Source organism: Marinobacter sp. ST-43 (assembly GCF_030541085.1).
Taxonomy (GTDB): Bacteria; Pseudomonadota; Gammaproteobacteria; order Pseudomonadales; family Oleiphilaceae; genus Marinobacter; species Marinobacter nauticus.
The window spans coordinates 115,344-169,555 of the sequence record NZ_JASSVO010000003.1 but is presented as its reverse complement, the minus strand read 5'-3'; the positions used below and the strand labels follow the sequence as shown (position 1 = coordinate 169,555).

The window sequence follows — 54,212 nt, the reverse complement described above, 5'->3', positions numbered from 1 at the left end:
TCTGGCGTAAAGGTGCTTTGGGCCACCACATCGCCATTGAGGTTGGAGAAGGTCAGAGCTATCGCTGGGAACGGCTGCTCAAAGCCGGCGCGGTTGAGAATCACGGCATCGACAATGAGTTGATCCCGGTTCTCCGGGTCGGTACGCACCACCAGTTTACGGCTCTGGATAGCCTCGACATTCACCAGGGGTTTGAGTTCGCATCCGGCAATCTCGCAGCCCTTCTCGTAGAACGGTCGGAGCTGGGGGATGGCAGAAAGCCGGTCAAACTGGTACCAGGTAACCTGGGCAATGAGTACGCCCAACAGGGACAGCACCGCCAGTGCCCAGAATACGGTTCTGAGCCGGCTTCCGCCGTTACCGACGGATACAGGATCCCGTCGCAGGTCATGGTAGAGGGTGTCTGGCGCCGCTTGCTTGCGGGTACGGCTGACAATCGGGTCGCCCACGCGATCGTCATCCGCCAGGCTGAGGTCCGTGATATCCGGTTCCGTGGACGGCTCCGCTGAAGAGGTCTCCTTGGCGGGTAGGGTTGTTTCATCGGACTCGCTGTCCTCACGGCGAAGCGGCTCCGGCCGTGTTTCGGCAGCAGGGGACGTCTGAAGCGATGCCTGTTCCGGTTCGGGCTGCGCCGGGGCAGGGCGCTGAGGCTTCGCTGATTCTGGCTGAGCCGATGGCTTCGCGGGCTCGTCGTCGTTGAGCATGGCTTCGGCCCAGCTCTCGTCGATATTCTGGTTTTCCGGCGTCAGGTCGTCGTCGCTGAAGCTGGATTCCTCGGGCTCGTCGAAATTGCGGAAGCTGTCGCTGAGCTCATCATCTGAGAACGTCAGTTTGCTGCCGGCATAGCGGCCTTCGGTGGCATCTTCCTCGGGGTTGTCCGCAAAGATCAGTTCCTCTTCATCGTCGAACCGGCCGGGCCTGGGTGCTCCGGTTTCAGAGCCAGATGATGAGGGCGACGGGCGGGCCCCGGCATTATCTTTGCCAGAGATCACCTGGTGTTCGACCGCATTGAAAATCTTCATGCAGTTCCCGCAGCGTACCTTGCCCCTGGCGACGCTCAGCTGTTCGTCTGTTACCCGGAAACGGGTCTCACAGTTGGGGCATTGGGTCTGCAGGCTGCTCTGGGTCATGCTTCGTTCCTGAAAGCTCGATCTCTGGTCGATCACTACGATGGAGGCAGTTTAGACATAAACGCCTGTGTCGTCATCCGTCCTTGCGCCGTCCTGTGAGGCGTATCCAGTCTTCTTTCTGTTCCGGTTCGTCCATGATGAACCAGGGCTCATAGGCTTCCATCACGTCACGGGCCTGATTGAACAGGATGCCGGACAGTACCAGATCCCCGCCGGGCCTGGTCAGTTCGGCCAGTCTCGGTGCCAGGCCGATCAGCGGCTGGGCAAGGATATTGGCCAACATGATATCGGCTCGGGTGTCCGGATCGTTGCCGGGCAGGTACAAATCCAGGCGGTTATCTTCAACGCCATTCCGGCGGGCGTTGTCACGGCTGGCTTCCAGGGCTTGGGGATCGGTATCCACGCCAACGACATGTTCTGCCCCCAGTAACAGGGCGGCCAGGCCCAGAATGCCGGAGCCACAACCGTAGTCGGTCACTTGCTTGCCCGCGACATCCTGGCCGTCAAGCCATTCCAGGCACAGCGCGGTGGTCGGGTGGGTGCCGGTGCCGAAAGCCAGGCCGGGGTCGAGCAACAGGTTGGCGGCGTCCGGATCTGGCGCCTCGTGCCAGCTGGGCACAATCCACAGGCGTTCACCGAACTGCAGCGGGTGGAAGTCGTCCATCCAGGCCCGCTCCCAGTCCTTGTCTTCCACCAGGGTAACGTCAATGTCGGCCAAAGACTGTTGGGTCTGCTGGTGCCAGGCGTCGCGAATCTCCGCCAGTAACTGTTCGATATTGCGATCAGACTGGAACAGGCCAGTGACGGTGGTCTGGCTCCAGAGGGGGGTGGTGCCCGGGTCGGGCTCGTACAGCGGCTGGTCGGCGGCGTCTTCCATGGAAACGGCATCGGCGCCCATTTCCATTAACAGATCTTCCAGCTGATCCGCAGTGTCCGGATCAGCTGGAATCTGGAGTTGTATCCAGGGCATGGTTAATCCCGCATCAGTTTCTCAAGGTAGTGGATGGTGAAGTCTACCTGTTTAAAGCCACCATCGCGCACCAGTTTTCGATGCAGGGGTTGGTTGGTCTTGATGCCCTCGACCAGCATTTCGTCCAGCGCATTCTTCATGCGCCGGCGGGCGATCTCCCGGTCGTCGCCCCAGGTAATCAGTTTGGCCACCAGGGAATCGTAGTACGGCGGTACGGTGTAGCCGCTGTACAGGTGGGAATCCACGCGGATGCCGTTGCCGCCCGGAGCGTGGAAATGACTGATCTTGCCAGGGCTGGGCACGAAGGTTTTCGGGTCTTCGGCGTTGATCCGGCATTCAATGGCATGGCCGGAAATGTGGATCTGGTCCTGGCTGTATTGCAGTGGAAGACCGCTGGCAATACGCAGCTGCTCGCGCACAATGTCCACACCAGTGACCATCTCAGAGACCGGATGCTCAACCTGTACCCGCGTGTTCATTTCAATGAAGTAGAACTCGCCGTCCTGATACAGGAATTCGAAGGTGCCGGCGCCGACGTAGCCGATTTCCTTGCAGGCATCCACGCACGCCTTAAGCGTTCGCTCGCGGGATTCCTGGTTGATGTTCGGTGCCGGTGCTTCTTCAATGACCTTCTGGTTGCGGCGCTGCATGGAGCAGTCCCGGTCACCCAGATGGATGACGTTGCCGTGCATGTCGGCCAGAACCTGGACTTCCACGTGGCGTGGGGTTTCCAGGAACTTCTCCAGATACACGGTGGGATCGCCGAAGGCATTCTTGGCTTCGCTCTGGGTGATCTGTACTGCTTTCAGCAGGGCGGCTTCAGAGTGCACCACCTGCATGCCTCGGCCACCACCACCAGAGGCCGCCTTGATCATCACCGGGTAGCCAATCTGTTTCGCCAGCTTGAGGGTGCGTTCGTCGTCGTCCGTCAGCGGGCCGTCGGAGCCGGGAACTGTGGGTACGCCGGCCTTTTTCATGGCTTCGATGGCGGACACCTTGTTACCCATCAGGCGGATGGTCTCTGCCCGGGGGCCGATAAAGCGGAAACCGCTTTTTTCGACCTGCTCCGCGAAGTCGGCATTCTCGGCCAGGAATCCGTAACCCGGATGGATGCCCACCGAGTCGGTCACTTCAGCGGCACTGATGATGGTCGGGATATTCAGGTAGCTGTCTGTGGCACTGTTTGGGCCAATGCAGACAGATTCGTCGGCAAGGCGAACGTGCATCAGGTCGCGGTCTACCTGGGAATGTACCGCAACGGTTTTGATGCCCAGCTCCTTGCACGCGCGGAGAATACGCAGGGCGATTTCACCGCGGTTTGCGATCAGAACTTTTTCTAACATGGCCATGGTTAGCAATCACCGAATTCAGGAAATGACGACCAGGGGCTGGTCAAACTCAACCGGCTGGCCATTTTCGACCAGGATTTCGGTCACGGTACCGGCCTTGTCGGCTTCGATCTGGTTCATCATCTTCATGGCTTCAACGATACAGATCACGTCACCCACGTTCACTTTCTGGCCCACTTCAACAAAGGAGCTGGCGGTGGGGGACGGCGCACGGTAGAAGGTGCCAACCATCGGGGATTTCACGGCGTGCCCCGAGGGGGCTGCCGGAGCCGAGGATTCCGCAGCCGGGGAGGCATCAGCCGCGGGTGCCGGAGCCGGGGCAGCGGCCTGGGGGGCTGGTGCCGCGTAATGGCTGACGTAATGTCCACCGGCGGCGGGCTCGCGACGGCGGGAAATGCGAACCGAATCGTCGCCTTCCTGGATCTCCAGTTCTTCGACGTCTGATTCCTCAAGGAGCTCAATGAGTTTCTTGATTTTGCGAATATCCATAACTGTTCCAGTCCCGTTTCTGTGTTCTATCGGTGAATTCGTTGCAGGGCCGCCTTCAGGGCGAGATCGTAGCCCTGGCTGCCCAGCCCGCAGATAACGCCTTCGGCGATATCTGAAAAATAAGAGTGATGGCGGAAAGGTTCCCGCGCATGCACGTTTGAAAGATGCACTTCAATAAAGGGAATGCCCGACGCCAGCATGGCATCCCGAAGGGCCACGCTGGTGTGGGTGAAGGCGGCGGGATTGATGATGATGAAATCCACCCCTTCAGCCCTGGCTTCATGCACTCTTTCTATCAATTCATATTCCGCGTTTGACTGCAGGTGTAACAGATGATGGCCTTTCTCAGCCGCCTTGCTGCGCAAGCGGTCGTCTATATCGGCCAGGGTCTCGTGGCCATAGACCTCGGGCTCTCGGGTTCCGAGCATATTCAGGTTCGGGCCGTGGAGCACAAGAATGGTCGACATGGTTCTGTCTGCCTTGATGGTTTTTGAACAGGATCGCCGAAGATGACGGCACGTTACCCCAATGGTGCGTGCTTGTTATCCCCAGATCAACACTTTTTGACAATCCTGCCGGTTGTCCATTGCTCTGAAAAGGTTACACAGCAACCTGCTGTCACGCGATGACATTTCGTTGATGACAATCATTGTTGATCATGGCGGTGAATGTCGGTATTCGACATTGGTTTCATGGGCCGGGCGATTGCCCGGCCCGGAAGGTCAGGTCTCGGCCAGGGTCACGCAGTTGCGGCCGTGCTCCTTGGACGTATACAGGGCGCGGTCTGCGCGCTCGCACAGGGCCTGGGCGGTTTCACCCTGCCAGTCGGCAATACCGCAACTGAAGGTGACATTGAATTCCCGGTCGCCGGCCTGCTGGGTCAGCTCGGAGAAGCGCTCACGAATTTCGTTGAGGACATTGCGGGCATCGCCCGGGCGGGTGTTCGGCAGGATGATGGCGAACTCTTCTCCACCGTAGCGGCCAATATGATCGGTCTTGCGCAGACGTTGCTTCAGGAACATGGACAGGCTGCGCAGAATCCGGTCGCCAATCGGGTGGCCAAAGGTGTCGTTTACCTTCTTGAAGAAGTCGATATCGATCATGGCAAAGCACATGGGCTGATCTTTCTGGCGCGCACGCACGATTTCCTGCTCCAGCAGATGCAGGGTGTGGGTGTGATTGAACAGGCCGGTCAGGCTGTCGCGGATCATCAGTGCCAGCAGTGAGCGGGCTCGCCGACCCCGGTTGTGCAGGGTCGCAATCAGGTGCTTGGGATCGATGGGCTTGGTCAGGAAGTCGTCACCACCCAGGCTCATGGCGTGCAGCTGTTTGCTGACGTCCTCTTCCGCCGACAGGTAAATGATGGGAACACTGTGGAAACGATCCTGCTGGCGGATGACACGGGCAATCTCCATGCCGGTGCAGCCGGGCATGTACATGTCCAGGATGATGATTTCCGGCGAGAACTCCTCCAGGGCATGAATGATTTGCATCGGGTCGGTGATGATGTGAGCGGTCATTCCCGCCTTTTTCAATACCGTTTCCATGTATTTGGCCTGGGCCCGGGAATCGTCCAGGACCAGCACCTTGTAGGGCTCGACAGTGTTGCCGTGGGTATAGGTTTCGATCTTTTCTATCAGTTGGCCGGGGTCCACCGCCGGGTAGAAGAACTCCTCCCCGCCGCAGCGGGAGGCGCGCAGCCGGGTTTCGATGCTGCCGTCCTCGTCGCTGACGAAAATGATGGGGATCGGAGTGTCGTGTTGCTCCTGTAACTGTTCCACGGTCGCAATGCCGTCATTATCTCTGCCGCCGAAGCTGACATCCATCAGGATGGTTTCCGGTTTGCTGAGCGCACAGGCCTCAATCAGGTCTGCTGATGCACTAAAGGCGGAAGCGCGAAAACCGAAAAATTCCAGTTGCCGGATCAGTCGTGAGGCCATCTCTTCGTTCGACAGGGCAATATAAACTGGCGTGCGACGATACTGCTGGGGGGCGCTGGAGGTGTCCTGGTCGGTGCGCCGCTGGGTGGACAGGCGCAGATTCTCGGTGGCATCTTCCAGTGCCTTGGCTTTGGCATCGTCCAGGGGGGTGTCCTGATGCCAGTCCGTCAACAGGGACAGGATCAACTCGCCGGCAGCCGCGTGGCTGTCCATCTCGAAACGCCGGGCATAACGAACGAGTTTGTCGGCTGCGGCAGTCAGATCGTCCCGGTGGGCTGGCGCCTGACTGCGGTCGTCGCGGATTTTCTGCCAGGTATCAAGCACCACCCGGGCCTGGGTGGTGACACGGCGGGCGAAATGCTGCCTGAGTTTCTCTTTCTGGCTTTCGTCGTTCATGGTGCTCCGGCCTGTCTGTCCAATTGTTGATCGCGATATCCGTCTGCGCGAATTTTTGCCATTTATGAGTTATACAGAGGCTTTATGGTCCTTGTGTAGAGTCTATAGTGTTTAATGTTGTGGGCGTAGGTTGCGCTATGTAAATGTTTGTCAACTCTGCGGCCCGGGTCACAGCTAACCTGATACTCGTTTCTCTGATGGAGCCCCGATGTGATGGCAGGGATGCTCGACAACTTTTATAACCGCAGGCAGCGAGGGGAAATTACCTTGCAGACCTTGCTGTTGCTATTCGCCGGCACTCTGCTGACGCTCACGCTGGTGGTTGCGTTCGTGACCAGCTATGGCTATTTCCGGGGCTATGTTGCCGATCAACTGTCCGCTCATGCCCGCGATGGTGCCACCGCAACCGGGCTTTCACTGTCCAATGCCATTGACGGTTCTGATCCGGTGGCCTCGGCGTCACTGATTGATGCGGTATTCGACAGTGGTCGTTACCTGGCTGTCGAATATCTGGGGCACGATGGTGAGATGATTGCCGGTCGGCGCATGCCGCTGCAGGCTAACCGCGCGCCAGAGTGGTTTGTTTCCCTGGCGGCATTGCCCTTGCCGGTGGCGGAAGCGGAGGTGGTCAGGGGCTGGAGCCGGTTGGGCAAGGTGCGGGTGGTGAGTCATCCCGGGCGGGCCTACGACGACCTCTGGCATATTTCCCTGGGGCTGCTGCTATCCGCCCTGGTGATCGCCACTGGTGGCTTGCTGGGGCTGTTTCTGTTACTCCGGAGGACTTTGAGGCCCTTGAAAGAGGTCGAGGCCCAGGCCCGGGCGCTTGGCCAGCGGGATTTCCGGAAGCGAGTGAGTATTCGCTCCACCCGGGAGCTGAACCGGGTGACAGAGGCTATGAACCAGATGGCGGATGACCTGGGTCAGTTATTCGAGGGGCAGGGCAAGCTTATCCAGCACTTGCGGCGCGTGAACAATGAAGATCCGGTGACGGGGCTGGCGAGCCGCAGCGCGTTTGACCAACGCATGAAGGTGGAAGTGGAATCGGAAGAGAAGTCGGCGCCTGGCGTTCTGATCATGCTGCAGCTGGCCTATTTTGCAGATTATAACCTGGCCTATGGCCGGGACGAGGGGGACCGGTTGTTGCGCCAGGTGGCCGGTGGCATCCGGGCGTTTGTCGCCCGACATGCCGAATCCTTTGCCGGGCGCAGAACCGGTGCAGAATTTGCGGTGTTTGTGCCCGGTGCCTCCGCAGCGGACGTGCGAATCTGGGCCGAGCAGCTGGTGCGGGAGCTGGATGGAATCTACTCTGACCTCTCCGCCCCGATGGACGCTCATGTTCATGCTGGCCTGGCGGTGGCCAGACCCGGTGATGGCATCAGGGTCTTGTTGGCCGCCGCCGATGAAGCTCTCAGGGCAGCCCAGCAAAGGGGGGACTCCTGCAGTCTGCTGCTACCCGATTCCGGTGTTGAGAGCCATCACAATATGGAGACCTGGCGCACGATCATTACCCAGGCGATTCGGGAAGATAAGCTGTCTCTCTGGCTCCAGCCCATGGTGCATGGTGAGGGGCAGACACTGGTCCATTATCAGGTGTTCTCCCGTATTGAGTCTGCAGAAGGGCCGCTGAAAGCCGGTTTGTTTGTACCCATGGCCGAGCGATTGGGGCTGGTGAGCGATATCGACCGTATGCTGCTTACCCGGGCGCTGGAGTGTCTTGAACGCCACCCGGAGCGACGGCTGGCGGTATCACTGGGTAGTAATTCGATCGCGTCTGATAGCTTCCGTGACGATCTGCTGACCATGGTTACCCGGGCCGGGCGCACAGCCGGGCGCTTGTGGGTTGGTATTGCCGAAGTGACCATTCAGCATCACCGCAAAGCCGTCAGCTCTCTGGTAAGAGAGTTGTCGCGGCTTGGTGTACCGGTGCTGGTTGACCGGTTCGGCGTGGGCGGTGTGCCGTTCAGTTATCTCAAACGGTTGCCGTTCAGGGCCGTTCGGATTGATCACAGCTTCATCCACAACCTGGACCGTCATGATGAAAACCGGTTCTGGCTGGAGTCGGTTGTGGGTATTGCCCACAGTCGGGGGGTGAAGGTGTACGCTACGGGAGTAGAAACCGCGGCGGAATACTCGGTACTCTGTAGGCTGGGTATTGACGGCGCCATGGGCTACCATCTTGGCAGACCATTTGCCGCAGACACGTAATCAACAGGAGATCAGGAGTCTTATGCCTGGCAAGATCAGACAGTACTTCAGGGACAAGAAAGACGATGTGCAGGATTACACCGGCGGTAGCGGTGTTATTGGCAAGTTGGTGGTTGCCTTGCTGGTGGTCTACCTGCTGATTACGATGGTTCTGGGTATCTACTGGAGCAGTGAGCCAGATACCTTTTCTGTACGTGATCACACCCGTACGCTGGCAAGCACCATGGATAGGGAGCCGGTGACCGGTTTTGCCACCACCGCCACCATGATCCGCATTGCCGAGACCCTGCTGGATAAGCCCGGCGGTTATATTTCCAACGACATCGCGCCTCCCGGTCTGTGGATGGACAATATGCCGAACTGGGAATATGGCGTGCTGGTCCAGTTGCGGGATCTTTCCCGGGCGATGCGTAAGGATATCAGTCGTTCCCAGAGCCAGTCAGCGGAAGACCCGGATCTGACCATTGCCGAGCCCCAGTTCCACTTTGACAGTGAAAGCTGGGCCATTCCATCGACCGAGAACGAGTACCGGCGTGGTATCAATGCGCTCAAGCGCTATCTGAATCGCCTGTCCGATCCGGCCCAGGCGGACGCCCAGTTTTTTGCCCGGGCGGATAACCTGAACAACTGGCTGGCGGATCTGGAAACCCGGTTGGGTAGCCTGTCCCGCACGCTCAGCGAAAGCGTGGGCAAGGCGTCGGTGTCGGATGCCGTGGCCAATCTGAATCCGGATGATCCTCTGGCGGAAGAGACCGGTGGCGAGGATGTCAAAACCTCGTGGACCAAAATTGATGATGTCTTTTACGAGGCGCGAGGCAGTGCCTGGGCGTTGCTGCATATTTTCCGGGCGGTGGAAGTGGACTTCCGGAAGGTGTTGCAGGACAAGAACGCCATGGCGAGCGTAAAGCAGATCATTATCGAACTGGAGGGCACCCAGGCTTCCATGTGGAGTCCGGTGATTCTCAATGGCAGTGGTTTCGGTGTGCTGGCCAACCATTCGTTGACCATGGCGGCTTATCTGTCACGGGCGAATGCTGCGATCAGTGATATGCGGGACCTGTTGTCGCGGGGCTGATAAGCGCCGTTGTCTGAGCTTTGGCTCAGGCACAAAAAAGCCGGGCAGTCGTTAGACTTGCCCGGCTTTTTTATGTTCGAAGCGTGATCAGCCCTTGTAGGCGTTGATGGCGTCTTCGATAGCTTTCTTGGCGGCTGCAGCGTTGTCCCAGCCCTGCACTTTCACCCACTTGCCGGGCTCCAGAGTCTTGTAGTTCTCGAAGAAGTGACGGATCTGATCACGCAGCAGTTCCGGCAGGTCTTCGATTTCACGAACGTTGTGGTAGGTCTGGGTCAGCTTGTCGTGGGGCACGGCCACCAGTTTGGCATCACCACCGGCTTCGTCTTCCATGTTCAGTACGCCTACCGGGCGGCAACGAATAACCGAGCCAGCCTGCACCGGGTACGGGGTGACCACCAGGACGTCCAGTGGGTCGCCGTCGTCGGCCAGGGTGTGGGGGATGAAGCCGTAGTTGGCCGGGTAGAACATCGGAGTGGCCATGAAACGGTCAACCAGCAGGGCGCCCATGTCCTTGTCCAGTTCGTACTTGACCGGAGAGCTGTTGGCCGGGATTTCGATGGCAACGTAGATGTCTTCTGGCGGGTTCTTGCCAGCGGGGATGTTGTCGAATTGCATGTGCGATCCTTCCTGGTACGTTAGGGTTCGTTTAACTGCGTTTAAAAAGTGGGCGCAATTATACGGAAGTCTCTTGCCATTCGAAACTAAACCTTGGTCACAGCCTGATCTGTTTGGCAATCAGCTCCTTCATGATTTCCGTGGTGCCGCCGCCAATGGACAGAATCTTGGCATCCCGGTACAGCCGCTCCACCACTGACTCCCGCATATAGCCCATACCACCAAACAGCTGTACCGCCTCGCGGGTGACTTTTTCGCACACGTCCACGGCGAAGTTCTTGGCCATAGCCACCTGTTTAATGGGGTTTTTTCCGGCCTGCATCAGTGCGGCACAGCGGTAGGTGTATTCCCGGGCGATGTCGATCTGGGTGGCCATGTCAACGAGTTTGTGGCGGGTGACCTGAAAGCCGGCAACGGGGCGGCCGAAGGCCTGGCGTTGTCTGGTGTAATCCAGAGCGGCCTCGTAGGCGATCTGGGCGGTCATGTAGGCCATGACGGACAGGCTCAGGCGTTCAGCCAGGAAGTTGCTCATGATGGCGATAAAGCCGGCGTTTTCGGCGCCGATCAGGCGGTCGGCGGGTACCCGGCAGTCCTCGAAGAAGAGCTCGGCGGTGTCGCTGGCCCACCAGCCCATTTTCCGGAGTTTGTTGCCGGTGGTGAAGCCTGGTGTGCCTTTGTCGATCAGCAACAGGCTGATGCCGCCGTGGCCTTCGCCCCCGGTGCGCACGGCGACGGTGTAATGGTCGGCGCGGATGCCGCTGGTGATGAAGGTTTTGCTCCCGTTGACGATGTAGTGGTCGCCGTCTTTTACGGCACGGGTTTTCAGGTTGGCGACGTCGGAGCCGCCACCGGGTTCGGTCACGGCCAGGGCGGCGATTTTGTCGCCGCGCAGGACGGGTGGCACGATCTGTTCGCGAATGTCTTGTTTGGCCCACTTGGCCACCGGCGGCAGGCCGATATCCAGGGAGCCGATACTGGCCACGAAGCCGCCAGAGGTGGATCGCATCAGTTCCTCGGAAACTGCGACTTTCATAAAGATATCGCCTTCACCGATGCCGCCCAGAGTTTCAGGGAAGCCGATGCCCAGGAGTCCGGCGTCGCCGGCGAGTTTATAGATTTCACGGGGGAATTCACCGGCTTCTTCCCAGTCGTCAATATGGGGCCGCACGTGGGTCTCGATGAATTTCCGGGCGGTTTGGCGCACCTGTTCGTGGGTTTCGTTGAAGTAGTCAGACACGGATTGGCTCCCTGTGTTCTTGTTTTGCGATGAGGTGAGTGTCGCGCAATCCTGGTTACCAAGCAAGCGCTTGGTTTGGGTTTGTTCCGGCAATAAAAAAGCTGGCCCGAATGGCCAGCTTGTCAGGCGGAGTGCCTTACAGGGGTTTATGCACCGCGGGCAATGCTTTTCACCCCGTCACGGGTGCCGAGTAGCAGCAGGTCGGCCGGGCGGCGGGCGAACAGTCCGTTGGTGACCACGCCGACAATGTTATTGAGCTTTTCTTCCACCACCAGCGGGCGGGAGATATCCATGTTGTGGATGTCGATGATGATGTTGCCGTTGTCGGTGACAAAACCATCCCGGTAAACCGGATCGCCCCCGAGTTTTACGATCTCGCGGCCGACATGGCTGCGGGCCATGGGGATAACTTCCACGGGCAGCGGGAATTCGCCCAGGATGCCGACTTGCTTGGACTCATCGGCGATGCAGATAAAGGTCTTGGCGACGGCGGCCACAATCTTTTCCCGGGTCAGGGCACCGCCACCGCCCTTGATCAGTTCCAGGCTCTCGTTGGTTTCGTCGGCACCGTCGACGTAAAACTCGATTTCGTTAACGGCGTTGAGGTCGTATACCGGGATGCCGTGCTTTTTCAGTCGTTCGGCGGTTGCCTCGGAGCTTGCGACGGCGCCGTCGAAGTCGTTGCGGTATTCCGCCAGGTAGTCGATGAAAAAGTTGGCGGTGCTGCCGGTGCCCACCCCGACAATGCTGCTCGGTTCCAGGTGAGGGGCGATGTGATCCACTGCAGCTTTGGCAACGGCTTGTTTCAGTTCGTCCTGGGTCATGGGGGGCTCCCGGAGGTTTGCGTTGAATTTGGGCACTATTATACGCCTGCAGCAACTCTGCTTATAGACGGCAAGCGTGCAAACTTTCTACACTGTGGGTTTTTCCTGATCACTCACCAGCAACCGGAACCATCATGCCGCAACGCTATATCAAGAAGATACTCGATGCGCGCGTCTACGACGTGGCCATCGAAACACCCCTGACTGAAGCCCGTAGTCTTTCCAAGCGCTTTGGCAACAATATTATGCTCAAGCGTGAAGACCTTCAGCCGGTGTTTTCCTTCAAGATTCGCGGCGCCTACAACCGGATTGCTCAGCTGTCGGAAGAACAAAAGGCCAAGGGAGTTATCTGCGCCTCCGCTGGCAATCATGCCCAGGGCGTGGCGCTTGCCGCCAAGAAGCTGGGTATCAAAGCCGTTATCGTGATGCCCCAGACGACCCCGGAGATCAAGGTACGCTCAGTTCGCGACCATGGTGCCAGGGTGGTTCTCAAGGGCGATGCTTTTGATGAGGCTGCGGCCCACGCCCAGGAGCTGATCCAGAAACACGGGTACACCTACATCCCGCCCTACGATGACCCGGACGTCATCGCCGGTCAGGGCACTGTAGCCATGGAAATCATGTGGCAGTTCAGCAAGCCGATTCATGCCATCTTCATCTGTGTCGGTGGCGGCGGGCTGATTGCCGGCATGGCAGCCTATATCAAGTATCTGCGCCCGGAAATCAAAGTGATTGGTGTGGAGCCGGAAGACTCCAACTGTCTGCAGGCGGCGATGAAGGCCGGTGAGCGTGTGGTGCTGGATGAGGTGGGCATCTTCGCCGATGGCGTGGCGGTTAAACAGATCGGTAAGTATCCCTGGGAAATCTGCAAGGATCACGTAGATGAAGTGATCACAGTGTCCACGGATGAGATCTGTGCGGCCATCAAGGATGTGTTTGAAGATACTCGCTCCATTGCCGAACCGGCAGGTGCTCTGGGTGTAGCGGGTATCAAGAAGTACATCGAGCGGGAAAAGATCGAGGATGAAAACCTGATCGCCACCCTCAGTGGTGCCAACATGAACTTCGACCGACTGCGCTATGTGTCCGAGCGCACCGAAGTGGGAGAGAGGCGCGAGGCGATTCTGGCGGTAACGATCCCGGAGAAACCGGGCGCGTTCAAAACGTTCATCAATGCGCTGCACAAGCGCAGCATCACCGAGTTCAACTACCGCTATGCGGATGCTCAGAACGCCACCATTTTCGTGGGGATCCAGATTGCCGCTGGCGGACATGGCCGGGAAGAACTGGTGCAGGATCTTCGGGAAAGCGGGTACTCGGTGGTCGACCTTACCGACAGCGACCTGGCCAAGCAGCATATTCGCCATATGGTCGGGGGCCATGCGCCGACGATTACCAACGAAAAGGTGTTCCAGTTCGAGTTTCCGGAGCGGCCGGGCGCTTTGCTGAAGTTCCTGATGTCGCTGGGAACGCGCTGGAATATTTCCATGTTCCACTACCGCAATCATGGTGCGGCCTACAGTCGGGTGCTATTGGGCGCGCAGGTTGAGGACAATGAGGTGGCGGACTTTGAGGGCATGCTCGACAAGGTCGGTTTTCGTTATGAAAACATGACTGACAACGAGGCCTATCGGCTGTTTTTGGGAGCAGGCAACGGGCGTTCCACCTGAGGGTGGAACGCTACAACTCTTACATAACGGTAATCTGTCAAAAATTGTAAAAATCAAGTTACGTGTTAGTCTTTCGTCTAATTCTGCGAATCAGTAATAGTTGTCTGATTTTCCTGCCAATTGAATGAAAGAATAACGGGAATCCAAGAAATGGGGAGCAAGCCTGACATCATTCGTGCCATTGTGCTCATCTTTGCTGTCGGCCTTGTGATTACGGGTTTTACGTCCATTCAGGCGTCTGAGGACAAGCGTGCCGACCGCGAAGCATCTGCAGTAGGCTATGTTCTGTCTGCCAATCAGGGTCTGAAACGGTAACAACGCTTATCCGTTACCACACCGTGTAAAGGCACATCCCAGGGCTCAATTGGCAACTGTTCCACGCGCTGAAAATCGTGGGCCAGGCCAACCAGCTTTGGTGCCATGCAGGGCCTGATTCGGCTGAACGCGAAGGTTCGGTCGTAGAAGCCGCCGCCCATACCCAGTCGCCCTCCGGTTTCGTCAAACCCTACCAATGGAAACAGCACTGCATCCAGTGCCCAGGCCGGCTTGCGTCTTGAGCGCGGGAACGGGGGTTCTGGAATGCCGAAGCGGTTTGCCGTCAGTTGCACTCCATCAAAATAGGGGCTGAAAACCAGCTTGCCCGTGTAGATCGGGTGCAGAATGGGCAGGTAGAACCGGATGCCTTTTTTGCGAGCCAGATCAATATACAGGGACGGGTCAATTTCGCCGTCGTTGGCCAGGTAGATGCCAATGTGGCGTGCCCGGTGCAGGTCGGGGTGCCTCAGCAGGTTAAGGGCGAGACGTTCGGAAGCTTGCCGCTGTTCTTCAAACGACAGACTTCTCCGTTTCTGGCGAAGAGTTTGGCGGAGCTGGCGGCGTGAGGCCCGATCATTGCCGGCGTCAAACGTCCTTGCTTGATGATGCGGATTCAAGATGGCGATTACCTGCTGCTGCGTCGTGAATTCGGCCTATGTTGTATCACATCAATAACGCCCCGTTAAAATTCTGCTAGTCTGCAGTCCGTTGTTTTTTCAGAGGCTGTATTCTGCCATGGATTTCCCCCGATACGCTCGCCTGTTGCTTCCTGCGGTTTTGATTGTTGCTTTGTCTGGTTGCGCGACCGGATCCCCCGAGGTTTACCGGGTGGGTGTTCGTGCGTTGGCTTCTGCTGAATATTCCGGTGCCCGCCACCATCTCCAGAGTTACCTTGACGGTGAGACCGAGAGTTATGAAAGCAGTCGGGCGCGCTATGAACTGGCTCGCTTAATGTATCTTGGCCTGGGCGGGCCAGCGGATGAGCAGGCAGCTGCCGAGTTGCTGGAGCGAGAGCTTCAGAAACCGTTTTCGGTCTACGAGCGCGAAGCGCGGCATTTGTTGGCGGAGATCTATCGGCGAGGGCAGGCAGAGAACCGTGATGTGTCCAGGTCGTTAGTGCTTCTCCGTGCGGCGGACTATCCGCGAGCCTTGATTGATCTCGCGATGATCTATTGGTCCGGGGAGCTGGTCGAGCAGGATCGCAAACAGGCGGTGGCACTGATCCCCGAAATCGGTGAGGTAGATAATGCTTCGAATCTGTTTCATCACCGGGCTCTGGCTGAATACTGCGGCTCCGACACCCGGGACAGGGTACCTGCCTGGGCCTGTCTGGATGAGGAAGGCGAGTTTATTCTCCAGAGTGCAGACGAGGTATGGCGCGCAAGTCGTCCGGACACCGATGCAGGCACCATGCGCTACCTGGCTACATTGTATCCGGCCCTGGTGGATCCCAGTGCGCAACGCCGGATAGCGTGGTACCGGTATGCCGGAGATAAAGGCAGCGCCCGCGCCCAGTACATGATGGCCCAAATATACGGAGCGCCAGATTCACCTTGGTTTAACCCTGCCGAAGCAGAGCAATGGCTGCAACGGTCTGCCGATCAGAACTACCCGAAAGCACTGCTGGCCCGAGGTGTGGCGCTGGCTCGCGGAAAGCAGCGTTCCGAGGCTGATTATCTTGAGGCGCTCGATCAGCTGGAGCGTGCGGCCGACCGGGGCGAGAAAGAGGCGAATCTCTGGTTGGCTCACCTGTATCTGAATCCCGAAGACGGGCGCTCGATGCAAGTGGGTCTGGCCGTTGCGCGTCTTGAACAGATAGAGCGAGAAGACGATCGGGCCAAGCACTTGCTGGCCGATATCTATCTCTCGAGCCTGCCGGGTATGGCCGAAGAACAGCATCGCCGAGCCTTGGATCTGTTGGAAAGCATGGCTTACCGGGATGCGGAGGCGGCCTACAAACTTGGTGCGATCTACAGTCAGGGGCTGGCCAGTATTCCGCCCAGTCTGGTGGATGCTGTAGGTTGGTTGAGGCGCGCCGCTGATAAGGGCCACCTGCCCGCACAGCTGCTTTTGGCGCGAGAGTTGCAGCAGGATGGCCGGGATGAGAGCGCTGCGAAAGCTCGCGAGCGGTTTGTATTTATGCCGGTTGCCGATGTGCCGGATAATCTGCGTCAAGCTGTCTCAAATGCGCGCTATAGACAGGCAATGTATTACGCCGGTCAGGCTGAGGTTCATGCAGAAGAAGTTCGACAGCTTCTGGAGAGGGCGGCGGAGGAGGAGAACATGGCCGCCCTGGCGTACCTCGGGCTGATGTACTACCGGGGTGAGCAGGTGGCCCCGGATGATGAGCTGGCCTATCAGTACCTGGAACGCTGGGATTCGCTGTATCAGCAACGAAAGGATCAGGCCAGGTCGGACGACTCAGTGTGGTCTGGACTGTTGTTCGATGAGCGGTTCGGTAACCAGGAGGTTCAGGACGCTTTGCTGCACTTGAGATTCAGGAAGTCGCAATCGGAGTAACGGTGAAAAGCTTCCCGGGCTGCCGTTATCGGATGTAGCCCTTGAACCCAGAAGTTCAAGGTCGGTGGCCGCTGTGACATATTAGGCTTTCCCCCTTGGGGGACATGCTCACAATGCCCTGAAGTAGCCACCTGGGTAATGCGCATCGGCTCGAGGACGTACCCGACCAGCGAACAGCCCAGGAAGTTGGTTCCATTATACGGGCAGGGCCGGGGAGGATTGCAACCCCGTTTCCGGATTCTTTCCGGATCAGTTGTCCGAAGGCTCTCCCAGCGCTTCATCAAGCCGGTTATCCATGGCACGCAGGATGCTGCTGGTGGCGTCTGACATGGTGTCGCGTTCCAGCAGTTCATGGGTGATGTTCAGGGCGGCCATCACGGCAATGCGCTCGGTACCGAATACCTTGCCGCTGGAGCGGATTTCACGCATTTTGGTGTCCAGATGCCGGGCCGCACGTAGAAGGGCTTCCTGCTCTTCCTGCGGACAGGCCACCAGGTATTCCTTGTCGAGAATCCTGACTTCCACGGTGGTTGGGGTCTGTGACATCAGTGGTGCTCCAGTGCCCGAAGACGGCCGATCATGGCTTCGATCTTGTTTTTGGCAAGATCGTTTTTGTGCATTAGCTGGGCCCGTTCCCGGTTCCAGTCGTCCTGCAGCTCCCTTAGCAGGGCGTTGTCTTTCTCCAGCTTGTCGCAGCGCTCGATCAGCTTGTCCAGCTTGTCCGCTAATGCCTGTACTTCGGACTGTTCCATGACCTGCCCAACATCGGTGATTTTGATGAGAGTTACTATAAGTGCGCGCGCCAGACCGGTCAATTTACCGCATTGTCATGGCGTGCTCGCCGTGAGGCCTGTCACCTTTTGCGTCAGTTCAGCTGGAGTCCGGTGCCCCGAACCCCTGTTGTCGGCCTGCTCGCCAGGTGTTCAGTGCGGGGAGGGCGGACACTGCCAACGCAGAGAGCGGCACTGCCACCAGTAACAGCCACTCCTCCCGGGCCAGCGGCCGAAGCCGGATTTGCAGTCCGTAGTGTTCCAGGAGCCAGGGGCTGAGGCCGGCGATGGCGGCAGCGCCGAGCAGCAGGGCGAACAGGCAACTGGCCAGGGCAAGCCCGACGCACTCCAGGCTGTACAGGCCGGCAATCAGCCCCGGTGAAGCTCCGGTCGCTCGCAAAACGGCAATCTCCCGTTGCCGCTGGGCTTGCAGGGTGAGCAAAACCGCAATCAGTCCCACCAGGCTGGTGATCACGACAAAGCCGCTGATGCCCAGCAGGGCTTTTTCAAATTGCCCCATCATCCGCCAGAGCTCGCTCAGGGCCACACCCGGCAGGATGGCCGACAGAGGTTCCTCGCGGGCCTGGTTCAGCTCCCGTTGAACCTGGAAGGTGAGGATCGGGCGGTCCAGGCCAACGAACACGGCGGTGATGGTGTCCGGTGTGTAATCCCGGTTACGGGCCTGGTCGGCCGACAGGGTCCGGCCCGGGATGGCCACGCCGGATTCCCAGCCCACATGCATGGCTTCCATGGCTTCAAGGCTGATGTAAACCGCCTGGTCGACGGGCGTGCCGGTTGGCGCGAGAATGCCGGATACCCGGAATGGCAGGTCCTTGTGGTTCGAGAAGCTGGTGCGGCCACCGCCATGGGAAAGCACCAGGTCGTCGTTCAGTTTATGGTCAAGCTGCCGTGTCACGCCGGCGCCGATCACCACGTCAAACAGGTCAGAAAACCAGTCTCCGCTCGCCAGGGTCAGCGGTTGGTCGTTGCCATAGCGGAAGCGGGCCAGGAACTGCTCGTTGGTGCTGACAACCCGAAAGCCGCGGTAGCTGTCGCCCAGGGAAATAGGTATCAGCCAGTCGATGCGGCTGTCCTCAGTCATGGATTGATAGGTGGACCAGCGAATGTTGTTGGTGGCATCACCGATGTGGAACACCGTGTAAAGCAGCAGATTCAGCTGGCCACTGCGGGCCCCTACGATAAGGTCGGTGCCGCTGATGGTACTGGTGAATGATTGTCGGATTTCTGTGCGCAGGTACTGGATGCCAAGCAGCAGGGTTACGCTCAGCGTCAGGGTCAGGCAAACGAGAGCCAGTACACGGCGCCGGTACCACAGACTGGCGGCGGAGAGGAAGATGGTGAGCTTGAGCTTGTTCATGGCGCCACCTCCAGGGCCATGCGATGATGAAAGTGCCTGGCCAGTGACTGATCATGGCTGACAAATACAACCGAGCTGTTACTGCGCTCGGCCAGAGTTAGCAGTAGTTCAAGAAAGCGGTCCCGATTGTTGCTATCCAGAGCAGACGTGGGCTCATCTGCAAGAATGATCTCCGGAACGCCGATCAGCGCGCGGGCGGCAGCCACCCTCTGCTGCTGGCCGATCGATAGCCGGGTCACTCCCTGGTGCCAGTGGCTTTGCGGAATGCCCAGTTGTGTCAGCAGGTGTTGGGAAGCTTCGGTGGCGGAGGGTATCGCTCGCGAATGGCGCAGATTTGATAGCCGGCAAGGCAAAAGTGCATTGGTCACAGCGCTCAGATAGGGCACCAGGTTGAACTGCTGGAAGATGACGCCCATATGATCGGCGCGAAGTCGATCCCGGGCGCCGGCCTTCATGGTGGTCAGTTCCTGATTCAGCAGCTGAAGGCTGCCACGGCTGGGCGTGTGCATGCCTGCGAGTAGTCCCAACAGCGTACTTTTACCCGTACCACTGGGGCCGTGCAGGAACAGGTGTTCACCCCGTGTCAGCTGAATATCGGGGAAGGCCAGTTCTCGAGCCTGATTTTGCCATCGGAAGTGCAGATTCCGGGTTCGGATGGCCAGAGTGTCCGGGCGGGAACTGTCCGGCGGTTGTCGTGTCTCGCTGTTCATATCCGTATCGTGCTCGCCGTTGTATGATGGCGCCGGTTGCTGATCTGGTTTTTTGGAGAACCCGTGTTGATGTTCACTGATGTTCTGTCCCGCAAGCTGCTTGCCTGTCTTGGCCTGGGCTTGTTGTTATTGGTTTCCCTGGCGGTCCGTGCCGAGCCCCGGGAGATCGACTGGCTTGAGTTAATGCCTGCGGAAGATCTGGCGCTGCTCGAGACTATGCCGGAAATCGAACATGAGGGCGATGGCCCGCCCCTGTTGCCGGACGAAATCATGACCGGGCGGGTGGTTCCGGAAATGGGCAACGTCGAGGGCCGGATTCCGGGCTTTGTGGTACCTCTGAAAACCACGGACGATATGCGCATTCTCGAGTTCTTCCTGGTGCCCTACTACGGCGCCTGCATCCATGTGCCGCCACCACCCCCAAACCAGATCATCCACGTAAAATACCATGAAGGGTTTACCCTGGAGGCTCTATACGACCCGGTCTGGATCGAGGGGGAGCTGGTGATTGAGCGAACCGAGAATGATCTCGGCACTTCCTCCTATTCCATGGTGGCGCAGTCGGTAGAACCTTACACCGAGTAACGGTTCAGCGGCCAACCCGGAATTGCTGGTCGCCGGCTTCCAGTCTTGTGGCGCCCTGGCCTTCAGGGCCGATCCACTGAACATCCAGGTGTTCCAGTGCCGGAAAGTGCTTCACCATCGGTGTGGTCAGTGTCTGGTGATCGGCAAGTCCGTCACAGGTCAGTGATTGGGTAATCTCGATATCGCTGTGGTCGTTTGCTTGCCCGTCCTCGTGATCGTGGTCATGGTGTTCGTGCGCATGGTCACTGTGATGGCGGGTCGCCTCGGGCCACGAGCTGTGAAAGCTGGCATCTTCCACGTTGCAGTTGCCATCCTCAGTGTTAATCAGAGGGGTCGACATCAGCCACTGCTCCAGATCCGCCAGTTGCCGATGCTGTTGCTCTGTGCGTGGCTCGTGTTCGAAGCCAAGCAGATTGTATGCGGGTGAGCGAAGGAAGACATCGGCGGTGTTGGTGTCTATGGCTACCTGGAGCTCCGCGTGGCCATGTTGATGGGCGCTGGGGTTGTTGGCCGCGCCCGCGGGCAGCGGAGCCAGTACGGCGCTTGCCAGTGCCACGGTCATGAGAGGCATAACGTTTCTGCGCATCGGGTCATCCTGTCCATATCTGATATGTTATAACATTTTTGTCTGACGTGAAGATAAAAGCAACCCCGCCTGCCCGGGTATTCGTGCCAGGATTTCCCCAGAATGCTAGGATACGGTATTCGTCGGGGCACCGCCCCGGCGCGTATCTGAACGTACACCACCGATTTAAGGAAACGGCAGCTTCATGTCCGAAACCGATACCTCCGCCGCCCGTGCGGCTGAATTTGAACGCTGGGCCAACGTGTTTACCGCGCACAAGGCGTTCAGCCACCCCTCTGAGCTGCATGGCGTGCTCTGTGGCCGGCTGGCGGCAGGCTCCCGTATTGACGAGCCCGAGTGGCTGGCTATGGTTTGCGAACACATGGGGCTGGCTGATGAAGCGGCTGAAGAGTCGGATGACCTCGCCCCCTTTATGAACAGCGCCTACGGTAAAACGCTCAAGCAATTGCAGTCCACCGACATGAGTTTTCAGCCGTTGTTGCCAGATGACGACTATGCCATCGAACAACGACTGGAAGCCCTGGTGGCCTGGGTTCGAGGATTTCTGGAAGGCATGGCGCTGGCGGCCGGCGCTTCCCTTGGCCAGGCTCCGGATGAGATCCGGGAGCTGATCGAGGATATGGTGGCCATCAGCCAGCTGTCGGAGGACGAAGAACCCGACGACGAAAGTGAACAGCAACTGCTTGAAATTACCGAGTACGTGCGCCTTGGCGCGCTGGCGGTGTTCACCGAGTTCAATGAGCCGGAGAAGCCGGCAGGCGATTCGCCCACCCTGCACTGATCAGGAGCTATCATGGCTGTGACCATTCCCGTGAAAGAGTTTGCCGAGCGCCGTCGCAAGTTGATGGACCGGATGGCCCCGGACAGCATCGCCATTCTGCCTGCGGCGCCGGAGCGGGTGCGTAACCGCGATGTGTTACACCCGTTTCGCCAGGACAGCGATTTCCAGTATCTGACCGGCTTCGGCGAGCCCGAAGCGGTGTTGGCCCTGATTCCAGGCCGCGAGCATGGTGAAGCGGTTCTGTTCTGCAAGGAGCGGAATCCGGAGAAAGAGCTCTGGGATGGTTTTCTGGTGGGCCCTGAGGGCGCCATCGAACGTTACGGCTTCGATGATGCTTTCCCCATTGCGGATATCGACGATATTCTGCCCGGCATGATTGAAGGCCGAAGCCGGGTCTACTATCCGCTGGGCAAGGATCCGGCATTCGATAACCGGGTGATGGACTGGCTCAAGGTGATTCGCAGCAAGGTTCGTTCCGGAGCGCACCCCCCTGGGGAGCTGGTGGCGCTGGAGCACCTGCTGCATGATATGCGGCTGTACAAGAGTGCTGCCGAAATCAAGGTGATGGCAAAGGCCGGCCAGATCAGTGCCGAGGCCCACTGCCGGGCCATGAAGCGGGCTCGTCAGGGCGGGTATGAGTACAATCTTGAAGCTGAACTGATTCATACCTTTATGGAGCATGGTGCGCGCTCTACCGCTTATCCCTCCATCGTAGGTGGTGGTGCCAACGGCTGCATCCTGCACTACATCGAAAATGCGGCACCGCTGAAAGACGGCGACCTGGTACTGGTAGACGCGGGTTGTGAGCTGGAATGCTACGCCTCGGACATCACCCGCACCTTCCCGGTCAGTGGCAAGTTCAGCCCGGAACAGAAGGCGCTTTACGAAGTGGTGTTGGCGGCCCAGTACGCGGCGATCGATGCGGTGAAGCCGGACAATCACTGGAACCAGCCCCATGAAGCGGCTCTGAGGGTGCTGACCCAGGGCCTGATCGATCTGGGCCTGCTCGCAGGCACGCTGGACGATGCTCTGGCCAACGAATCCTACAAACCTTTCTTTATGCACCGCACTGGCCACTGGCTGGGGCTGGATGTCCATGATGTTGGCGATTACAAGGTGGGCGATGCCTGGCGGGTACTGGAACCGGGGATGGCGTTGACCGTTGAGCCAGGGCTGTATATTGCGCCCGACAATACCGACGTAGAGCCGCGCTGGCGGGGTATTGGCATCCGTATTGAAGACGATGTGGTGGTCACCAAAGAGGGTTGCCGAAACCTGACCGAGGGCGTGCCGAAGACCATTGCCGATATTGAAGCTCTGATGGCGGACTGATTCAGTGAATACCGAGCGCGTGGATACTGACCTGATCATTGCCGGTGGCGGCCTGGCCGGTGCCACTCTGGCCCTGGCCCTGGCGCGCCTGGTGCCGGAACTGAAGGTAACGGTAGTTGAGGCGTTTCCGCTGTCACCAGAGGCGTTGCCGGAGGATTACCAGCCCAGCTATGACAGCCGGTCGACGGCACTGGCCTGGGGCTCCCGCCTGATCTTTGATCAGTTGGGGCTGTGGCGGCAGTTGTCTGAGCACGCCACCCCGATCCGCCACATTCATGTCTCTGACCGGGGTCGTTTTGGCGCTACCCGTCTGCATGCCAACGAACACGGTCAGGATGCCCTGGGTTATGTGGCAGACAACCGCTGGATGGGCCTGTGTCTGATGCGGGCTTTGCTGGACACCAGGGTAAGTTGGCAGGCGCCGGCTCAGGTGGAAGGCATGAAGCCCGTGGCTGGCGGTGTCCGGGTGGCCATCCGAAAGGATGGTGTACAGAAGGAACTGACCGCGCGTTGTCTGGTGATCGCCGATGGCGGGCGTTCCGGGCTGCGGGAGAAGCTGGGCTTTGTAACCCGCACCGAAGCCTATGGTCAGAACGCGCTGATAGCCAATGTCTCCACCAGCGACAGCCACCAGTTTACGGCTTATGAACGTTTTACTGAGGCCGGTCCCATGGCTTTGCTGCCCCATGGTTCCCCGAAGCGGCCGGGGCATCAATCGGCCCTGGTCTGGACCCTGGAAGACGAGGCTCTGGCCGAGATCCTGTCACTGTCGGATGAACAGAAATGTCAGAAACTGCAGGAACGGTTCGGTTGGCGTCTTGGGCGTTTTAGCCACATTGGCCAGTGCCATCATTATCCCCTGAACCTGACTACGGTAGATGAACCCGCCCGCCCGGGGGTTGTGCTGGTTGGTAATGCCGCTCATGCCCTGCACCCGGTGGCTGGCCAGGGCTTTAACCTGGCACTCAGGGGATTGATGACCCTGGTGGAACAGTTTCGTCGGGCGGTTGATGAAGGGATTTCTATTGGTGAACTTTCGGTACTGGGGCGTTACCAACAACTGCATCGGCAGGACTGGCAGCAGACGGTGCAGTTCTCCGATTCCCTGATCCGGATATTTGGGCAGCCGCTGGCGCCCGTTGCCGCCGCCCGGGATGCAGGGCTGGTGGGGCTGGATCTGTTGCCGGGGGCCAAACGCTGGTTCGCCCGCAAAGCCATGGGCACCGGTGGGCGCAAGCCGCTGGTAGGTTCCGGAGTGTCATCTTTCGAGGCGGAAAAACATGACAGGTGAGTCGGTGGGTGCGGCGTGTTTTGACACTCTGGTGGTTGGTGGCGGAATGGTCGGCTCGGCCCTGGCTCTGGGGTTGTCGCGGCAAGGCTGGAACACCGGACTGGTGGAAGGAGCCCGGGTTCAGGATCTGTTGGCCCCGGGAGAGACCGCCAGTCATACCGATGACTTCGAGCCCCGGGTCAGCGCCATCTCCCTGGCCAGTGAGCAGCTGCTGGATCGTCTCCGGGCCTGGCGCCATGTCCAGGCCGGCAGGCATTGCGGCTATCGCGGCATGACGGTCTGGGATGCCGACGGCACCGGGCGAATTCACTTCGATGCGGCTGAACTTCATGCTGATACCCTGGGTACCATCGTTGAGAACCGGTCGATTGTCCGCGCTTTGTTTACCGAGCTTGCAGACAGTAACGTTACGGTGATCGATGGTGTGCGTGTGCAGGGCTGGAGTGCCGGAGCCGGGATCCAGTTGGACGATGGCCGAACGCTGTCCGCCAAACTGGTGGTCGGGGCCGATGGTGCCCAGTCGCGGCTGCGCCAGTGGTCGGGACTGGCTACCCGGGAATGGGATTACGATCAGCAAGCGATTGTGTGCACCGTCCGTACCCGGCAGCCGCACCAGTACACTGCGTGGCAGCGTTTTTCGCCCACCGGGCCGCTGGCGTTTTTACCGTTGTTGACGGAGTCTGGAGACGAGCACTATTGCTCTATCGTCTGGTCACAGGATACGGCCGAAGCCCGCCGCCTGATGGCGTTGGAAACCGACGCTTTCCGGTTGGAGCTTGAGCGAGCGATTGAGCAGCAGCTCGGGGTTATCGAATCCGTTTCGCACCGCTTTGCGTTTCCGCTGCGTCAGCGTCATGCCAAGGAGTATGTTGCCGACGGCCTGGCACTGGTGGGCGATGCTGCCCACACCATTCACCCGCTCGCCGGCCAGGGTGCAAACCTTGGCTATGGCGATGTGTCGGCCCTCATGGGCGAGCTGGGGCGGGCCAAAGAGCTCGCACTTTCGCCGGCAGACCAGACCGTATTGGCTCGTTATCAGCGCCGCCGTAAAGGCGAGAACCTGGCGATGATGGCGGCCATGGAGGGCTTCAAGCAGTTGTTTGCCCGGGATGAGCTGGCTATCCGGTGGTTGCGCAATACCGGTATGCGCTGGCTGGACAACCTGGCGCCGCTGAAGAACCGCATTGCCGCCGAGGCTATGGGTATAAAACGCTAACGGTTGTCCATTCTGAGCCGCCGGAACTGTTTTCCGGCGGCCTGTTTTCGTAAACTCCTCGCCTTCGTGTTCAATTTGCAAAGGAACTGTCTATGGCCGGCTCCAGCCTGCTCGTATTACTTGATGACATTGCTGCCGTACTGGATGACGTGGCGGTGATGACCAAAGCTGCTACCAAGAAAACCGCCGGTGTGCTGGGCGATGACCTGGCGTTGAATGCGCAGCAGGTCACCGGTGTTCGACCTGCCCGGGAAATCCCGGTGGTGTGGGCGGTCGCCAAGGGTTCGTTTATCAACAAGGCCATTCTGGTGCCGGCGGCACTGGCCATCAGCTTTTTTGTACCCTGGCTCATTACCCCGCTGTTGATGCTCGGTGGTGCTTTCCTGTGCTTTGAGGGGGCCGAGAAGCTGGTTCACAGGTTCCTGCACAAAGAGCAGGAAGAAAAGCACCGGCAAGAGCTGCGGGAGGCTCTGAAAAAGCCGGAGGTGAACCTTAAAGCGGTTGAGAAAGACAAGATCAAGGGCGCTGTCAGGACCGACTTTATTCTCTCCGCCGAAATCATCGCCATCACGTTAGGAACCGTGGCCGACAAGAGCTTCGGAATGCAGTTTGCGGTGCTGACCGTCGTGGCGTTGATGGTGACCGTCGGGGTGTATGGGCTGGTGGCGGGTATTGTGAAGCTGGACGACGCCGGCCTTTACTTGAGCCAGAAAGCCAGTGCTTTCGCCCAGAAGCTAGGGCAGGGCATTCTGTGGCTGGCGCCCTGGATGATGAAAACCCTGTCGGTGTTGGGCACCATCGCGATGTTCCTGGTGGGCGGCGGTATCCTGACCCACGGCATTCCGGCGGTGTACGGGGCCATTCACCATGTGGCCGGAATGATTTCTTCAGTGCCGGAAGTGCTGGTCACCACGGTCGGGGATGGCCTGTTTGGCCTGCTGGCCGGTGCTATTCTGGTTCTTGTTATTACGCCCGTTGCGAAGCTTTGGGAGCGCCGGGCGGCGTAATCCGTGGCGGGGCCGGCCCGTTCACAGGCAGGCGTCAAACAGCCGGCTGATCAGCACTGGCACAGCGGTTTCAACCCGAAGAATTCTCGGGCCCAGATGCACGCTCCGGCAGCCGGCCTCCTCCAGCTTTCCGACTTCGTAATCGGTAAAGCCCCCTTCCGGACCAATGCACAGGGCAGCCGGCTCATTGAGGTGGGTGGGGCAGGGGGCCGCCATGCCCGGATGCGCCACCAGGGCCTGTTTGCCACCTAGCAGTGTCGGTAGTTCATCCTCCACAAAGGGTTTGAACAGCTTGCGGATATGGACCTGAGGCATCAACGTGTCTTTGGCCTGTTCAAGGCCGAGGGCCAGGTTCTCTCTCAGATGATCCTCGGTGAGCCAGGGCGTTTGCCAGAAACTCTTTTCCACCTTGTGGCTGTTAATCAGCCAGAGATCCTTCACACCCAGAGAAGCGCAGGTCTGCAGTACCCGCCGGAACATCTTGGGCCGGGGCATAGCCAGTATCAGCGTGAGCGGTAAGGGGGCAGGGGGTTGCTGATTCAGGGTTACCAGCAATTCGGCCTCGGTCTCTGTCATTGACAGCACTTCACCATGGCCCATCAGGCCGTTTACCCGGCCAGCCGGTATCCGATGGCCGGTGCCGGCTTTGAGCACCGTTTTCAGGTGCTCCAGCCGACGGCCGCGGAGACGCACCCGGTCCGGGGCGACGAAGTCTTCCTCAAACAGCAGGGCCAGATTCATCAGGCTTCGGGCTCTTCTCCGTCGGCCTCTTCCCGTTCCCGGTAGGCGAGGCGACCAAATATGATGCCGAACTCGAACAGAATCCACATGGGCACGGCCAGGAGCGTCTGGGAGATGATGTCTGGTGGGGTCAGCAGCATGCCGATGATGAAACAGGCCACGACCACATAGGGGCGCTTGGCGGCCAGGTCTTGCGGAGTAGTGGCGCCGGTCAGAATCAGTAGTACCGTCGCAATGGGGATTTCAAACGCAATGCCGAAGGCAAAGAACATCTTGAGCACGAAGTTCAGATAACTGCTGATGTCAGGCAGTTCGACAATGCCCTCCGGGCCGATGGCGGTAAAGAAACCGAACACCAGCGGAAAGACCACGAAATAGGCGAAAGCCGCGCCAGCGTAGAACAACAGCACGGAAGTAAACAACAGCGGGAAGGCCAGGCGCTTTTCATGGGCATAGAGCCCGGGCGCCACAAAACTCCAGAGCTGGTAGAGAATGATCGGAATGGCGACAAATACCGCCAGAACCAGCGCCAGCTTCAGGGGCGCAAAGAAAGGCGAGGTGATGTCGGTGGCGATCATGGTCTGGCCGACCGGCAAAAGTTCGCGCAACGGCTGGGATAACAGCAGGTAGAGCTCGTTGGCAAATGGATAGATGACGGCGAAACAGATAATCACCGCCAACACCATTTTCAGTAGCCGGTTGCGCAGCTCGAGCAAATGCTCGATCAGGGGCATTTCCTGCTGTTCAGACGACGTCTGCTGGCCGTTTTGGGTGGCACTCATGAATGCTTGTCCGAAGGGCTGGTCGGTGAGGATTCACTGGGTTGATCGCTGGCCGCCGCCTCGTCCCTGACGGGTTCATGCGGAGGTTCGGGCTGGTCGTCCGCCTCCGGAGAGGGGGGCGTGACCCGCCGGGTTGCCGGCGCCGGCCTGGGCTTGCGGGTCTGATCGTCCGGCAGGATCATGTGCTCGTACTTTTTCGCCTCATCCAGGGCGCCGCGCACGGTCTTCTCCACATCGTCCAGGCCCACATCACCCGCCTTGCGCAGCTCCTCCCGGAGTTCTTCGGCCTTCAACTGCCGGTCCAGTTCACTGGTGAACTGGCTGACCATGCGCCGGGCGCCACCGATCCAGCGGCCAGCCGCCCGCGCCGCCGTCGGCAAACGCTCCGGGCCGAGCACGAGCAATGCAATCACGCCGCAGATCAGCAGCTCTAGAAAGCCGATGTCGAACATTCAGGGGGTGCTCAGCCTTGCTTTTCTTTGGGCTTGTCTTCCGCCTGGGCTTGTTGCTCGGCGTTCTGTTTTTCCAGCGGTTGCTGTTCGGCGTTCTTCTCTTCCTCGTCGCTCATGGATTTTTTGAATCCACGGATGGCGCCGCCGAGATCGCTGCCGATGTTCCGGAGTTTCTTGGTTCCGAATAACAGGATGACGATGCCAAGTACGATAAGAAGTTGCCAGATGCTGATACCCATGAGGGTTCCTCGTTCAAATGTTGCTGTTGCATGACATTGTACGCCAACCGCTACCCCTTGCGGAAATACCCCTTGGGGGTACTCCTTTACGGATTCCGGGAGGCTTTTTCTTCCAGGCCTGACAGGTCGAAGCGACTGGCCAGTTCATCCAGAACATCCTTCGGCCCCAGGCCTAACCGTGACAGCATCACCAGGCTGTGAAACCAGAGGTCGGCCGTCTCGTACACCAGGTCCCGGGTTTCGCCGGAATGCTCTGCATCCTTGGCAGCGAGCAGCGTCTCGGTGCACTCTTCGCCCACCTTCTCCAGAATCTTGTTCAGCCCCTTGGCATGCAGGCTGGCGACGTAGGATGTGTCGGGATCCGCGTCTTTGCGGGCTTCCAGTACCTGTGCCAGTCGTTCCAGTACATCACTCACGGTGTCTGCTCCTCAGTTGCTGCCGTAGATGGTGTTCGGGTCTTTGAGAACCGGATCGGCGCTCACCCACTGACCATCTTTCAGGGTTCGGTAAAAACAGCTTCGCCGGCCAGTATGGCAGGCAATGCCGCCTTTTTGTTCCACTTTCAGCAGCACCACATCGGCATCGCAATCGAGCCTGATATCCCGGAGCACCTGCTGGTGCCCGGAGCTCTCGCCCTTGCGCCAGAGTTTGCCACGGGAACGGGACCAGTAAACCGCCTGTCCTTCCTCAACCGTGAGCCGGAGAGATTCCCGGTTCATCCAGGCCTTCATCAGGACATCGCCATTATTGGCGTCCTGGGCAATGGCCGGCACCAGACCGTCTTCTGTCCATTGGATCTCGTCGAGCCAGTCAGGCTGTACGACGTTAGCGGGAGAATCTTGCATTTTTATGAATCCTGAATCTTTGATGGTTCAGCGACTGCCCCGGAGCATGACGCCTGCCGCTCCGGCAAGCAAGACCCAGCTCCAGACCGGCAGATCGGCCAGCCACTGCCCGGCGTGGGGCTGGCTGCCCACCAGGGCCGCGCCTGCCAGAACCAGGGCGATGAAGCCCCGGCGCCAACGGCGTTCGCTGCGCATTTGCTGCTCTTTCATCAGCGCCAGGGTTGCCCGGTTCTGCGCTTCGGTGGGACCGCTGGAGCGTATCTGAAGTAATGCGTCGTGAACCAACTGGGGCATCTCTGGCGATTGTTCGAGCCATGATGGCAGGTGGTTCTGCAGAGACTTGATCAGGCCTGACGGACCGATGCGTTTCCGCATCCAGTCTTCCAGAAACGGCTGGGCGGTACTCCACAGGTCCAGGTCCGGATAGAGCTGGCGGCCAAGGCCTTCGACATTGAGCAGGGTTTTCTGTAACAGCACAAGTTGTGGCTGCACTTCCATGTTGAAGCGCCGAGCGGTCTGGAACAGGCGTAACAGGAAGTGACCAAAGGAAATATCCTTCAGGGGGCGCTCGAAGATGGGTTCGCACACTGTCCGAATGGCGGCCTCAAACTCGTTGACGCGGGTTTCCGGCGGCACCCAGCCAGACTGGATGTGCAGTTGCGCTACCTGGCGGTAATCCCGGCGGAAAAAGGCCAAAAGGTTACGGGCGAGATAGCTCTGGTCGTCGGGGGCCAGAGTGCCGACGATACCGAAGTCGATGGCAATGTACTTCGGGTCGGCGGGATTGCTGACATCGACAAAGATATTGCCCGGGTGCATGTCAGCATGGAAAAAGCTGTCACGGAATACCTGGGTAAAGAAGATCTCCACTCCTTTTTCCGCCAGCACCTTCATGTTGACGCCCGCCTTTTCAAGGGCGGCTACATCGGCAATAGGAATGCCGTGAATGCGTTCCATCACCAGCACCGACTTGCGGGTGTAGTCCCAGTCGATAGAGGGGATGTAGATCAGCGGGGAGTTCTCGAAATTCCGGCGCAACTGGCTGGCGTTGGCGGCTTCCCGTTGCAGATCCAGTTCGTCGTGGATGGTGGAGTCATAGTCTGCCACCACCTCCACGGGGTGCAGGCGCTTACCCTCAGACCAGTACTTTTCGAGCAGGCCGGCCATCAGGTACATCAGGCCCAGATCCTGGCGGATGACTTTTTCGATGCCGGGGCGCAAAACCTTGACCACCACTTTCTGGTCGTTGGGTAGGGTTGCAGCATGCACCTGGGCCACGGAGGCGGAAGCCATCGGATCCGGACTGAATTCGGCAAACAGTTCCGAGACGGGCGCCCCCAACGACTTCTCGATAATGCCTCGGGCTTGTTCGCTGGGAAAAGGTGGGACCCTGTCCTGCAGCTGTTTCAGGGATTCGGCCATGTCATCCGGTAACAGGTCCCGGCGGGTGGAGAGAATCTGGCCGAATTTGACGAAAACCGGGCCCAGCTCTTCCAGCGCCAGGCGCAGGCGGTCACCCCGGCTCAGTTTTGGCTGCGGGAACAGGTGCCATGGTGCCAGCAGAAAAAAGATTTTCAGCGGTGTAGGCAGTTCAGACAAGGGCAGAAACGTGTCCAGCCGGTAGCGGCAGAATACCCAGGCAATTCGGAACAGGCGTTGCAGGCGGGTCACAGGGTCTCCGTATTGTTATCGCTGCCGGGAGCTTGCAGTTGCTTCAGCCGAGCCTCCAGGCGTTCGGTGCGCAGGCTCAGCTCATCGATATCCTGAAAGGTGGCCTCCAGCTCCCGCCGGCCGGGCAGAGTGCGGCTCTCTTCGTGGACATATTCCTCCACATTGGCGTTCATGGTGCTGAACGCCTGGCGGCTCCATTTGACCGCCTGGCGGATGCGTTTGCCGATGAAATGGGCCGGCACATCGCCCAGGTGGTTTGCCATGGCCGCTTCCCAATCCGGTTGCAGCTGGTTCAGGGCGCGCTGTAGCTGGTGGGCCAGGGCCGTGTCGCCCTCCACCGTCAGGCGTTCGTCGGCAAATACCCTCTCATCGCCCAGTGCCAGGGCGGCAAAGGCGACCGGTCGCCCGGTGATGATTAACGCCGGTTGCGGATCCGGCTGGCTGCGAACCTGCACCCGTTCGCCAACGCGATTCAGGGTCCAGTGCATGGTGACCGGGGCCGTAACGGTGAACTGAACCGGCCCGCCCAAGGCACCCAGCAAGGCGCGCTGGCCCGCCGGGTCCAGTGTCAGCGCCCGGTTCAGGGCGCCCTCTATAATGGCGCCTGTCGCAGACAGCAGGGTCGGGCCGGGGAACATCAGGGCTTGATTCCCACGTGCAGGGCCACGATGCCGCCGGTCATGTTGTAGTACTTGCAGTTCACCAGGCCGGCAGTTTCCATCATGCCCTTCAGGGTTTCCTGATCCGGATGCATGCGGATGGACTCGGCCAGGTACTTGTAGCTCTCGCTGTCCCCGGCAATCAGCTGGCCCATCAGGGGCAGGGCGGTGAAGGAATACGTGTCGTAGGCCTTGCTCAGCAGCGGGTTGGTGGGCTTGGAGAATTCCAGCACCATCAGCTTGCCGCCCGGCTTAAGTACCCGGGCCATATCCCGCAGGGCCTGATCCTTGTCGGTCACATTGCGCAGGCCGAAAGCAATAGACACCGCCTGGAAACTGTTGTCCGGGAACGGCAGGTGTTCGGCATCGGCCTGTACGTATTCGATGTTGCCGGCGTAACCCCGGTCGGTCAGGCGGCTGCGACCCACCTGCAGCATGGAGGCGTTGATATCGGCCAGCACCACTTTGCCGGACGGGCCCACAAGATCGGAAAACTTCATGGTCAGGTCGCCGGTACCGCCGGCAATGTCCAACACCTGATGGCCCGGGCGTACGCCGCTCAATTCAATAGTAAAGCGCTTCCACAGGCGGTGAATGCCCATGGACATCAGGTCGTTCATGAGGTCGTACTTGCCGGCGACACTGTGGAAAACCTGGGCCACCTGACCGGCCTTCTGGCTTTTCGGCACATTGCGAAAGCCGAAGTGGGTAACGTCGTCCTGGCCGTTGCCTTGGGTGCCCGGTGCTTGCTGCTCGCTCATGGAAGTTGGTCCTGTCAGAATCTAAGCCCTGTATTCTAACCTTTGAGGGGTTGGCTACAAGTTTATTGCCGGCTTACACTGTAAAACCGTTTCCAAATCACTGAGAAAACTGATTCATGTCTGTTATCGATATCCATCGCGCCCATTCCCTGGACAAGGAGCACGCCCGCGAGGCGGCCGAAACCCTGGCCAAGGATTTGTCCAAACAATTCGATGTCAATTACCAGTGGGAAGGCGATCTGCTGAAGTTCAAACGCAGCGGTGTCAAAGGGCAGCTGGATATTTCCGAGAACGACCTGCATATCCGGCTGGAGCTGGGGTTGATGCTTCGGCCCTTCAAATCCCGCATTGAGCAGGAGATTCACTCCCAGCTGGACCAGATCATCCAGGCCTGAATCCCGCTACAGGTCGTCCGGCAGGGAGAAAGGGGTCCGGTGGCCCGCCAGAATGTTGTTCATCACTCGTTGTTCCCGGCTGAGCAGGCGATCAATCAGCAGGTCGACCCGATCCATTTTCCGAAAGGCGCTGTAGCCCCGGTGCAGAAAGCTGTGCAAATCACCCAGATCGGCCATCTCGGCCGGGCCGCGGGTCATGGACAGTAGCCAACCGAGGGTGCGGTTGCGAACGTAGCGATCCAGTTCCTGCCCGGTTTCTGCCACCAGAGCCAGTTGTCGTTTGCGAATCGTTAGCTGGTTGCCGGCGCGATAAGCCTCGCAGTAACGCTCATCATCAAGACCTGTTGCCGAAAAGCCCTGCTGCGCAAGTATCTCTGCCAGCTCAAGATCGAGGCTCTGGGTAATCAGGTTGAGCTCGACCAGGCCGGCAAAGGTGGCCAGCAGGTGGTCGGGAAGCCATTTCACCATCTTCGGGAACACCCGATCGATGTTGTCGTCCCGGCGGGTCATGCCGGCAGGGGCATAGAGGTCGGTCAGCAGAAATTCCAGGCCGGTGTGGTAGCCCGGGTGACGGTATAAATCCTGGTGGGTGTTTTTTAGCCGCTCTGCCTGCCAGTCCGCCACCTGGTGGGCCTCGTCCCGAAGAGGATGCCTGGCCTTGTGTTGGCGGAAATCGTGGTATTCCAGCAGCAGGCGTTTCAGGCGGTGGGCGTTCTCAGTGTGCACATCCGTGGCAACCAGCCGCTCACGATACATTAAAGGCTCCATTCAACCGGGCAGAAAAGCGCCAGTTTAACGGAGCCTTGGATCTGGCGCACCTGCCCGTTACGGTTGAATTCAGCCCTGGGCGGCGGCCTCCAGGGTTTCCAGACCCGGCACCCATTCCTTGCTGTCCAGCGTGATGAAATGGCTGGGAGCTTCGGTTTCGACAATGCGCATGGTGGTGGGGCTGGTGCGGGCGCTGGCCAGCATGGCCTGGCGATCCAGTATTCGGTCGGTGGCCGGTATCAGGAAAGTCCCGTGGCGCACATGGCGATAGACCGAGGTGTCGGTGCGGGCCATCCATTCCATGATGTTCTCGATGTTGCGAACAATGGTCAGATGGTCTTTGGTGGCATAGAACAGTTTGCTCAGCAATTGGCGCTTGCGCGGGTTCATCTTGCCGAAGAAGGTCTGACCATAGGCCGACTGGGGGGCGCTGTTGATCAGACGAATCAACCAGGGCCACATGCCATGGCTGACTGGTTCGAGCAATGTGGTTACCAGAGCATGCAGTTTGCCCTGGGGTAAAACCGGCGCTTCCAGTACCACTTCCACGTTTTCGTAGAGCTCCGGCCACTGCCGGATAGCTTCAAGAATGACCGCGCCACCCCGGGAGTGGCCATGGATCCGGATGTTCTCGGTGCTGGGCAGGTTCTGCAACGACTGATTCAGGATGCAGGCGTCGTATTCGATGGTGCCTTCCAGGTGCTTGATGGGCACTTCCCAGGCCGGATTCTCTGGCGTTACACCGTTCACCGGGATGTGATAGTTGCTGCAGGTGAGCAAAATCAGTTCGGTGGTGGGGCCATCGTAGGCCTGGGTAAAGTAACAGTGATTCTCAAGAAAGCCATGCACGCCAATAACGGTGTGCTCTGCTGTGCCACTGTGATTACGCACAGACACAGCACCCCGGCCCACGCGGTAAACCCGGCCGGAAAACATTTCGGAATAGGCGCTTTCGATCGGTTTGATCAGCTTGCGAACATGACTGGCTTTCATGATTCATCTCCCTCCGGCCGCTTTTCGTTGTGTTATTGGTTTTGCTGAGCCGGTATGACATTTGTACCGTGAATGCCGAACGGGTTTAGTGGCGCCAGTGCCTTCAAAAATGGTGTGTTGAGGCCAATTGGCCGATCCGGGACACGGTTTTATAGCCATCGCACCGGACCATGTAGCCAGTATAGGACTGAACAGTTACTCACGTGTAATTTTTTGTAACTGTGCGCATGGTGTCCGAGGATGGAGCCGGTATCCGGACTCTGGCACAATGCCGGATTGGTTTTCTTTCATACAGGCACGCTATTGATCGGGGATAATCGGGTTTGAGCCAGGAGCAATCGCATCTCATGCTGCCTTCGGATTCAGCCTGGCTGGCTCTGGAACGGCCCGAAAACCCGATGACCATCACCATCATGCTGAGGATCGACGGGCTGACGCCGGGCCGTTTCCGGGAGTTTCTGGAGGTATACTGGCTGGCCTGGGAGCGGTTCCGTTGCCGCCCGGTATGGCGTGCCCCCGCCTGGTATTGGGAAAAAGACCTGACCTTCTCCGCGCCCCAGCATCTTGACGTGGCGCTGGACCGGTTCGAGCCGGAACAGTTGCAGGACTGGGTCTCGGAGCGCCTGAACGAGCCCTTACCGCTGTATCGTCCACGCTGGAAATTCTGGTTGGCCCCCAACGCACAGGGTGGCGCTGCGTTAGTTTTGAGGCTGCATCACTGTTACGCTGATGGCTTGTCCCTGCTGGGTATTTTTGACCGCCTGTGCCCGGCATCGCCGCGCCAGTATCCGGCCGTTTATGGATCAAAGGAGGAGCCTCGCGCAGGAGCCTGGATGGCGGCTGCCCAAAGCTGGCTGGAAGCTCGGATGGCAGAGGCGATTCCGGCTGTCTCAGGTTCTGTCGATACGCCATCAATGCCAGGCACTGGCAAGAGCATGGCAGGCCGTGCCCTGGAAAACAGTCTGCGCCTGGTGCACGAATTCAGTGAGTTTCTGGTGAGCCCAGAGGACTCTCCATCTGAGCTGAAGCGTCCGCTACTGGGCCGACGCAGCTGCCGCTGGTCCTCCCCGGTACGTTTGTCCCGCTTCCGAACCATTGCCCGGGCAACCAGTACAACCATCAACGATGTCCTGCTCGCCTGCGTGGCGGCGGCAGTCAAGCCCCGACTGGGCATGACCCCGGAGCAACTGGATGAGGCGGTGATGCACGCGGCCGTGCCGGTCGACATCCGGGCTCGCCTGCCCGACGGCGTGCGGCCGGAAGAGGGCGAGCCCGGTAACTGCTTCGGCACGGTGTTCGTGCCTTTGCCGGTGGATGGAGAGAGTGCCCTGGAGCGGTTGTTCCGGATCAAGCATGAAACCCGGAAACTGAAGAAGAGCTGGCAGCCTGGCCTGGCCTGGGGGCTAACCAGCTGCGCGGCACTGATTCCCGAACCGGGACGCAGGCCCTTCGCCGACCTGTTCTTCGGGAAAGCTTCGGCGGTGGTATCTAACGTTCCTGGCACTCCGGACACCCGCTATCTGGCTGGATGTGAGATCACCGAGCAGATGTTCTGGGTGCCTCAGGCCGGTGATATCGGGCTGGGTGTCAGCATTGTCAGCTACGGCGGACAAGTGCAGTTTGGTGTTGTGGCGGACGAGGCTGTGATGGCGGATCCTGCAGCCTTTGTTGAGGATTGCCTGAAAGAGCTGGAGCACTTCGGTGCCGACTAAGACCATCGGATAAGCGGATTATCTTCCCTCTCCATACAAATGTTCCGGATTGAGGTCTACCTTTGTTTTGTTAGCGCGAAAGGCTGCGTTGCCCCGCGACAAATACAACAAAGAGGAAGATGTCATGATCTATGCACAACCCGGAAAAGAAGGTTCCATTGTCTCCTTCAAATCCCGCTATGAAAACTTTATCGGTGGCGAGTGGGTGGCGCCGGTTAAAGGCCAGTATTTCGAGAACATCACCCCTGTTACCGGTGCGGTCATTTGTGAAGTGCCCCGTTCCTCGGCCGAGGATATCGACCTGGCGCTGGATGCCGCCCACAAGGCGGCGCCGGCCTGGGGCAAAACGTCGCCAACCGAACGTTCCAACATCCTGCTGAAAATTGCCGATCGCATTGAAGCCAACCTTGAGCAACTGGCCGTGGCGGAAACCTGGGACAACGGCAAGGCGGTGCGTGAAACCCTGAATGCCGACATCCCGCTGGCCGCCGATCACTTCCGTTATTTCGCCGGTTGTATCCGGGCTCAGGAAGGGCACATGGGCGAAATTGACCATAATACCGTCGCCTACCACTTCCACGAACCGCTGGGCGTGGTTGGTCAGATCATCCCCTGGAACTTCCCGTTACTGATGGCGGCCTGGAAGCTGGGCCCCTGCCTGGCCGCCGGCAACTGTACGGTGCTCAAGCCCGCCGAACAGACTCCGGTCAGTATTCTGGTGCTGATGGAGCTGATTGGTGACTTGTTGCCTCCGGGTGTGATCAACATCGTCAATGGCTATGGCCCGGAAGCCGGCGAAGCCCTGGCCACCAGCAAGCGCATCGCCAAGATCGCCTTCACCGGCTCCACCCCGGTTGGCTCGCACATCCTCAAGTGCGCAGCCGAAAACATTATTCCGTCGACGGTTGAGCTGGGTGGCAAGTCCCCGAACATCTATTTCTCTGATGTGATGAAGGCAGAGCCGGAATTCATCGACAAGTGCGTGGAAGGCCTGGTGCTGGCGTTCTTCAACCAGGGCGAAATCTGCACCTGCCCGTCACGGGCACTGGTTCAGGAAGACATGTTCGAAGAGTTCATGCAGAAAGTGGTTGAGCGCACCAAGGCCATCAAGCGTGGCAACCCGCTGGATACCGACGTTCAGGTGGGTGCCCAGGCATCCAAGGAGCAGTTCGACAAGATCATGTCGTACATGGAAATCGGTCGTCAGGAAGGCGCGGTTGTGCTGACCGGCGGTGACCGCGAGCATCTGGAAGGCGAGTTCAACAACGGTTTCTACATCCAGCCGACCCTGTTCAAGGGCGACAACAAGATGCGGGTGTTCCAGGAAGAAATCTTCGGCCCGGTGGTGGGGGTCACCACCTTCAAAACCGAGGAAGAAGCCCTGGCCATCGCCAACGACACCGAGTTTGGTCTGGGTGCCGGCGTGTGGACCCGCGACACCAATCTTGCGTACCGCATGGGCCGCAACATCCAGGCCGGCCGGGTCTGGATGAACTGCTACCACGCTTATCCGGCCCACGCCGCGTTCGGTGGTTACAAGAAATCCGGGGTTGGCCGGGAAACCCACAAGATGGCGCTGGAGCACTACCAGCAGACCAAGTGTATGTTGACCAGCTACGACACCAACCCACTCGGATTCTTCTGAATAATGTGGGTGCGCGGCCGCGGGCTTCCGTGGCCGCTTTATTCGTCCAACTTTATATTTTGTAGACACTCGGTCTAATTTCTGGGATATTAATTAGACGCTCGGTCTAATTAAGGGTGATGGATGAATCAGCTACCAGTAAAGCGCCGACGGGGCAGGCCGCCCAAATCCTCGGCAGCGAGTTATCAGAACACACGGGATGCCTTGATCCAAGTGGGCCTGGGGGTTCTGACAGAGAAGGGCTACTCCTACACCGGTATAGACGAAATCCTGCGACAGGCGGGCGTGCCCAAGGGCTCCTTCTATCATTACTTCGACAACAAGGAAGCCTTCGGCAGGGCCCTGATTGAGGCTTACGGCCAGTTCTTTGCGAAGAAGCTGGAGCGCTCGTTGTCCGATGCGTCCCTCAGCCCCCTGGCGCGGATTCAGGCCTTTGTGGATGGCGCCAAAGCGGGCATGCAGAAGTTCGATTATCGCCGGGGATGCCTGATTGGCAATCTCGGTCAGGAAATGGCGGCTTTGCCAGAGAGCTTTCGGAGTTTGTTGTGCGCCGTTTTCCGGGACTGGGAGTCGCGGGTTGAGCGGGTTCTCGAAGAAGCTCGCAAGCTTGGTGAAGTGCCCCAGAGCCTGTCCTGCGACCAGATGGCACAATTCTTCTGGACAGGGTGGGAAGGTGCGGTGCTAAGGGCCAAGCTGGAACAATCCCCGGAACCGCTTGACCGTTTTGCCCAGGGCTTTATGGCGCTGGTGCGCGGTTCCTGATGACAACCGATCTACTCACGTTCACGAAACAGTGGAGGCAACATGTTCAAAGCAATCCTGATAGAAGGCAGCCGTGGCGACCAGCAGGTGGCGCTGAAATCCGTTGATGAGTCCCAGTTGCCCGAAGGCGATGTGACCGTTGAGGTGGCCTACACCACCCTGAACTACAAGGATGGACTGGCCATTACCGGCCGCGCGCCCATCGCGAAAACCTATCCGATGGTGCCGGGCATTGACCTGGCTGGCGTGGTGACGGAATCGTCCAACCCTGAGTTCAAGGCCGGAGACGAAGTGGTTCTTAATGGCTGGGGCGTGGGCGAGAAGCACTGGGGTGGTCTGGCCCAGAAAGCACGACTGTCCGGGGACTGGCTGATCCCGCTGCAGGCGCCATTCACGGCCCGTCAGGCCATGGCCATAGGTACCGCGGGGTATACCGCAATGTTGTGCGTGATTGCGCTGGAGAAGCACGGCGTCACACCGGATTCCGGCGACATTCTGGTGACCGGGGCCACTGGCGGAGTCGGCAGCGTAGCCGTCGCCATCCTTGCCAAGCTGGGTTATTCGGTAACGGCAGTGACCGGCCGGCCCGAAGAAGAAGTCTACCTGAAATCTCTGGGTGCCAAACAGATTCTGGATCGGGCCGAGCTGAGCGAGCCCGGTAAGCCGCTAGCTCGTGAAACCTGGGCCGGGGCGGTGGATGTGGCCGGTGGCCAGGTGCTGGCAAACGTCTGTGCCGGCATGAAATACCACGGTGTGGTGGCCGCATGCGGGCTGGCAGCGGGCATGGATTTCCCGGCGACGGTGGCGCCTTTCATTCTGCGTGGCGTGACCCTGTGTGGCATCGACAGTGTGATGGCGCCGAAAGCAGACCGTTTGTACGCCTGGAAGCGCCTGTCTGAGGATCTGTCCCCTGAGTTGCTGGACAGCATGATCACCGAAGTGGCCTTTGACAACGTCATCGACGCTGCCGGCCAGCTGATGGACGGCAAGATCCGGGGCCGGATTGTGATTCCCGTGGCCGGGTAATGCCGGCCCGTCTCACTAACGATACAAAGAAACAGAGGACGTACCATGTCAGTACAGAACGAATTGCCCATCAGCCGCTTCCCGGTGCCTGAGCTGGATGCTCTTCCGGAGGATATCCGCAGCCGCATTCTCAAGGTTCAGGAGAAGTCCGGTTTCATCCCCAATGTGTTCCTGGCGTTGGCGCACCGGCCAGCGGAGTTTCGGGCGTTCTTCGATTACCACGATGCCTTGATGGAAAAAGAGAGCAACCTCACCAAGGGGGAGCGTGAAATGATCGTGGTGGCCACCAGCAACCTGAACCAGTGTCAGTATTGCGTGGTGGCCCACGGAGCAATCTTGCGGATCCGGGAAAAGAACCCGCTGGTGGCCGATCAGGTGGCTGTGAATTATCGCAAAGCCGATATCACCGAGCGTCAGAAGGCCATGCTGGATTTTGCCGTGAAGGTTTCCCAATCAGCGTACGAAGTCAACGACAGCGATTTTCAAGCGCTGCACGAGCATGGCTTCACCGATGAGGACGCCTGGGATATTGCCGGCATCGCGGCCTTCTTCGGCCTGTCCAACCGCATGGCCAATGTCACCAGCATGCGCGCAAACCCCGAGTTCTACTCCCTGGGACGATAAACAGCCGGGGCTTCGCCCCGGATTTTCCGGCCTGCCGTCTCCCCTGTAATACCTTCTTACATACTCCTGAACGTCTCCTCGCAATACTCCCTGAAGCCGGTTCGGTTCCGGCAAAGATCAATAATATTCAGGGAGTGGTACATGAAAACAATAACGGCGGAATCCAGAACATTCAGGGGTGGCTATCGTTGGCTGGTGGCCTGCGCGGTATTGATCTTGTTGCAGGGCTGCGGGGGCGGAGGCTCGGACTCTTCTGATCCCTCGGACTTTGATGCCCCGGTTGAGCCGGTGAACGTCGGAGGTGACGGCGATCTATACGCACCGGATCGGGTGCTGGCCGTAGACATCCGCATGCCGGCTGACGAGTTTCGCCAACTCCGCAGCGAGGCCCGAACCCTGGCCAGTACCGATCGAGAGTGTGTGCCGGCATTCGAATACACCGAGTATACGGCCCGGGTAACGATCGATGGCGAATCGATGGACAAGGTCGTCGTTCGCAAAAAAGGCTACATGGGCTCCCTGAGCCCGAGCATTCCCTCTCTCAAGCTGGATTTCAACGACCTGCAGAAAGGCCGGACCTACCAGAATTCCTCCCGGATGACCCTGAACAACAATCGCCAGGATCCTTCCAATGCCAGGCAATGCATGGCGTATGACCAGTTCCGTGAAGCCGGCATTGCGGCGCCGAGATGCAACTACGCCAGGGTAACCGTGAACGGCGAAACACTCGGCGTGTTTACCAATGTCGAGCCTCTTAAAAAGCCTTTCCTGACCCGTGCGTTCGGCAACGATGAGGGCAATCAGTATGAGGCGCAGACTGCCGATTTTGGTACCTGGCTGAGCCAGCGATTCGAGAAGAAGACCAACGAAAAGGAAAACGACCGAAGTGACCTGCAAGCCGTTGCAGAAGCTCTGGCGTTGCCAGATGAGCAGATGCTGAACGTGTTGCCGCAGTTGGTCGATGTGGACCAGTTCATCCGCTTCTGGGCGGTGGAAACCTTGCTCGGCGCCTGGGATTCTGCCACCGGTAATGCCAACAACTTCCATATTTACCGTAACCCGGAGGACGGACTGTTCCATTTCATTCCCTGGGGGGCGGACACAGCTTTTCGCGGGGACCATCCGCTCAAGCCGCTAACCGGTGTTTTCTATCGCAATTTCCGGCTCGCAGATCGTCTGTTCCAGATACCCGAATACCGGGCAGCCTATTATGCGGAGTTGGAGAACCTGTTGGAAACCCAGTGGGATGAGAATGCCTTGACCGACCGCCTGGCGCGCATCCGGCAATTGACCGGAACCACCGAGGAAGCGGCGGCCAGCCTGGAACGCTTTATCATCGGCAACGGCGAGCCGGGCGACGATGATTACCAGCCCGCCCGCAGGGTTGTTCTGGAGCAGGCGATGGCGGCGGAGACGCCGACTGGCGAAGTCTCGCTACTGGCGGATAACGAGCCGGATTGCAGCGCGCCCGCCACGACGGCCTTGACCGGCAACATCACATCCCAGAGTGGAAATGACCGAGGCGCATTCAATTTCACCTTGCCGGACGGGCGCAACGTCAGTGCCAGCCTGACCTACGCCGCCTTTGAAGTGGACAGCCTGGTGTATTCCGTGGACCGGGAAACCAAACCGGCGGTCGTTAGTCTCCTGATGATCGGAGTGGATGCCGGTGACAGCTTCAAACCCTATGTGCTTCAGCTGTTTATTGAATCGTCGGACTACGTACCGGGTAGCCATCGCTTCCATGGCTTTGCCACCAATGCGCTGCTGTTTGAGGTGGATGAGAGCCTGCCCGGAGATGTCCGGACGATTGCTCTGGGAGCTCAAGGGCAGATTACCCTGACCAGTGTTGGCACCGGGGAGCAGGCCGGGGACGTGGCAATCACCCTGGATGCCACCCTGGAGTACGTGGCCGACGTGCCATGAACATGGCAGTTGGTAGCCCGGTGGCGAGATTTGCCGGGCATTCCCTTGAGGCGCAGGCAAGAGCGCTCCTGATGAACCGTGTGGACACCAAGTTCATGATTCCGGCTCATGAGCTCGACCAGTGTCTTCAGGGGCTGGAGCGCGAGTATTCGATGCTTGAGATTGGGGCGGCTCGGCGTTTTACCTACGACACCCTGTATCTGGATACGCCGGACAGCCAGCTGTATCTGGATCATCACAACGGCAAGCTTAATCGTTTCAAGCTGCGGATTCGTCACTACCGGCAAAGCGGAGAGAGCTTTCTTGAAGTCAAGAAGAAGAGCAACCGGCAACGCACCATCAAAACCCGGTTGTCGTTAACCGGAGACGGTCGGGACCCGCACGTCATCAATGATTTCCTTTCCGGGCAATTCGGCCTTCCGGCTGCAGGGATGCGGCCGGCACTTTTTGTCCGGTATGAACGGATGACTTTGCTCCGGCGGGACGGCCATGAGCGGGTGACGGTGGATACCGGGCTCTCCTTCCAGACGCCTGATCGACAGCGTTCCGTTGCGCTCCCGGGTCTTGCCATTTTCGAAATCAAATATGACCGGAAAGCCTCTGGCTCGCCTTTGATGGCGCGTCTGGCCGCGCTCGGATACAGGCCGGTGACTTTCAGCAAGTACTGCGTTGGTCGGGTTTTTCTGGACGGAGACAACCTGAAAACCAATCGATTCAAACCGTTGTTAAGGAGCGTTCATGGAATCTGCAGTTGACCTCCATTTTGTTATCCGGCTGTTGATTAACGCGGCCTCGGTATTGGTATTGATTCGCTGTTATTACCGCTATTCCCGTCACCGGGAGAATGCAGCCTCTTTCATTCTCTTTGGCGTTGGCGTGTTTCTGGTGACGGCGCTGCTGCATTCGGTGACGGTTACGATGGGCTTTGCCTTTGGCCTGTTTGCCGTGTTTTCCATGCTGCGTTATCGCACCGAAGCCCTGGGTATCAAGGAGATGACCTACCTGTTCCTGGTGATCGCCATGGCCCTGCTGGCCGCAGTCGGGACCATGCACCACCTGGAGTTGATCATGCTGAATGGCCTGGTCATCGCCCTGGCGGTTGTGCTCGAAACCCGCATCCTGTTACCGCGACACGGTGAGAAGGAGGTGGAATACGAAAAGATCGAGAACGTGCACCGGCAACAACAGGCAGCCTTGATTGCCGATCTCAGGGAACGCACCGGGCTGGATGTGTTCCGGGTTGATGTGGTGTCTGTCAGCTACCTGAGAGACACCGCGATGCTTCGAATGCACTATCACCTGGAGGTGGGACATGAATGAGCAAGCGGGCAAACTGCTGGCCTTTGCGCTGCTGCCGATGATTGGTTCAGACGCCCTGGCGAGCGATGGCGACGGGGGGGCTCTGGCGGAGGTGAGTGGTTACATCGCGGCCGGTATCGACCACTACGGCGCGTTCCATGATGAGGACGGAGAAGAATCCACGACGCGTGGCGTGTTGCGCAACGCCAAGCTCCAGGTTGAACTGGCGTGGGGCGACGCCTGGGAGGCCGAGATTGACGGCGGCTACGAGATTGAAGGCGACAACAGAGACGCAGAGTTGGGCGATGCCTATGTTCAGTACAACGGCCCTGATCGCCTTGCCGTCCGGCTGGGCCAGTTCAAGGAGCCGTTCGGTATGGAACGGCTGACCAGCTACTCAAGTCTCAGTACAGGTGAGCGCTCAATGGTTACCTCGGCTTTTGCGCCGGGCCGTTCACTGGGGGTTATGGTGGGGCAGTACCGGAAATCCTCAACCTGGGCGCTGGGGTTATTCAGCGATGAGCGTAAACCGGAAGACGGCAGCGCTGTAACTGCCAGGGTCTCCCGTGCTCCCGTCCGCTCGGAGGATCAGGTACTCCATCTCGGTGCAGCAGCATCCTGGCGCCAGCATCGTGAGGAGGAATTCCAGATCAAGGATGAGGCCGAGGTGTTCAGCGCTGACAACGTGGTTCGCAGTCCCCGCTTTGAGGCCCGTGAAAGCAGGCTTGCGGGCGTGGAGGCCGGTTGGCAGTTTCATCGGTTGACCGTGACAGCAGAAGTCATGGCTCAGGAGGTGCGTCGTAAAGGCGGAGAATGGTGGCGGTTTACCGGGGGCTATGTCCAGGCCGGCCTGCTGTTGACCGACGACCAGCGCCCTTACGAACGGGGCGAGTTCAAACGCATCAAACCAAAGAGTAACGGCGGCGCCTTGGAACTGGTGGCGCGTTACAGTGCCGTTGACCTGAGGGATCGAAACATCGGGGCGGAAGCCAGCGTGACCACCGTGGGCCTGAATTACTATCTGGGTAAAGACATTCAGCTTCGGTTGAATTACCTGATGCCGGAGATCAGCGGTAATCGTCTGTCGCCGGATCCCGAGGGTAATGCCGCGACGCTGCGGCTGGTTTACCGGTTTTAATTGGGGGGGCGAGGGCTTTTGTTGGGCCCATCGATATGCCGGGGTAACTCCAGTATCACCTCGGTCCATTGCCCGGGTTCGCTGGCAATTTTCATGGTGCCACGATGATGCCGCATGATGGTGTGGCAGATACTCAACCCCAGCCCCAGGTTATCCGGCGTCTCGCTGGTGGAGAAAAACGGGTCAGTCAGTCGCTGCAGGTTACTGGAGTCGATGCCTTTGCCATTATCCCGGACGGTAATGCTGGTCACGGCTGCGGTGGAGGCAGCGGTAATCCGGATTTGCGGTCGTGCAGGGCTAGCAGCACGGATGGCTGACGATGCATTCATCAGGAGGTTGACGAACACCTGAATCAGCGGTGACGGAAAGCAGGCGACCGAGAGGCCAGCGGGGATCTGGGTGGTGACTGCGGTGCCCTGCAGCTGGTGCCGGCAAAATCGCAGGGCCGTTTGCACCAGCTTGTCGAGATCTACAGCCTCCGGGCCATGATCCGGTGCCGGGCGGGAGAATTCGATCAGGTCCGACACGATCTCGGCAATCCGGTGTTGATGGGTTGCGGCATCGTCCAGTGCCTCGGCCACGTCCGGATTCCGGTTGATCGCCGCGGAAAAGTCCACTGCCTGTATGGCGCAATTGAGCGGGTTGGTGATCTCGTGCAGCAGACCCTTGGCCATGTGGCTCAGGGCCTGGTGTTTCTGCTCCTGGGCCAGTTTGTCCTCGGTGGCCTCCAGTGTCTGCAAGGCGCGGGAGAGCTGCCGGTTCCGGTCTCTGAGCAGAAACTGCAGGGCCAGCAGGTTGCGCAGGAACTTGGAGAAAAACCATGCCGATAACGGCGAAACCACCAGGCACATCAGAATCAGCCAGTTGGTGATTACGCCGATAAGCACGGTGACAACCTGATCGGCCGGGACCGAGAGGACCGTGGCCAGCACCAAAAGGATCAGGTTGGCCGCCATAATGATGCTGGTGTGCTTCAGCGAGAGGGTGATGATGCCGACCGAGCTGATAAAAAAGAACAGCCCCACCACAGGGGCGATGGCGGCGCCGGCACCGATATAGCCGAGGTAGCTGAACGTCGCCATGTTGATGAATACGAGATAGACAACCAGCGGTGCCGCTCGCCGCAACCGGGTGAAGCGATGAGCCAGAATGAGTGCTGTCAGTACCCCGGTGTAGAGCAGGTAACCGGCAAACACCTGGGACGTAGCCGAGTGCGTGATCTGTCCGGCCAGGAAAAGCAGGGTGCCAATAAACGCGATGATCAGGTAAACATCGGCGAACAGCGGAAGCACGCGGTAACGGTATTGGGTGCGGGAAAAACGCTCAAACCGCCGTTGACGATCAGCGGGCAGCTGTTTGATCTGCTCGATGCCGGAAAGCAGGTTCATGGTAACGCCTGTTGGTGATGTCTTTGCATAAACAGAATCAGCTCCGGCAGGCGCTCAAAGCCAAGCTTGACGAAAATCCGGTCCTTGTAGGAATGCACCGTTTTACAGGACACGCCCAGTTCCTCGGCGATGTCACGAACGGCTACCCGTTGCGACATCAGCCTTGCCACCTCCCGTTCGCGGCCGGACAGTGCCTGGTAGGCGTTCAGGGTTTCATCGGCCCGATCTCGTGTCGATTGCCAGTTGCCAAGGTATACCTGCCCACTGCGAATGTAGAACAGGGTTTTGATCAGTTCCTGGATCGACTGCTGTTTTGAGACCACTGCCTTGATGCCGGATTCCAGATAAATCGCCATGCGGGCGCTGTTTACCGGAGTGTCTGAGATCAACAGCACCGAGAGTGCCGGGTGCAGGCTGAGGGCATTTTCAGCAATGGTGAGCCCGTCATTGTCTTTCAGGTTCTCCTCAATCAAGAGCACGCCGGGCCTGACGCCGGGTAGGCGTTGCAAAGTCTCAACGCCGGTTTCGGATTCGCCCACTAATTCAATGTCTTCATGGTGAAGAATCTGGAACAGCAGGCTGTCTCGGAAAAGGCGGTGGCTGACGGTCGCGAACAGCCGGAGTCTGCGCTGAGGGTTCACGGTCAGTCACCCGATGCTGGAAGCACTGGCAGGGTAATGGCCAGATGCAGGCACTGGCCATCTGCCTTGGTACTGACGTCCCCGCCCAGTAGGCTGGCGGTTACGAACAGCATCAAAAGTGCCGCCTGTTGTTCAAGAAGCGGGCCGGAGAGCCGCGTGAGCGGAGCCAGTAGATGGCTGTAGATGCGTAGCGGTTGTTCCGGGGCTACGTGAAGCTGATCGCGGCTCTCGGTTAGCACCAGGTGGCTCCAGTCAAGACCGGAGCTGACAAGCAGGGTGTTGAGGGCTTGCCCCAGTAATTCTGCCGGCGAGCAGGGGGGAGACGATGTGGCCCGTTCCTGGGGCGGGGTCCCGCTGAACAGTGATGCAATCCGGCTCTGACCGGGGCCTGCCGGGACGATGTTTTCCAGCCGACTGAGTTCCTGCCGCACACGGTCGCAGAACCGCCGGACAAGCTCCTGTTCCAGATGCATATCCTGGCTGGCCCTGAGGTGTGCTTTCGCCGCAGGCAGGTGGTCAATGCTGGCGACGGTATCCAGAAAAGCGTTCAGCGTGGTGTCGGGAATCTGTGGCCCCAGAATGGGGCGCAAATGGTCCAGGAGCCTGCCGTGGCGCTGCAGGCGCAGCTGGGCAAAGCGTTTCCGGGTTTCGCAGCGAGTGTTGTCCAGGGCCGACGCCAGCTCACGGTGGCGAGCGATGGCCTCCCGGAACAGTGGTAGCAGGGTTTGTGCTTGCCAGGGTTTTTTCTGGTAGCGAAAGATCCGGCCTTCATTCACGGCATTGAGGGCAACATCCACCTCGCCCCAGGCGGAAGTCAGAATCCGGATAATGGCCGGATGAGACTGACGCAGCTCATCCAGCAGCTCTTTGCCCTGCATGCCCGGCATCCGCTGGTCGGTCATCACCGCTGCAATGGGGGCGCCTGGCGTTCGCAGATGTTCCAGTGCCGCTTCCGCACTGTCTGCGGACAGGAGTGTGAACTCATCCTGCAGGTGTTCCAGCTGACGGATCAGATATTTTGTGGCGGCAGGTTCGTCATCGACAATGAGCACGACGGGGCGCTGCCCGTCAGTGTTTGGGAGCGATGGCTGGTGTTCGGTCTGGCCGCGCAGCTCCGGGCCTGTCAGGGCCGCCGCCATAAGGTGTGATCGGATAAGGTCAGGGTCCAGGGGCTGCTCGAAGCAACGATCGATTACCTGGGTGTCCAGCAGCGCCACCAGTTCGCTCAGGATAACGCGCTCGGTTATCAACACCCGGAGCACGGCGGGATATTGTGTTCTGGCCTTGGTCAGCAGACTGGAGTTTATTGCGGTTGATGCTTCGCATCCGGCTATCACCAGCGCTGCGGGCGGGGCTTCAGCGGCCGCTATGTACTCAAGCACTGCCTCATCTGAGTTGAAGACGTGTATCGAGAAGTCCTGTTCGAACAAGGCCTCGAACGTCTGCTTTGCCTCTTCGCTGTGGTAGCGCAGTAAAACGGTGGGTGAGTGGAAGTGCCCCATGTTTCCGGTCGTTCCTTGATATCGAATCGGCTGGACAGGTTATCAGGCGGGCGTCAGTCGTTTTGTAGGAATTTCCTACAAATGCAGGTTGTGGCGCCGAGAATGTTCGTTTCTGTGATGACTTTGGCAATTGCCAGAGCCCACTGTCTGAGAGCGACTACACTTAACGCTGAGTGCTTTCAGGAGGTAAATGTCATGACCACTCAAGACAGTCATCTCACCAACCACGAAGTCACCATCTGCCTTGCCGGCGGCGCCGTGCTGGGGCCGTTCAATGCCACCTGGAGCCAGGACGCCGGCGGTGATGTGAGGGAGCTGGTGCGCCAGTACGATGCCTTTCTGCAGGGCGAGAAGCAGAGCCGCTTCAAGTTTCATCTGCACGATACCTACACCAATACCGTGCACACGCTGATTCTGAACTTTGAGCAGGTGACCGGCATCTGCGACCATGTCCGCCTGAAATCCCATGGCAACGGCACGTGAGGGCCGCTGTGGGAAGCCATCGAGCGTGACATAAGGAGGATGTGATGACCGAGTTCAGAACTGAAAAAGACAGCCTGGGTGAGGTCCGGGTACCGGCAAACGCGCTCTGGGGCGCGCAGACCCAGCGTGCGGTGGACAATTTTCCGGTCAGCGGGCAGCCGATGCCGCCCGAATTCATTGCCTCTGTGGTTCAGGTCAAACGCGCGGCGGCCCAGGCCAACGCGTCACTGGGCTTGCTGGAGCCGCAACTGCGTGATGCCATTTGTGACGCCTGCGGCCGGTTGCTGAAAGGAGAGCATGCGGATCAGTTTCCGGTGGACCGGTACCAGACCGGCTCCGGCACCAGCACCAACATGAACGTGAACGAGGTGATCGCGGCTCTGGCCCGCAAGCAGGGCGTGGAGGTTAATCCCAACGACCACGTCAACATGAGCCAGAGTTCCAACGATGTGATCCCTACGGCTATTCATGTCAGTGCCGTGTTGGCGGTAAAAGCCCGACTGCTGCCGGCGTTGTCGCACCTTCGAGGGGTGATTTACGGCCGGGAGGCGGAACTGTCCGGGCAGGTGAAGACCGGGCGCACCCATCTGATGGATGCCATGCCGGTGACGCTCGGCCAGGAACTCAGAACCTGGCGGGAGCAGATCGCGGCAACCGAGCTGCGCCTTGAGCGGGCCATGGAGGATCTGGCGGCATTACCCCAGGGCGGCACCGCCGTTGGCACCGGGGTGAATGCGGCCTCGGAGTTTGCTGGCCAGTTTGTGAAGTTTCTGAAGCACAATACCGGCCACCCATTCCGGTCGCTGGAGCACAAGTTTGTGGGCCAGAGCGCGGTTGATGCGCCTGTGGCATTGTCTGCCCAGTTCCGTGGTGTTGCCGTGGTGCTCACCAAAATCGCCAATGATCTGCGCTGGATGAACAGTGGCCCGATCCATGGTCTGGCGGAAATCAGCCTGCCGGCCTTGCAGCCGGGCAGCAGCATCATGCCCGGCAAGGTTAACCCGGTGATTCCGGAATCGGTGGCGATGGTCAGTGCCCAGGTGACGGGGCTGGATGCGGCCGTCACCATGGCGGGGCAGTCCGGCAACTTCCAGTTGAACGTGATGCTGCCACTGGTGGGGGCGAACTTGCTGGATATGTGCGGGTTGCTGGCCAATGCTGCGAACCTGCTGGCGGACAAGGCCCTGCAAGGGTTCACCGTCAATACCGAAAACCTGAACGCGGGGGTGGGTCGCAACCCGGTTCTGGTGACGGCGTTGAACCCGGAAATCGGCTACGCCCTGGCTGCGGATATTGCCAAAGAGGCTTACCGTAGCGGGCGCCCGGTTATCGACGTTGCCGAAGAGCGGAGCGGATTGAGCCGCAAACGGCTTGAAGAACTGATGGACCCGCTCAAGCTGACCCGGGGCGGACTGACCTGATCTGGCCGGCGGTAAACAGGGGTAAACAGAGTGCTGCTGTCGCTTGAGTTGTTTGTCATGCTGGTGCTGGCCAACGGATCTCCGGTGGTTGTGGCGCGGTTGTTCCATCAGCACGGCAACTGGCCCATCGATGGTGGCCGGTTATGGCGCGATGGCCGACCGCTGCTGGGGCCCAGCAAAACCTGGCGTGGTCTGGTATCCGGGGTTCTGACCTGCGCTCTGTTCGCCCTGTGGGTGGGCCTGGGCTGGCTGTTCGGGGCGCTGTTTGCGTTCTTGTCGCTGTGGGGCGATATGCTCAGCAGTTTCACCAAGCGCCGTATGGGTTTGGCTTCCAGCGCCCGGGCGGTCTGGTTGGATCAGCTGCCCGAGGCGCTGCTACCCATGGTGCTGGCCTGGTACTGGCTGGCGCTGCCATTGTGGGAAGCTATGGCGATTGCACTTCTATTCGCACTGTCCAATATGTTGTTCTCACCGTTGTTTTACCGCCTGGGTATTCGTAAACAGCCGCACTAGCCGGCGGGTCCGCGGGTGAGGGTGTGAATAGTCACTTCAGGAGGGCAGTTCAGGCGCACATTCAAGACCGAAGTGCCAGCTCCGGGTGAGGTGTAACCCTGCATGCCGTTCACCTGCCAGAGCCCGCGGCCAAGGCGCCTCGGGCAATCGGAGTCGAGCGTCAGCGGGATGCCGCCAGGCAGGCAGAGCTGCCCGCCGTGGGTATGGCCGCAGAGGAACAGGTCGTAACCGGCATGGGCGGCTTCCCGCCAGATCTCCGGCGTGTGGCTGAGCAACAGGCTGATCCCCCCTGCGGGTATGTCGTCGCCGGCCCGGTGCAGGTTGTGAACCTTGTAATAATGGGCATCGTCCACGCCAGCCAGGTACAGGCGGCTGTCGCCCCGCTCCAGCGGTACCATTTCATTCATCAGCAGCCGATAGCCCATGTCTTCAAGAGCCGGCACCATGCGCACACTGTCGTGGTTGCCAAGGACAGCATAGGCATCGCCGTAAATGGCTTTGCGCAGTCTGGCCATGCCGTCCAGAGCATCGTCTATGGGGCCCCAGGTGCGCTGCCGGTAATCGCCGGTCAGCACGCACAGATCGTAATCCAGCGGCGCGATTTGCCGTATAACTGCCTGAAGGTTGGCTTCGTCCATATCGACATGCAGGTCGGTCAGGTGAAGAATGCGGAAGCCCTCAAAAGCAGAGGGGAGATCGGGCAACACGAAGGTATTGTGTTCGGTGGTCAGTTTCAGGCTGTTGGCCTGAGCCCGGCGTAGCAGGCCGACAGCCTGCAGGCAGAAACGAATCAGCCCCGGAGCGTTGGTCAGGTTTTCCAGGTGGAACGAGCGCTTGTCCCTTCCGAATACCCGGGCTTCGGTCTCCTGCTCAATGCCGAGGCGTTGACGGGCATGAACGGGCCCGAGCCTCAGGCTCAAGCGGTAGTGGAGCAGCTCATCCTGATCTTCCGTTACGCGAACCCTTGCGGTCATGCTGTTATCCCTGATGCCGAGCGGAACCTTATCTGTGGTTCCTGTCTTAATTATGGTTGTTGCCTTGGGTAGTGCAAATTACAGGTGCTGATTTGGCTTTTCAGTCTTGAGACGCCACAATCAGTGATCATTCGACGATGTACAGTGTACGGAGTGCCCCATGACCGACGCATGCAATCTGCCCGGCCTGAGTGTTCCCAGGAGTCGTTTTCCAGACCCTGAACAGGATCTGTCTGAAGCCGCCGGTGAGTCCCGGCTTGTGCTGGCGGGGGGCTGTTTCTGGTGTGTGGAAGCGGTATTTCTGGCGGTTGACGGTGTTCAACGTGTGACTTCCGGTTATGCTGGCGGTGAGGCCAGTACCGCGAACTACGAGGCGGTCTGTACCGGGAAAACCGGGCATGCCGAAGTCATCGAAGTGCATTACGATCCGGCACGGGTCAGCTTCGGCCAACTGCTGAAGCTGTTCTTCTCGGTGGCCCACGATCCGACCCAGCTCAACCGACAGGGTAACGATGTCGGCAGCCAGTATCGCTCCGCAATTTTCTATGAGACCCCAGAGCAGCGCGACGTTGCCGAGGCGTATATCCGCCAGCTGGATGCCGCCAGCGTGTATCCGGATCGCATCGTGACCACCCTGGAGCCCCTGGAAGCCTTTTATCCGGCTGAGGAGCACCACCAGAACTTTGCCGCCCGTAATCCCTGGCAACCATACATCATGGCGGTAGCGGCACCGAAGATGGAAAAACTGGCCAACACCTGGCCCGAACAGCTGAAGCCCGAATTCAGCAAAGACGACCCGGGCCAGGCCTGAGGAGGCACCCATGACTGTATCTGCAGCAGGCTATGACCTGACGCCGTTAACCCGGGCAGAAGTGGAAGCCCGGGCTGAGCATCTTTCTGAGGAAGAACGCCGGGTGCTGCTCGATCACGGCACCGAGCGTCCCTTCTGTGGCACCTTGCTGGATAACAAAAAGTCCGGCACCTATCACTGCCGGTTATGTGATCTGCCGCTGTTCAGCTCCGACTCCAAGTTTGATTCCGGCACTGGCTGGCCAAGTTTTTTCCAGCCCTTCGACCCGGAGCATATCCGGTACCTGGAGGACTCCAGTCTTGGTATGACCCGTATCGAAATTCGTTGTCCCCGTTGCGACAGCCACCTGGGCCATGTGTTCCCTGATGGGCCGCCGCCTACCGGGCAGCGTTATTGTCTGAACTCCATTGCAATGGTGTTCTCTGAATCGAACTAGAGTCTGAATATCGCGAGCTCTTTGTTGCGGCTATAATGCGCCTTTCTTTTTAGGGCCGACCATCTGAAATCGGCTCTGGTGAAAGGTGATCGATGGTCAGACTGAAATTAAACCCGCTCACTGAATCGGCTACCCTGCTCCGACGTGCCGGCGTCGTGATTGGCTCCGTGGGGCTGACGGCGCTGTATTCGCTCTTGATCCTGTTGCGGGCGCTTTTCGGACGCCTGAACCGGCCGATTGTCGACAAATATTGCCGGGAATGGTCGGCGGCGTTGTTGCGGCTGGTTCGGGCGAGCCTGGTTGTTCGCGGAGAAGTGCCGGACTTCAACGATGGCCGGCGCTACATCATCATGAGCACCCATGCCAGCCACTACGACATCCCGGTCAGTTTCGTGTCGCTGCCAGGTTCAATCCGCATGCTCGCCAAAAAGGAGCTGTTCAGCATTCCTCTGCTGGGGCAGGCCATGAGGGCGGCCGAGTTTCCATCTATTGACCGTTCCCGTCGAAACCGGGCGGTGAAGGATCTCGAGAAAGCCCGTCAGATGATGGAAAGTGGCATTGTGTTGTGGGCAGCCCCGGAAGGCACCCGCTCGCCGGATGGTCAGCTGTTACCGTTCAAGAAGGGATGCTTTCACCTGGCTCTGGATACCCAGGCTGTGATTGTGCCGGTGGCGATTCGGGGGATTCATCGGGTGCTGCCTGCGCGCACCTGGCAAATTAACCTGGGACAGCCGGTGGACGTGCGCGTGGGCACTCCCATCGACACGGCAGGAAAAAGCAAGGACGACATCGCGGAGATTATGGCGGGCGTGCGTAAGAACCTGGAGGAATTACTGGGCAACGGCGAGGCAGAATAAGCTGCCCCGCCGGCGATGCTCAGGCGGCGGAGACCACGGTAGAGAACAGATAGCCGGTGTAACCGATGTAAACGGCCAGCAGCAGGGCACCGTCAACCCTCGATACGAGCTTACGCCAACCGGTCAGGCCGAAGCCCATGACCAGCAGCGCCAGAGTCAGGCCCAGCATTAACGTCCAGTCCCGATACAGCACCTCAGGGTCTACCGACAACGGTTGAATCGCCGCGGCGAGCCCGACCACGGCCAGGGTGTTGAAGATGCCTGAGCCCAGGATGTTGCCCAGAATCAGGTCGTGCTCGTTCTTCTTGACAGCGGCAATAGCTGAGGCCAGCTCCGGCAGTGATGTGCCGATAGCGA

General features: G+C 59.1%; 58 protein-coding genes and 1 other RNA gene (2 of these 59 cut by a window edge). 27 read left to right on the top strand and 32 right to left on the bottom strand.

Annotation, left to right across the window (positions count from 1 at the left end; translation table 11 throughout):
* From QPL98_RS06810 to QPL98_RS06785, 6 genes are all read right to left on the bottom strand, one after another.
* Positions 1–1,130, bottom strand: the 5' portion of a protein-coding gene (locus QPL98_RS06810) for a DUF3426 domain-containing protein (protein ID WP_199454049.1). Its footprint begins 136 nt before the window's first position; the window shows 1,130 of its 1,266 coding nt (coding positions 1–1,130); it begins with the start codon at positions 1,128–1,130; the stop codon falls past the left edge of the window.
* A 73-nt stretch (positions 1,131–1,203) separates the two neighbouring features.
* Positions 1,204–2,100, bottom strand: coding sequence for a 50S ribosomal protein L11 methyltransferase (gene prmA / locus QPL98_RS06805; RefSeq protein ID WP_022993098.1), 897 nt, complete (start codon positions 2,098–2,100; stop codon positions 1,204–1,206).
* Positions 2,101–2,102: 2 nt separating this feature from the next.
* Complete coding sequence (gene accC, locus QPL98_RS06800) at positions 2,103–3,449, bottom strand: acetyl-CoA carboxylase biotin carboxylase subunit (protein WP_011786857.1); 1,347 nt, start codon at positions 3,447–3,449, stop codon at positions 2,103–2,105.
* An 18-nt stretch (positions 3,450–3,467) separates the two neighbouring features.
* Complete coding sequence (gene accB / locus QPL98_RS06795) at positions 3,468–3,938, bottom strand: acetyl-CoA carboxylase biotin carboxyl carrier protein (protein WP_014422713.1); 471 nt, start codon at positions 3,936–3,938, stop codon at positions 3,468–3,470.
* Positions 3,939–3,964: 26 nt separating this feature from the next.
* Positions 3,965–4,405 carry a type II 3-dehydroquinate dehydratase gene (aroQ, locus tag QPL98_RS06790; RefSeq protein ID WP_011786855.1) on the bottom strand — a complete coding sequence of 147 codons (441 nt, stop codon included), beginning with the start codon at positions 4,403–4,405 and terminating at the stop codon, positions 3,965–3,967.
* A gap of 255 nt (positions 4,406–4,660) precedes the next feature.
* The gene (locus tag QPL98_RS06785; protein WP_023009589.1) at positions 4,661–6,274 is read right to left on the bottom strand and encodes a diguanylate cyclase; all 1,614 of its coding nucleotides are present in this window, start codon (positions 6,272–6,274) and stop codon (positions 4,661–4,663) included.
* Between the two features lie 213 nt (positions 6,275–6,487).
* Between QPL98_RS06785 and QPL98_RS06780 the strand changes: the two genes are divergently transcribed.
* Complete coding sequence (locus tag QPL98_RS06780; protein ID WP_272998746.1) at positions 6,488–8,479, top strand: EAL domain-containing protein; 1,992 nt, start codon at positions 6,488–6,490, stop codon at positions 8,477–8,479.
* A 22-nt stretch (positions 8,480–8,501) separates the two neighbouring features.
* On the top strand, positions 8,502–9,554 hold the full coding sequence (locus tag QPL98_RS06775; protein ID WP_014422709.1) for a DUF2333 family protein: 1,053 nt from the start codon (positions 8,502–8,504) through the stop codon (positions 9,552–9,554).
* A gap of 87 nt (positions 9,555–9,641) precedes the next feature.
* Here the strand turns inward: QPL98_RS06775 and ppa are convergent, their stop codons facing one another.
* From ppa to rpiA, 3 genes are all read right to left on the bottom strand, one after another.
* Positions 9,642–10,169, bottom strand: coding sequence for an inorganic diphosphatase (gene ppa, locus QPL98_RS06770; protein ID WP_014422707.1), 528 nt, complete (start codon positions 10,167–10,169; stop codon positions 9,642–9,644).
* A gap of 97 nt (positions 10,170–10,266) precedes the next feature.
* Complete coding sequence (locus tag QPL98_RS06765; protein ID WP_014422706.1) at positions 10,267–11,406, bottom strand: acyl-CoA dehydrogenase family protein; 1,140 nt, start codon at positions 11,404–11,406, stop codon at positions 10,267–10,269.
* Positions 11,407–11,552: 146 nt separating this feature from the next.
* A complete protein-coding gene (gene rpiA / locus QPL98_RS06760; RefSeq protein WP_011786849.1) occupies positions 11,553–12,230 on the bottom strand; it encodes a ribose-5-phosphate isomerase RpiA in 678 nt (225 codons plus the stop codon).
* Positions 12,231–12,364: 134 nt separating this feature from the next.
* Here rpiA and ilvA point away from each other — a divergent pair, with 134 nt between their 5' ends.
* Together ilvA and QPL98_RS06750 are read left to right on the top strand one after the other, a co-directional pair.
* Positions 12,365–13,900 carry a threonine ammonia-lyase, biosynthetic gene (gene ilvA / locus QPL98_RS06755; RefSeq protein WP_153740524.1) on the top strand — a complete coding sequence of 512 codons (1,536 nt, stop codon included), beginning with the start codon at positions 12,365–12,367 and terminating at the stop codon, positions 13,898–13,900.
* A 150-nt stretch (positions 13,901–14,050) separates the two neighbouring features.
* Positions 14,051–14,215: a hypothetical protein gene (locus tag QPL98_RS06750; RefSeq protein ID WP_022993092.1), complete on the top strand. Its 165-nt coding sequence runs from the start codon at positions 14,051–14,053 to the stop codon at positions 14,213–14,215.
* Here the strand turns inward: QPL98_RS06750 and QPL98_RS06745 are convergent.
* Complete coding sequence (locus tag QPL98_RS06745; protein WP_014422703.1) at positions 14,197–14,832, bottom strand: 5-formyltetrahydrofolate cyclo-ligase; 636 nt, start codon at positions 14,830–14,832, stop codon at positions 14,197–14,199. The two genes, QPL98_RS06750 and QPL98_RS06745, sit on opposite strands and share 19 nt — an antisense overlap.
* A 118-nt stretch (positions 14,833–14,950) precedes the next feature.
* Here QPL98_RS06745 and QPL98_RS06740 point away from each other — a divergent pair, with 118 nt between their 5' ends.
* The gene (locus QPL98_RS06740) at positions 14,951–16,735 is read left to right on the top strand and encodes a tetratricopeptide repeat protein (RefSeq protein WP_199454053.1); all 1,785 of its coding nucleotides are present in this window, start codon (positions 14,951–14,953) and stop codon (positions 16,733–16,735) included.
* Between the two features lie 7 nt (positions 16,736–16,742).
* Here the strand turns inward: QPL98_RS06740 and ssrS are convergent.
* The 5 genes from ssrS to QPL98_RS06715 all read right to left on the bottom strand — a co-directional run bounded on the left by ssrS (position 16,743) and on the right by QPL98_RS06715 (position 19,593).
* Positions 16,743–16,923: non-coding RNA, 6S RNA (gene ssrS / locus QPL98_RS06735), on the bottom strand.
* Between the two features lie 61 nt (positions 16,924–16,984).
* On the bottom strand, positions 16,985–17,281 hold the full coding sequence (locus QPL98_RS06730) for a cell division protein ZapA (protein WP_023009596.1): 297 nt from the start codon (positions 17,279–17,281) through the stop codon (positions 16,985–16,987).
* Positions 17,281–17,487 carry a TIGR02449 family protein gene (locus QPL98_RS06725; protein WP_011786845.1) on the bottom strand — a complete coding sequence of 69 codons (207 nt, stop codon included), beginning with the start codon at positions 17,485–17,487 and terminating at the stop codon, positions 17,281–17,283. The genes QPL98_RS06730 and QPL98_RS06725 overlap by 1 nt, the downstream gene beginning before the upstream one ends.
* A gap of 118 nt (positions 17,488–17,605) precedes the next feature.
* Positions 17,606–18,883 carry an ABC transporter permease gene (locus QPL98_RS06720; protein WP_303292947.1) on the bottom strand — a complete coding sequence of 426 codons (1,278 nt, stop codon included), beginning with the start codon at positions 18,881–18,883 and terminating at the stop codon, positions 17,606–17,608.
* Positions 18,880–19,593, bottom strand: a complete 714-nt coding sequence (locus QPL98_RS06715; RefSeq protein ID WP_303292946.1) for an ABC transporter ATP-binding protein — start codon at positions 19,591–19,593, stop codon at positions 18,880–18,882. The genes QPL98_RS06720 and QPL98_RS06715 overlap by 4 nt, the downstream gene beginning before the upstream one ends.
* A gap of 69 nt (positions 19,594–19,662) precedes the next feature.
* Here QPL98_RS06715 and QPL98_RS06710 point away from each other — a divergent pair, with 69 nt between their 5' ends.
* A complete protein-coding gene (locus tag QPL98_RS06710) occupies positions 19,663–20,178 on the top strand; it encodes a DUF3299 domain-containing protein (protein WP_014422699.1) in 516 nt (171 codons plus the stop codon).
* 4 nt (positions 20,179–20,182) lie between these two features.
* On the opposite strand, the gene QPL98_RS06705 is transcribed toward QPL98_RS06710, so the two are convergent.
* On the bottom strand, positions 20,183–20,764 hold the full coding sequence (locus QPL98_RS06705) for a DUF2796 domain-containing protein (protein WP_272998757.1): 582 nt from the start codon (positions 20,762–20,764) through the stop codon (positions 20,183–20,185).
* Between the two features lie 184 nt (positions 20,765–20,948).
* On the opposite strand from QPL98_RS06705, the gene QPL98_RS06700 reads away from it, so the two are divergent.
* From QPL98_RS06700 to QPL98_RS06680, 5 genes are all read left to right on the top strand, one after another.
* A complete protein-coding gene (locus tag QPL98_RS06700; RefSeq protein WP_023011251.1) occupies positions 20,949–21,545 on the top strand; it encodes a UPF0149 family protein in 597 nt (198 codons plus the stop codon).
* Positions 21,546–21,557: 12 nt separating this feature from the next.
* Entirely contained in the window at positions 21,558–22,877 is a 1,320-nt protein-coding gene (gene pepP, locus QPL98_RS06695; protein WP_272998758.1) for a Xaa-Pro aminopeptidase, read from the top strand.
* Positions 22,878–22,881: 4 nt separating this feature from the next.
* Positions 22,882–24,168, top strand: coding sequence for a 2-octaprenyl-6-methoxyphenyl hydroxylase (ubiH, locus tag QPL98_RS06690; protein ID WP_303292945.1), 1,287 nt, complete (start codon positions 22,882–22,884; stop codon positions 24,166–24,168).
* Positions 24,158–25,384, top strand: a complete 1,227-nt coding sequence (locus QPL98_RS06685; RefSeq protein WP_303292944.1) for a UbiH/UbiF/VisC/COQ6 family ubiquinone biosynthesis hydroxylase — start codon at positions 24,158–24,160, stop codon at positions 25,382–25,384. The genes ubiH and QPL98_RS06685 overlap by 11 nt, the downstream gene beginning before the upstream one ends.
* Positions 25,385–25,476: 92 nt before the next feature.
* Complete coding sequence (locus tag QPL98_RS06680) at positions 25,477–26,391, top strand: DUF808 domain-containing protein (RefSeq protein ID WP_014422694.1); 915 nt, start codon at positions 25,477–25,479, stop codon at positions 26,389–26,391.
* A 21-nt stretch (positions 26,392–26,412) separates the two neighbouring features.
* On the opposite strand, the gene QPL98_RS06675 is transcribed toward QPL98_RS06680, so the two are convergent.
* From QPL98_RS06675 to ubiE, 9 genes are all read right to left on the bottom strand, one after another.
* Positions 26,413–27,132: a 16S rRNA (uracil(1498)-N(3))-methyltransferase gene (locus QPL98_RS06675; protein ID WP_303292943.1), complete on the bottom strand. Its 720-nt coding sequence runs from the start codon at positions 27,130–27,132 to the stop codon at positions 26,413–26,415.
* Positions 27,132–27,914, bottom strand: coding sequence for a twin-arginine translocase subunit TatC (tatC, locus tag QPL98_RS06670; protein ID WP_206853479.1), 783 nt, complete (start codon positions 27,912–27,914; stop codon positions 27,132–27,134). The genes QPL98_RS06675 and tatC overlap by 1 nt, the downstream gene beginning before the upstream one ends.
* A complete protein-coding gene (gene tatB / locus QPL98_RS06665; protein ID WP_014422691.1) occupies positions 27,911–28,366 on the bottom strand; it encodes a Sec-independent protein translocase protein TatB in 456 nt (151 codons plus the stop codon). The genes tatC and tatB overlap by 4 nt, the downstream gene beginning before the upstream one ends.
* 11 nt (positions 28,367–28,377) lie before the next feature.
* A complete protein-coding gene (gene tatA, locus QPL98_RS06660) occupies positions 28,378–28,605 on the bottom strand; it encodes a Sec-independent protein translocase subunit TatA (RefSeq protein ID WP_011786832.1) in 228 nt (75 codons plus the stop codon).
* Positions 28,606–28,691: 86 nt separating this feature from the next.
* Positions 28,692–29,021: a phosphoribosyl-ATP diphosphatase gene (locus QPL98_RS06655; protein WP_011786831.1), complete on the bottom strand. Its 330-nt coding sequence runs from the start codon at positions 29,019–29,021 to the stop codon at positions 28,692–28,694.
* A 12-nt stretch (positions 29,022–29,033) separates the two neighbouring features.
* Positions 29,034–29,450, bottom strand: a complete 417-nt coding sequence (gene hisI / locus QPL98_RS06650; protein WP_303292942.1) for a phosphoribosyl-AMP cyclohydrolase — start codon at positions 29,448–29,450, stop codon at positions 29,034–29,036.
* Between the two features lie 27 nt (positions 29,451–29,477).
* Complete coding sequence (ubiB, locus tag QPL98_RS06645; protein WP_022993076.1) at positions 29,478–31,121, bottom strand: ubiquinone biosynthesis regulatory protein kinase UbiB; 1,644 nt, start codon at positions 31,119–31,121, stop codon at positions 29,478–29,480.
* The gene (locus QPL98_RS06640) at positions 31,118–31,759 is read right to left on the bottom strand and encodes an SCP2 domain-containing protein (protein WP_273030513.1); all 642 of its coding nucleotides are present in this window, start codon (positions 31,757–31,759) and stop codon (positions 31,118–31,120) included. The genes ubiB and QPL98_RS06640 overlap by 4 nt, the downstream gene beginning before the upstream one ends.
* Positions 31,759–32,541 (bottom strand): bifunctional demethylmenaquinone methyltransferase/2-methoxy-6-polyprenyl-1,4-benzoquinol methylase UbiE, encoded by a 783-nt coding sequence (ubiE, locus tag QPL98_RS06635; RefSeq protein ID WP_014422685.1) that lies wholly within the window; start codon positions 32,539–32,541, stop codon positions 31,759–31,761. The genes QPL98_RS06640 and ubiE overlap by 1 nt, the downstream gene beginning before the upstream one ends.
* A gap of 116 nt (positions 32,542–32,657) precedes the next feature.
* On the opposite strand from ubiE, the gene QPL98_RS06630 reads away from it, so the two are divergent.
* Positions 32,658–32,936 carry a polyhydroxyalkanoic acid system family protein gene (locus QPL98_RS06630; protein ID WP_011786826.1) on the top strand — a complete coding sequence of 93 codons (279 nt, stop codon included), beginning with the start codon at positions 32,658–32,660 and terminating at the stop codon, positions 32,934–32,936.
* Positions 32,937–32,942: 6 nt separating this feature from the next.
* Here the strand turns inward: QPL98_RS06630 and QPL98_RS06625 are convergent, their stop codons facing one another.
* Positions 32,943–33,692 carry a hypothetical protein gene (locus QPL98_RS06625; RefSeq protein WP_288589651.1) on the bottom strand — a complete coding sequence of 250 codons (750 nt, stop codon included), beginning with the start codon at positions 33,690–33,692 and terminating at the stop codon, positions 32,943–32,945.
* 81 nt (positions 33,693–33,773) lie between these two features.
* Entirely contained in the window at positions 33,774–34,697 is a 924-nt protein-coding gene (locus QPL98_RS06620; protein WP_153740537.1) for an alpha/beta hydrolase, read from the bottom strand.
* Positions 34,698–35,044: 347 nt separating this feature from the next.
* On the opposite strand from QPL98_RS06620, the gene QPL98_RS06615 reads away from it, so the two are divergent.
* The 9 genes from QPL98_RS06615 to QPL98_RS06575 all read left to right on the top strand — a co-directional run bounded on the left by QPL98_RS06615 (position 35,045) and on the right by QPL98_RS06575 (position 44,829).
* A complete protein-coding gene (locus QPL98_RS06615) occupies positions 35,045–36,409 on the top strand; it encodes a WS/DGAT domain-containing protein (RefSeq protein WP_303292941.1) in 1,365 nt (454 codons plus the stop codon).
* 124 nt (positions 36,410–36,533) lie between these two features.
* Positions 36,534–38,054 carry an aldehyde dehydrogenase family protein gene (locus tag QPL98_RS06610; RefSeq protein WP_303292940.1) on the top strand — a complete coding sequence of 507 codons (1,521 nt, stop codon included), beginning with the start codon at positions 36,534–36,536 and terminating at the stop codon, positions 38,052–38,054.
* 123 nt (positions 38,055–38,177) lie between these two features.
* The gene (locus QPL98_RS06605) at positions 38,178–38,816 is read left to right on the top strand and encodes a TetR/AcrR family transcriptional regulator (RefSeq protein WP_303292939.1); all 639 of its coding nucleotides are present in this window, start codon (positions 38,178–38,180) and stop codon (positions 38,814–38,816) included.
* A 42-nt stretch (positions 38,817–38,858) separates the two neighbouring features.
* Positions 38,859–39,842 (top strand): MDR family oxidoreductase, encoded by a 984-nt coding sequence (locus tag QPL98_RS06600; protein ID WP_273030519.1) that lies wholly within the window; start codon positions 38,859–38,861, stop codon positions 39,840–39,842.
* 45 nt (positions 39,843–39,887) lie between these two features.
* Positions 39,888–40,466 carry a peroxidase-related enzyme gene (locus QPL98_RS06595; protein ID WP_199452766.1) on the top strand — a complete coding sequence of 193 codons (579 nt, stop codon included), beginning with the start codon at positions 39,888–39,890 and terminating at the stop codon, positions 40,464–40,466.
* A 141-nt stretch (positions 40,467–40,607) separates the two neighbouring features.
* The gene (locus QPL98_RS06590) at positions 40,608–42,392 is read left to right on the top strand and encodes a CotH kinase family protein (protein WP_303292938.1); all 1,785 of its coding nucleotides are present in this window, start codon (positions 40,608–40,610) and stop codon (positions 42,390–42,392) included.
* 2 nt (positions 42,393–42,394) lie between these two features.
* The gene (locus tag QPL98_RS06585; protein ID WP_303292937.1) at positions 42,395–43,147 is read left to right on the top strand and encodes a polyphosphate polymerase domain-containing protein; all 753 of its coding nucleotides are present in this window, start codon (positions 42,395–42,397) and stop codon (positions 43,145–43,147) included.
* Positions 43,131–43,712, top strand: a complete 582-nt coding sequence (locus QPL98_RS06580; RefSeq protein ID WP_303292936.1) for a DUF4956 domain-containing protein — start codon at positions 43,131–43,133, stop codon at positions 43,710–43,712. The genes QPL98_RS06585 and QPL98_RS06580 overlap by 17 nt, the downstream gene beginning before the upstream one ends.
* The gene (locus tag QPL98_RS06575) at positions 43,705–44,829 is read left to right on the top strand and encodes an OprO/OprP family phosphate-selective porin (protein WP_303292935.1); all 1,125 of its coding nucleotides are present in this window, start codon (positions 43,705–43,707) and stop codon (positions 44,827–44,829) included. Before QPL98_RS06580 ends, QPL98_RS06575 begins: the two co-directional genes overlap by 8 nt.
* Here QPL98_RS06575 and QPL98_RS06570 read toward each other — a convergent pair.
* Genes QPL98_RS06570 through QPL98_RS06560 form a run of 3 tightly spaced genes read right to left on the bottom strand, consistent with a single transcriptional unit; the run spans position 44,826 to position 48,360 of the window.
* Positions 44,826–46,217 carry a sensor histidine kinase gene (locus QPL98_RS06570; protein WP_303292934.1) on the bottom strand — a complete coding sequence of 464 codons (1,392 nt, stop codon included), beginning with the start codon at positions 46,215–46,217 and terminating at the stop codon, positions 44,826–44,828. The genes QPL98_RS06575 and QPL98_RS06570 overlap by 4 nt on opposite strands.
* Complete coding sequence (locus QPL98_RS06565; RefSeq protein WP_303292933.1) at positions 46,214–46,858, bottom strand: response regulator transcription factor; 645 nt, start codon at positions 46,856–46,858, stop codon at positions 46,214–46,216. The genes QPL98_RS06570 and QPL98_RS06565 overlap by 4 nt, the downstream gene beginning before the upstream one ends.
* A 2-nt stretch (positions 46,859–46,860) precedes the next feature.
* Positions 46,861–48,360 carry a response regulator gene (locus tag QPL98_RS06560; protein WP_303292932.1) on the bottom strand — a complete coding sequence of 500 codons (1,500 nt, stop codon included), beginning with the start codon at positions 48,358–48,360 and terminating at the stop codon, positions 46,861–46,863.
* 195 nt (positions 48,361–48,555) lie between these two features.
* Here QPL98_RS06560 and QPL98_RS06555 point away from each other — a divergent pair, with 195 nt between their 5' ends.
* The 3 genes from QPL98_RS06555 to QPL98_RS06545 are packed head-to-tail and all read left to right on the top strand — an operon-like array spanning position 48,556 to position 50,777.
* Positions 48,556–48,843, top strand: coding sequence for a hypothetical protein (locus QPL98_RS06555; RefSeq protein ID WP_199452752.1), 288 nt, complete (start codon positions 48,556–48,558; stop codon positions 48,841–48,843).
* 44 nt (positions 48,844–48,887) lie between these two features.
* Entirely contained in the window at positions 48,888–50,264 is a 1,377-nt protein-coding gene (locus QPL98_RS06550; RefSeq protein WP_303292931.1) for a lyase family protein, read from the top strand.
* A 30-nt stretch (positions 50,265–50,294) separates the two neighbouring features.
* A complete protein-coding gene (locus QPL98_RS06545) occupies positions 50,295–50,777 on the top strand; it encodes a CDP-archaeol synthase (protein ID WP_303292930.1) in 483 nt (160 codons plus the stop codon).
* Here QPL98_RS06545 and QPL98_RS06540 read toward each other — a convergent pair.
* Positions 50,774–51,751, bottom strand: a complete 978-nt coding sequence (locus QPL98_RS06540; protein ID WP_303292929.1) for a metallophosphoesterase — start codon at positions 51,749–51,751, stop codon at positions 50,774–50,776. The genes QPL98_RS06545 and QPL98_RS06540 overlap by 4 nt on opposite strands.
* 160 nt (positions 51,752–51,911) lie before the next feature.
* On the opposite strand from QPL98_RS06540, the gene msrA reads away from it, so the two are divergent.
* From msrA to QPL98_RS06525, 3 genes are all read left to right on the top strand, one after another.
* Positions 51,912–52,562, top strand: coding sequence for a peptide-methionine (S)-S-oxide reductase MsrA (msrA, locus tag QPL98_RS06535; protein ID WP_303292928.1), 651 nt, complete (start codon positions 51,912–51,914; stop codon positions 52,560–52,562).
* A 10-nt stretch (positions 52,563–52,572) separates the two neighbouring features.
* A complete protein-coding gene (msrB, locus tag QPL98_RS06530) occupies positions 52,573–52,998 on the top strand; it encodes a peptide-methionine (R)-S-oxide reductase MsrB (protein ID WP_303292927.1) in 426 nt (141 codons plus the stop codon).
* 92 nt (positions 52,999–53,090) lie between these two features.
* A complete protein-coding gene (locus QPL98_RS06525) occupies positions 53,091–53,855 on the top strand; it encodes a 1-acyl-sn-glycerol-3-phosphate acyltransferase (RefSeq protein WP_303292926.1) in 765 nt (254 codons plus the stop codon).
* A 19-nt stretch (positions 53,856–53,874) separates the two neighbouring features.
* Here QPL98_RS06525 and QPL98_RS06520 read toward each other — a convergent pair whose 3' ends face one another.
* On the bottom strand, positions 53,875–54,212 hold the final stretch of the coding sequence (locus QPL98_RS06520) for a calcium/sodium antiporter (protein ID WP_011786811.1). Its footprint extends 640 nt past the window's final position; the window shows 338 of its 978 coding nt (coding positions 641–978); its start codon lies off the right edge, out of view; the stop codon is at positions 53,875–53,877.

Excerpts from the sequence above, each read along its gene's own strand:
- prmA (WP_022993098.1), bottom strand. The coding sequence starts at position 2,100 with ATGCCCTGGATACAACTCCAGATTCCAGCTGATCCGGACACTGCGGAT.
- accC (WP_011786857.1), bottom strand. The coding sequence starts at position 3,449 with ATGGCCATGTTAGAAAAAGTTCTGATCGCAAACCGCGGTGAAATCGCC.
- accB (WP_014422713.1), bottom strand. The coding sequence starts at position 3,938 with ATGGATATTCGCAAAATCAAGAAACTCATTGAGCTCCTTGAGGAATCA.
- aroQ (WP_011786855.1), bottom strand. The coding sequence starts at position 4,405 with ATGTCGACCATTCTTGTGCTCCACGGCCCGAACCTGAATATGCTCGGA.
- QPL98_RS06785 (WP_023009589.1), bottom strand. The coding sequence starts at position 6,274 with ATGAACGACGAAAGCCAGAAAGAGAAACTCAGGCAGCATTTCGCCCGC.
- QPL98_RS06780 (WP_272998746.1), top strand. The coding sequence starts at position 6,488 with ATGGCAGGGATGCTCGACAACTTTTATAACCGCAGGCAGCGAGGGGAA.
- QPL98_RS06775 (WP_014422709.1), top strand. The coding sequence starts at position 8,502 with ATGCCTGGCAAGATCAGACAGTACTTCAGGGACAAGAAAGACGATGTG.
- ppa (WP_014422707.1), bottom strand. The coding sequence starts at position 10,169 with ATGCAATTCGACAACATCCCCGCTGGCAAGAACCCGCCAGAAGACATC.
- rpiA (WP_011786849.1), bottom strand. The coding sequence starts at position 12,230 with ATGACCCAGGACGAACTGAAACAAGCCGTTGCCAAAGCTGCAGTGGAT.
- ilvA (WP_153740524.1), top strand. The coding sequence starts at position 12,365 with ATGCCGCAACGCTATATCAAGAAGATACTCGATGCGCGCGTCTACGAC.
- QPL98_RS06750 (WP_022993092.1), top strand. The coding sequence starts at position 14,051 with ATGGGGAGCAAGCCTGACATCATTCGTGCCATTGTGCTCATCTTTGCT.
- QPL98_RS06740 (WP_199454053.1), top strand. The coding sequence starts at position 14,951 with ATGGATTTCCCCCGATACGCTCGCCTGTTGCTTCCTGCGGTTTTGATT.
- QPL98_RS06730 (WP_023009596.1), bottom strand. The coding sequence starts at position 17,281 with ATGTCACAGACCCCAACCACCGTGGAAGTCAGGATTCTCGACAAGGAA.
- QPL98_RS06725 (WP_011786845.1), bottom strand. The coding sequence starts at position 17,487 with ATGGAACAGTCCGAAGTACAGGCATTAGCGGACAAGCTGGACAAGCTG.
- QPL98_RS06720 (WP_303292947.1), bottom strand. The coding sequence starts at position 18,883 with ATGAACAAGCTCAAGCTCACCATCTTCCTCTCCGCCGCCAGTCTGTGG.
- QPL98_RS06715 (WP_303292946.1), bottom strand. The coding sequence starts at position 19,593 with ATGAACAGCGAGACACGACAACCGCCGGACAGTTCCCGCCCGGACACT.
- QPL98_RS06710 (WP_014422699.1), top strand. The coding sequence starts at position 19,663 with ATGTTCACTGATGTTCTGTCCCGCAAGCTGCTTGCCTGTCTTGGCCTG.
- QPL98_RS06705 (WP_272998757.1), bottom strand. The coding sequence starts at position 20,764 with ATGCGCAGAAACGTTATGCCTCTCATGACCGTGGCACTGGCAAGCGCC.
- QPL98_RS06700 (WP_023011251.1), top strand. The coding sequence starts at position 20,949 with ATGTCCGAAACCGATACCTCCGCCGCCCGTGCGGCTGAATTTGAACGC.
- pepP (WP_272998758.1), top strand. The coding sequence starts at position 21,558 with ATGGCTGTGACCATTCCCGTGAAAGAGTTTGCCGAGCGCCGTCGCAAG.
- QPL98_RS06685 (WP_303292944.1), top strand. The coding sequence starts at position 24,158 with ATGACAGGTGAGTCGGTGGGTGCGGCGTGTTTTGACACTCTGGTGGTT.
- QPL98_RS06680 (WP_014422694.1), top strand. The coding sequence starts at position 25,477 with ATGGCCGGCTCCAGCCTGCTCGTATTACTTGATGACATTGCTGCCGTA.
- QPL98_RS06675 (WP_303292943.1), bottom strand. The coding sequence starts at position 27,132 with ATGAATCTGGCCCTGCTGTTTGAGGAAGACTTCGTCGCCCCGGACCGG.
- tatC (WP_206853479.1), bottom strand. The coding sequence starts at position 27,914 with ATGAGTGCCACCCAAAACGGCCAGCAGACGTCGTCTGAACAGCAGGAA.
- tatB (WP_014422691.1), bottom strand. The coding sequence starts at position 28,366 with ATGTTCGACATCGGCTTTCTAGAGCTGCTGATCTGCGGCGTGATTGCA.
- tatA (WP_011786832.1), bottom strand. The coding sequence starts at position 28,605 with ATGGGTATCAGCATCTGGCAACTTCTTATCGTACTTGGCATCGTCATC.
- hisI (WP_303292942.1), bottom strand. The coding sequence starts at position 29,450 with ATGCAAGATTCTCCCGCTAACGTCGTACAGCCTGACTGGCTCGACGAG.
- QPL98_RS06640 (WP_273030513.1), bottom strand. The coding sequence starts at position 31,759 with ATGTTCCCCGGCCCGACCCTGCTGTCTGCGACAGGCGCCATTATAGAG.
- ubiE (WP_014422685.1), bottom strand. The coding sequence starts at position 32,541 with ATGAGCGAGCAGCAAGCACCGGGCACCCAAGGCAACGGCCAGGACGAC.
- QPL98_RS06630 (WP_011786826.1), top strand. The coding sequence starts at position 32,658 with ATGTCTGTTATCGATATCCATCGCGCCCATTCCCTGGACAAGGAGCAC.
- QPL98_RS06625 (WP_288589651.1), bottom strand. The coding sequence starts at position 33,692 with ATGTATCGTGAGCGGCTGGTTGCCACGGATGTGCACACTGAGAACGCC.
- QPL98_RS06620 (WP_153740537.1), bottom strand. The coding sequence starts at position 34,697 with ATGAAAGCCAGTCATGTTCGCAAGCTGATCAAACCGATCGAAAGCGCC.
- QPL98_RS06615 (WP_303292941.1), top strand. The coding sequence starts at position 35,045 with ATGCTGCCTTCGGATTCAGCCTGGCTGGCTCTGGAACGGCCCGAAAAC.
- QPL98_RS06610 (WP_303292940.1), top strand. The coding sequence starts at position 36,534 with ATGATCTATGCACAACCCGGAAAAGAAGGTTCCATTGTCTCCTTCAAA.
- QPL98_RS06605 (WP_303292939.1), top strand. The coding sequence starts at position 38,178 with ATGAATCAGCTACCAGTAAAGCGCCGACGGGGCAGGCCGCCCAAATCC.
- QPL98_RS06600 (WP_273030519.1), top strand. The coding sequence starts at position 38,859 with ATGTTCAAAGCAATCCTGATAGAAGGCAGCCGTGGCGACCAGCAGGTG.
- QPL98_RS06595 (WP_199452766.1), top strand. The coding sequence starts at position 39,888 with ATGTCAGTACAGAACGAATTGCCCATCAGCCGCTTCCCGGTGCCTGAG.
- QPL98_RS06590 (WP_303292938.1), top strand. The coding sequence starts at position 40,608 with ATGAAAACAATAACGGCGGAATCCAGAACATTCAGGGGTGGCTATCGT.
- QPL98_RS06585 (WP_303292937.1), top strand. The coding sequence starts at position 42,395 with ATGGCAGTTGGTAGCCCGGTGGCGAGATTTGCCGGGCATTCCCTTGAG.
- QPL98_RS06580 (WP_303292936.1), top strand. The coding sequence starts at position 43,131 with ATGGAATCTGCAGTTGACCTCCATTTTGTTATCCGGCTGTTGATTAAC.
- QPL98_RS06575 (WP_303292935.1), top strand. The coding sequence starts at position 43,705 with ATGAATGAGCAAGCGGGCAAACTGCTGGCCTTTGCGCTGCTGCCGATG.
- QPL98_RS06570 (WP_303292934.1), bottom strand. The coding sequence starts at position 46,217 with ATGAACCTGCTTTCCGGCATCGAGCAGATCAAACAGCTGCCCGCTGAT.
- QPL98_RS06560 (WP_303292932.1), bottom strand. The coding sequence starts at position 48,360 with ATGGGGCACTTCCACTCACCCACCGTTTTACTGCGCTACCACAGCGAA.
- QPL98_RS06555 (WP_199452752.1), top strand. The coding sequence starts at position 48,556 with ATGACCACTCAAGACAGTCATCTCACCAACCACGAAGTCACCATCTGC.
- QPL98_RS06550 (WP_303292931.1), top strand. The coding sequence starts at position 48,888 with ATGACCGAGTTCAGAACTGAAAAAGACAGCCTGGGTGAGGTCCGGGTA.
- QPL98_RS06540 (WP_303292929.1), bottom strand. The coding sequence starts at position 51,751 with ATGACCGCAAGGGTTCGCGTAACGGAAGATCAGGATGAGCTGCTCCAC.
- msrA (WP_303292928.1), top strand. The coding sequence starts at position 51,912 with ATGACCGACGCATGCAATCTGCCCGGCCTGAGTGTTCCCAGGAGTCGT.
- msrB (WP_303292927.1), top strand. The coding sequence starts at position 52,573 with ATGACTGTATCTGCAGCAGGCTATGACCTGACGCCGTTAACCCGGGCA.
- QPL98_RS06525 (WP_303292926.1), top strand. The coding sequence starts at position 53,091 with ATGGTCAGACTGAAATTAAACCCGCTCACTGAATCGGCTACCCTGCTC.